The sequence below is a fragment of the Ruegeria sp. CK3 genome (assembly GCF_056536565.1).
In genome coordinates, this window is sequence record NZ_JBQFPV010000004.1 from 1 (window position 1) to 54,465 (window position 54,465).

Sequence of the window (54,465 nt, forward strand, 5' to 3'; positions counted from 1 at the left end):
AACCGCGTCGACAACGCATACGGTGACCGAAACCTTGTCTGCACATGCCCACCAATGGAAGCATACGAAGAAGCCGCAGAGTGAAACAACAAACCCCGCCGAAAGGCGGGGTTTTCGCTTATCGGAAACCTCTGTTCTCGTTTGCACTCACTTTTCGTGTCGTTTTTCGCGGTGAAAGCGTCTTTTTCGCTTGCTGCGTCTGCGAAGGCCTCATAGCTCTGTCCGTGGGACACCCCTCCCCAACGAGGGGCGTGTATCTGGAAGGGTAATACAGATGAGCATTGAACAACCGGCGACGCGGCCGGCGAATCCGCGTTTTTCCTCGGGCCCTTGTGCCAAACCCCCTACATTTGAGCTGTCCAAACTGGCCGATGCCGCGCTGGGTCGTTCGCACCGTGCTGCTGTCGGCAAGGACAAGCTGAAAGCGGCCATTGAAGGCACGCGCGAGATTCTGGGCATTCCGGCGGACTACAAGATCGGTATCGTTCCCGCCTCGGACACTGGCGCGGTTGAGATGGCGCTTTGGTCGCTGCTGGGAGAGCGCAAGGTTGAAATGCTGGCTTGGGAGAGCTTCGGCACGGGCTGGGTGACTGACGTGGTCAAGCAGCTGAAGATCGATGCCGAGGTGAAGACGGCAGACTACGGACAGATCGTGGATCTGGCCTCGGTCGATTTCGCCAATGACGTGGTGTTCACATGGAACGGAACGACCTCGGGTGTGCGGGTTCCGAATGGGGACTGGATCGCGGATGACCGTCAGGGTCTGACGATCTGCGACGCAACCTCGGCGGCCTTTGCGATGGACTTGCCGTGGGACAAGCTGGATGTGACCACGTTTAGTTGGCAGAAAGTGCTGGGCGGAGAAGCGGCCCACGGGATGCTGATCCTTTCGCCCCGTGCCGTTGAGCGGCTGGAAAGCTATACTCCCGCATGGCCGCTGCCGAAGATTTTCCGCCTGACCAAGAGTGGCAAGCTGATCGACGGTATCTTTAATGGGGCCACGATCAACACTCCTTCGATGCTGGCGGTCGAGGATTATTTGTTCGCGCTGGATTGGGCTCGCTCGGTTGGTGGGTTGCAGGGGCTGATCGCTCGTGCCGATGCCAATGCCAGTGCGGTGCACGCGTTCTGTGAGCAGAATGACTGGATCGCCAATCTGGCCGAGGATGCGGCGACGCAATCGAACACCTCGGTCTGCCTGAAATTCACGGATGGGCGCATTCAGGACGGTGCAGCATTCGCGAAAGCCGTAGCCAAACGGCTTGAAACAGAGAATATCGCCTTGGACATCGGTGCCTATCGTGACGCGCCTGCAGGCCTGCGCATCTGGTGCGGTGGTACGGTTGAGACTTCGGATATCGAAGCTATGCTGCCATGGCTGGCATGGGCCTTCGAGGCCGAGATCGCAGCGCAGTCCGAGGCTGCCTGACTTTTCACCGGGCCGTCCAAGGCCCGGACCTTCCATACAATTCAAGGACCAGAGAAAATGGCCCCCAAAGTACTCGTATCTGACAAGCTCAGCGAAACCGCCGTGCAGATTTTCCGCGATCGCGGCATCGACGTGGATTTCATGCCCGATCTGGGTAAGGACAAAGACAAACTGGCCGAGGTAATCGGTCAGTATGATGGCCTTGCCATTCGTTCGGCCACCAAGGTCACACCGACCATTCTGGAGAAGGCCGACAAACTGAAAGTGATCGGTCGTGCCGGGATCGGGACCGACAATATCGACAAAGATGCGGCGTCGAAGAAGGGTGTGATCGTGATGAACACGCCCTTCGGCAACATGATCACCACCGCTGAGCACGCAATTGCGATGATGTTCGCAGTGGCGCGGCAGATCCCCGAGGCCAGCACCTCGACCCATGCGGGTAAGTGGGAAAAGTCCAAGTTCATGGGCATCGAGCTGACCAACAAGACCCTTGGCGTGATCGGGGCGGGCAATATCGGCGGTATCGTTTGCGAACGCGCGCTTGGCCTGAAGATGAAGGTTGTGGCCTATGACCCCTATCTGGGTGAGGAGAAAGCCGCGCAGATGGGTGTTGAAAAGGTCGAGCTGGACGAGCTGCTGGCCCGCGCTGACTTTATCACTCTGCATGTTCCGCTGACCGATCAGACCCGCAATATCCTGAGCCGAGAAAACCTTGCGAAGACCAAGAAGGGCGTGCGGATCATCAACTGTGCCCGTGGCGGTTTGGTCGACGAAGACGCGTTGGCCGAAGCGCTACAGTCGGGCCATGTCGCCGGCGCGGCGTTCGATGTGTTCAGTGAGGAACCGGCCAAGGAAAACGCGCTGTTCAACCTGCCCAACGTGGTCTGCACGCCTCACCTTGGCGCGGCAACGACCGAGGCGCAGGAGAATGTGGCGCTGCAGGTGGCGGAGCAGATCTCGAACTATCTGCTGACCGGTGCGGTGGAAAACGCGCTGAACATGCCCAGTGTCACCGCCGAAGAGGCCAAGGTCATGGGGCCGTGGATCAAACTGGCGGGCCATCTGGGCAGCTTTATCGGCCAGATGACCGATGAGCCGGTGCAGGCAATCAACATTCTTTATGATGGTGTAGCTGCAGAGATGAACCTGGCCGCGCTCAACTGCGCTGTCGTTGCAGGGATTATGAAGAAGTTCAATCCCGAGGTGAACATGGTCTCTGCCCCAGTTGTCGCCAAAGAGCGTGGTATCAAGATCTCGACCACCAATCAGGACAAGTCCGGTGCGTTTGAGGGCTATATCAAGGTCACTGTGGTGACCACCAAGCGCGAACGCTCGATCGGTGGGACAGTGTTCAGCGATGGCAAGCCGCGCTTCATCCAGATCAAAGGCATCAATATCGACGCCGAGATCGGGGCGCATATGCTCTACACCACCAACGAGGATGTGCCGGGCATCATCGGTGCGCTGGGTCAGACCATGGGCGAGAACGACGTCAATATCGCGAACTTCACCCTGGGCCGGTCAGAGGCGGGTGGCGAGGCCATCGCGCTGCTTTACGTGGACGAACCTGTCCCGGCCGAGGCGCGCGCCAAGCTGGCGGAAACGGGTCTGTTCACGCAGATCAAACCGCTGGAATTCGACGTCGCCTGATTTGCACCCTTTGTCATTTCAAACAATTTGACACCCGCGCCAAGGACCGGCGCGGGTGTTCCTGATTGCGCTATCAACGCTTTCGCCACTAAACTGCCGAAACAGCAGCCGAGACCTTTTCATGACCAAACCGATCTACGCCATTGGCGACCTGCACGGGCAGAGCGCCGAGTTCGACCGACTCCTCTCATTGATCGACCGCGATGGCGGGCCTGAGGCTCAGGTGGTGTTTCTGGGCGACTATACCGACCGGGGGCCGGACAGCCGGGGCGTCTTGGACCGCTTGATCGCGGGGCGCGCCGAAGGACGGGACTGGATCACTTTGCTGGGGAATCACGACCGGATGTTTGCATGGTTTCTTGAGGACTTCCCCCGCCATGATCCGCATCTTTTAGTCGGATACCACTGGCTGCATGAGCGTCTGGGCGGGGTCGAAACACTTGCCAGCTATGGTATCGTGTTCGAGGGGCAAACCCGGCTTGAGGATCTGCACGCCATGGCGTTGCAGGCCGTGCCTGAGGATCATCGTGCGTTCCTGCGGGGGCTGGTCTTGATGCACCAGACACCCGATCTGGCTTTCGTTCATGCGGGCATCCGCCCCGGTATCGCGTTGGATCAGCAGGATGAAAACGATCTGGTCTGGATCCGGCAGGAGTTTTTGAAACATACCGAGCCGCATCCCAAGCTGATCGTTCACGGCCATTCTCCGGTCGACCGGGTGGCACATTGCGGCAATCGCGTGAGTCTGGATACCGGCGCGGGGTATGGTCGCCCGGCCAGTGCCGTTGTCTTCGAAGGCCGCACCTGTTGGGAGGTGACTGAAAAGGGCCGGGTCAGCCTTGCGTAAAGCTGTCTTTATAAGCCTCGCGCAGGGCGTTCTTTTGCACCTTGCCCATGGTGTTGCGCGGTAGCTCATCCAGCACGATCAGTTTGCGCGGATGTTTGAACCGGGCCAGCTGATCCTGAACGCGCGCCAGAATGGCATCCAGATCAAGGGCTTGTCCGGGCTGAGGCACCAAAATGCCCAGCACGGTTTCGCCAAAATCCGGATGCGGCACGCCGATGACCGCGCTTTCCAGAACACCGGGTTGGTCATCCAGCACAAGCTCGATTTCCTTGGGGTAGATGTTGTAGCCGCCCGAGATGATCAGGTCTTTGCCACGGCCGACGATATGGAGATAGCCATCCTCGTCCACCCGACCCAGATCGCCAGTGATAAAGAACCCGTCCTCGCGCAGCTCAGCGGCGGTTTTCTCGGGCATCTGCCAATAGCCCTTGAATACGTTCGGACCGCGCACCTCGATCATGCCGATCTCGCCGTGTGGCAGCAGCGCGCCGGTTTCGGGGTCCGTGACCTTCAACTCGACATCCGGCAGCGGGAACCCGACCGTCCCGGCGCGGCGTTCGCCGTTATAGGGGTTCGAGGTGTTCATGTTGGTCTCGGTCATTCCATAGCGTTCGAGGATACGATGCCCGGTGCGGGCCTCGAACAGCTCATGAGTTTCCGCCAGCAGAGGCGCCGAGCCCGAAATGAACAGCCGCATATGGTGCGTCAGAACGCTGGTAAACCGGTCATCGCCCAGCAGGCGAGTGTAGAAGGTTGGCACGCCCATCATCGAGGTGGCCTCCGGCATCAGGCGCAGGATGTTGTCCAGACCGAACTTGGGCAGAAAGATCATCGACCCACCCGAAGCCAGCACAACATTGGTCGCCACGAACAGCCCATGCGTGTGAAAGATCGGCAGCGCATGCAGCAGCACATCGTCCTTGGTGAAGCGCCATTCCTGCATCAGCGTTTCGGCATTGGACAGCAGGTTGTCCTGCGTCAGCATCGCGCCTTTCGACCGCCCCGTAGTGCCCGAAGTATAAAGGAATGCGGCCAGATCATCCTCGGACCGGCTGACAGGTTCGAACGCAGGCAGCATCCCCAGCGCCCGGCGCATCAGGCTGCCGCTGCCATCTGCGTTCAGAGTTGCAAGATGGGCGTTCTGCGCTTGGGCTATCGGGGTCAGGCCAGCCTCGTTCGCAGTATCGCAGACGACTAGCTTTGCGCCGCTGTTTTCGATGAAATACCGCAGCTCAGTGGTCGTATAGGCGGTGTTGAGCGGCAAGAAGATAAGCCCGGTCTGCGCACATGCGGCGTAGAGGGCAAGCGCCTCAGGCGATTTTTCGACCTGAACGGCGACGCGGTCTCCGGGCTCAAGCTCTAGCCCCGTCAGCGCGTTGGCCAGCCGCGCGGCCATGTCGAGAAAGGCGGTATGGGTCAGAACATGACCGTCGGGCAGATACAGGAACGGCGTGGTTTTCCCAGCGTGAATGCCAAACAGACGATCATAAAGCGGGTTGGCCATTCGGTGTTCCTTTCCGTGCGTCGCGGCCTGAATCTGGCGGGGAAAACCGGGACCGTAAAGCCCCGTTTGCCAGATATTTCCAAACAACTCTGGCGAAAATGCTGCACCTGCGATATGCGCTGTGCAGATTGCCGGAGACCTGCCATGTACGTTGCCACCTTGCTGACAAATCCCACCACACCCTCGCTTGAGGTCCCGATGGTGGACGCGCTGGGAAATGCGTGGGGCGGGGGTGAGGTCACTTGGCTCAACCCTGGTGAGGCGGCCGAGTTCACGCTGTCCGAGATGCCAGACAATCGCTGGGACGTCTGGGCCGATCTGCAAGAGATGGGCGTTGATCTGGTCGTTCAGCCATCCGAGGGGCGGCGCAAAAAAATGCTGCTGGCGGATATGGACAGCACCATGATCCAACAGGAGTGCATTGATGAGTTGGCGGATGAGGCGGGCGTGGGTGAGCGCGTCAAAGACATCACCGCCCGCGCGATGAATGGTGAGCTGGATTTCGAAGGCGCGCTGATCGAACGGGTCGGCCTGTTGAAAGGGCTGGACGAGGCGGTCATAGACCATGTTCTGAACACGCGGATCACCCTCATGCCCGGCGGGCGCGAACTGGTGGCAACCATGCGAGAGGCAGGCGGCTATGCGGCCTTGGTCTCGGGCGGGTTCACCGCGTTTACGGCCCGCGTGGCAGAGCAGTTGGGGTTTGATGAGAACCGGGCGAACACTCTGTTGACCGAGAATGGGCAGCTGACGGGCGATGTGCAGCGCCCGATCCTAGGGCGGCAGGCCAAGGTGGAGTCGCTGGAGCGGATCACCGCAACGCTTGGCTTGTCCGAGGGCGACGTGATCGCGGTTGGCGACGGAGCTAACGATCTGGGCATGTTGGGGCGGGCCGGAACCGGCGTTGCACTGCACGCGAAGCCCTCGGTTGCGGCTGAGTGCGACGTGCGGATCAATCACGGAGACCTGACGGCCCTGCTTTACATTCAGGGCTACAGCAAGGCTGATTTCAGCGGCTAAAGTCGCTTAGAACAAGTCAAAGCGTACTGGATTCTGCGCCCAGTACACCCGCGCGGCCAGCAACAACCGGGCCTTTGGATCGCTGGCGGCGGCATAGGGAACCGGAACACCGAACTTGGCGCTGATGTTTTCCAGCGCAGTCAAAGTCGCCGGGCCGACTTGGCCATCGACGGTGACATTTTCCCCCAGTTCATTCAGCGCCAGCTGTAAAGCCCGATCCAGATCCCCGCGCGAGAGGCTGTCGAGTTGCGATTGAGCCCGCGCGGCAGGTTCCTCATTCGGCAGTAGGGCTGCTTTGGCCGCCCTGAGCGCGGCGTCAGCGGGACCTTTGCCCGGTACCTGACCGTCCAGAATGATATAGGCTCCGTTCGCACCACCCCAGGCGTCACCGCGTTCCAGCGATGTATCGTACCAGGCCAAAGCCTCGGTACGGGGCCGGCCCTGTAGCTGGTCCCGCATGATCATGCGGGCGATACTGGCCGGAGCGGTGGGGTGCCCGCCTTGGGCTGCCGCCAGAAAGTAGGCTTCGGCTTTGTCGAAATCGACCGGATTGCCGCCCAGCCCATTCAGCGAGACATAGGCCAGATTGTCGTACCCATAGATGTCCTGCCGTAGTTCGGAAGCGCGGAGATATCGCAACCCACGCTCGGGGATATAGCGTTCCGAGTTTTCACGCAGGAAATACATGCCCAGTTCATTCATCGAATAGGTATGTCCAAGCTCGACCGACCGTTCCAACAGCTCGAAGCCGCGGTTTTTCTCTTCGGTCGTTTCACCTTTGCGCAGCAGTTGTTGGCCCAGCCGGTGCATGGCATAGGGGTCTTGCTGGGCGATGGCTTCTTCTAACAGCGCGCGCGCTTTATCCGGGTCATAAGGGGTCTTGGTGACCGCGCGGTCGATGCGCTGTGTATCCAACAAAGTTGCCAGAGCGTATTTGGCGCGAATATGCCCGCCGTCGACAGCGGTCGTGAAACTCTCAAAGGCGCCTGGCACATTGCCTGCGGCTTGTTGCAAACGGCCCAGTTGATACTGGAACCGCGCGTTTTCCGGATAGTCCTCGACCGCTTGCGAACAGGCGGCCAGACCTTTGGTGATATCCAGCTCATTCGGCAGGCGAAACACGCCAACGCCGTTGAGGTCCAGCGCATCCCCCGCTTCGAGATCGCAGGCATTCATCCCCAATTCCAGAGAGACCTCAACCGTCTGTCGCGTCTGATCAGCGGTTACGACTTCGACTGCGAAGGTATCGGCGAAATCGGTTTTGGGCAGGTCAACGGCACGTGTGTCCGTGATCTCGGGCGTATAGGTCAGAGATGTTTCGCTTGCGCTGACAGCACCCCGGTCAGGGGTTTCTGTAACCCGCACATCTACAATGTCCCTTCCCAGCGCTTGGTTCAGGCTTTGGGACAATGGGACAGATTTGTCGAACTGATAGCTGAGCGATAGGGATTGGGGGGCGCCATCCTGCAGCGCCTCTGGTTCAACCTCGACCTTTTGCTGCGCCAGATAGAACGGGCGCACCAGTGTCGAGCTTTCCCAGGGGATCTGCTGCCCCGATGTTTTGGTGTGAACCCGTTCGCGTATGACCGGAAAGAGCTGTTGGATATTCTCAAACGGAGAGGATTGGGCGGTTTCCAGAACGGCCGCCGTATAGGGGCTGTTGTGGCCGATTTCGCCATCACTGGCCACCGCACCGGGCGAGGTTGAATAGGCCACCAGAGAATTCAGCGGCGTTTTGAAGACGTCGAACCCTTCGCGAGTCTCAAAAAGGTTGGCGTCCAGATCGGCCGCCAATCTGAGGTCTTGAAACGGATTGTCCCTGCACGAGTCCAGAATGGCCACATGGGCCGCGCTGCGGGCGGATAGGGTGTCAATCACACGATCCAGCGTCATCGTTGCCAGCGGCACATCATAGACGCTTTCAAACTTGGCATCCACGGGCAGCAAATAGTTTCGCCGCCCGATCTGAATGCCGTGACCCGCATAGTAGAACAGAACATCTGCGGAATCTGGGATGTTCAGAACCGCTGTGCGGATCAGCTCTTCAAACTCGCGTTTAGTCAGGTCATAGCCGTCGAAGACTTGGAAATCGAAGTCTCGCAGCATGTCCGCAATGTCTTCGGCGTCTTTTCTGGCATTGGTCAGGTCGCCAACGCTCGTGTAGTCCTGATTGCCGATGACGATCGCAACCCTGCTGTTCGCGCTGGTTGCCGCCGAGGACTGCGCGCTGAGGCCGCTTGCGCAAATCGTCAGGATAGACGCAGCTGCTAGTAAATGGCGCCGACCAGTTTTAGACCCAAGCTTAAGCATGTGGTGTCGTCTCCGGCTTAACCGCCCCAGCCGCCACCGCCGCCGCCACCGTCTCCACCACCGCCGCCACCGCCGCCGCCGCCACCATCTCCGCCGTCGCGGTCATACGCATTTTGAGGCGCTGTCGATGAAACGGCCGTCGGGGTCACCGCGGGGGCTGCTGCAGGGGCTACTGCCGCCGTCGTTGTGGCGGCAGGCGCGGGAGTTGTCGCTACCGCCGCCGCAGGGGTTGGTTGAGGGGCGGTTGCAGTCGGGGTGACAGTCTCAGTCTGTGACCAAGGGGATGCACAGCCTGCAACAACAAGGGTACAGGCGAAAAACAATGAAGTGGACGCGAAGCGCATCTCAAGCCTCCTAAAATAAAACAACTTATTAAACTCACACATAACACTGTAACCTGTGTCTTTGGAGCAGGTCTATGAACCTTTTCACATATACACGAAAAGAAGAGGATCGGCCAATTATCCTGATTGGCGCTGACAAAAGGTAGGCTTTCCTTAATTTAACATTTGTGTTAAATAAGAATCATGACCGATCTTATTGCCGCCTTTTCCGCACTATCTGACCGCACTCGGTTCGCCATTGTTGAACAGCTGATGGACGGCGGTGAACTGCCCGCCGGAGACCTGGTCGAAGGCAAAGGCATGTCAGGTGCCGCAATCTCGCGCCACCTGAAGGTGCTGCGCGAGGCAGGATTGGTGCAACAACGCGTGCTGGGCACCCAGAGGTTGTATTCCGTCCACTCCGAAGGACTTCGTGCGATTGCCGAGTGGACGATCTCGAAACGGCAGTTCTGGGAAAGCAGTCTGGATCGTTTGGGTGACATTTTGGAAAGGGAAAATTCATGGCCGACCTGAAATTGGAGCGGGATTTTCCCGTCAGCCCAGAAGACCTTTTTGTTTGGGTGACAGATGGCTCAAAACTGCTGCAGTGGTGGGGGCCGGAAGGCATGCATGTGCCGGATCACAATCTGGATTTTTCCAGAACCGGCCCATGGTTTTCGGTGATGGAGAACAGCGATGGGCAGCAATTCAAGGTTTCGGGGCATGTCACGCATGTTGATCCACCGCACTCGGTTGGCTTCACGTGGGGTTGGCATGACGATCAGGATCAACGCGGGTCGGAAAGCCACGTGACTTTTTCGATAGCGGCAACCGAAACCGGCGCCCGACTTGTTATTGATCACCGCGAGTTCGCCGACGCCGAGGCAGCTGAGAACCACAACACAGGCTGGACATCCTCGCTGCGCAAACTCGAAGCGCAGTGCCAATAGACTTCATTCAGGGAGGAACAAAATGCCCCAATATCTATTTGTTTATCACGGGGGCCACACCCCAACTGACCCCGCAGAAATCGAAGCAACCATGGCCGCATGGGGCGCGTGGTTTCAAAACATGGGCGAGGCTTTGGATATCCCGGGAAACCCGGTGGGCCAATCCTATACCGTCAGCAACGGCGGCGTTGTCGACAATGGCGGGGCTAACCCTGCCTCTGGCTTTACGGTGGTCAAAGCCGACAGCATTGATGCCGCGACCGAGATGGCCAAAGGCTGCCCGATGGTCATCAACGGATCTGGCTCGGTCGAAGTGGCGGAAATCCACGAAATCGAGATGTAGCTGCCTTAGTTCGGAAAGCCCGGCGCGGGTCGGATCACGCCGCATTCTAGTCCTAGGCGGCTGTATTGCGTGGCATTCATGAATTTGCGCGTGGCCGGGTGATCAGCCTCCAACACCCCAAGGCTGACCAGAATGGCCGCGATGGCGCATTCACTGGCGCGGGTGGTGCCATCGGTGATCTTCAGAGCAACGCCCATGCGTTTATCCGGCAGGATCGCGACAAAGACGGCTTCGGCCCCGGTCTTGATCGCAGCGCGCCCATTCATTGCGCGCATCAACTCTGTGCAGGCGCGGGTTTCGCCCGCGACAAGCTCTGGGCGCTTGATCATCGCGGCGGTCAGTTGCTGCGCCGCATCGCTCGACCGGTCTGACCGATCAGAGGCCGAGGCAAACCACGCCATGGAGCGCGCAAGCCCGACCAGCGAAGTCGCGAAATTCGGGGCCGAGCATCCGTCGATGCCGTAGCCGGGGCTAGTCTCGCCGGTTGTTTCCTCAATGGCAGACAAGCAGGCCTGTTGAACAGGGTGGTCGATCTCAAGGTATTCCGGTCCGGCCCCCATATGCTGAGACAGGGTCAGAAACCCGCAGTGTTTACCCGAACAATTGTTGTGGATCTGGCACGGCGTATCGTCGGCCAGAATAAGCCGGTCGCGCGCGGCGATGTCGGCGGGCTCTTGCGGGCCGCAGCGCAGATCATGCTCGGTGAGACCCAGATGATCCAGCCAGGCCGAAACGCGATCCGTGTGAATGGCGGCCCCGTTATGCGAGGCGCAGGCCAGCGCAAGATGCTCTGAGTTCAGCCCGTATTTTGCCGCAGCGCCCGACGTAACCAAAGGCAGAGCCTGAATCATTTTGGCTGAGGATCGCGGGTAGATCACTGAGTTCGGATCGCCCCAGCTTTGCACGATCTGCCCGGTGTCATCGCAGACCGCCGCATGGCCCAGATGCAGGCTTTCCAACAGATCGCCGCGCCACAGTTCTGTCATCGGGATGGGCTGCGTCATCTGGACCTCCGGATTTATGCGCAAAATTCTGCCAATCGCCCTTTCGCCTGTGGCGAAACCTGCGTTAGTGTGTGTATGTCGACAATCATCGGAATGCGCAACGTTTCCAAGACGAACTGGCAGGGTTCGCATGGCTTTCCGATGGGTATGAGGTAGAAGGTCGAGCTAGGAGGCTGGACAAATGGGATCAATGCTTACCCGCGTGCTTGCGGGTCTGTGTGTGGCGGGTATGGCCACAACTGCAATCGCACAGCAGGGGACAAGTACGAACCGCGTCGCGGCAAAAACGGATTGGAGCGTTTTTGTCGAAGATGATCCTACCGAATGCTGGAGCGTTTCGGCCCCCAAGGAAACCGTGAATACGCGGGGCGGACGTGTCGTTTCCGTGCGCCGCAGCGACATCTTGTTGTTCGTCTTTTATCGCCCTAATGCCGAGGTCAAAGGGCAAGTGACCTTTACCGGTGGCTACCCTTTCGCGGCCGGTTCCACGGTGAACCTGGTTGTAGATGGGTCTGAATTCGAACTGTTTACCGAGGGCGAGTGGGCCTGGCCGGCGACTGCTCAGGACGATGCCAAGATCGTCACCGCCATGAAGCGCGGGACAGAAGCGGTACTGACAGCTCGGTCAGAACGCGGAACGCAGACCAAGGACACGTTCTCTCTGCTGGGCTTCACCGCCGCGATCGAAGACGCCGAGACACGCTGCACCAACTGATCTGTCGGGTCGCGATCACACGCGACCCGTCTATTTTGCGGCTTCTCGCATAATTCTACCAAATATTCAGAAAGCTTGATCCGTATCAAAGCGCGTCCTTTTGGCATCTGAACTAATTTGTTCAGTAATAACAAAGGATGTCTGAATATGTTCGACAAAACTCTGATCACTCTGATGTTGGCTTCTTCACTGGTTCTGGCGGCTTGTGAAAAAGAGCCTGAAACCTACCCGATTACAGGTGAGGAATGCGGGCCTGAAGATCCGGTGAAAACGCTGGATGCCGAGGACTGCTTTATCCCGCCTGCAGGAGTCTGATCCGGCGACAAAAGCGCGTAAGGGTCAATACGATTCCTTTTGATCTTTGCGCGCGATCCTATATAGAGGCGCATCCCAATCCGGAATCCACCTGAGATACGCCCAGTAGGTACCCAAATGTCGCCCAAAGCGCCGATCACTCAAGACGTCATGACCATCCCCCGCAAACTGCCTGAGGGGAAGGTGAACCTTGTCGGTCTGACTCGCGATCAGTTCCGCGCGACTCTGATCGAACATGGCACGCCGGAAAAGCAGGCCAAGATGCGGACTGGTCAGATCTGGCAGTGGATCTACCAATGGGGCGTGCGTGATTTCGCACTGATGACTAACCTGGCCAAAGCCTATCGCGCGCAACTGGCCGAGAGCTTTGTGATCGAAGTTCCCGAAGTGGTCACCCGTCAGGTGTCCGAGGACGGCACACGCAAATACCTGTGTCGTATTGCGGGCGGGCATGAGGTCGAAGTCGTTTACATCCCCGAAGAGGATCGCGGCACGCTGTGTATCTCGTCTCAGGTAGGTTGTACGCTAACCTGCTCGTTCTGCCATACCGGCACGCAGAAACTGGTGCGCAATCTGACCGCGGCCGAGATTGTGGGCCAGGTGATGATGGCCCGCGATGATCTTGAGGAATGGCCGACCCCCGGTGCGCCGAAGGATGAGACGCGCCTGCTGTCGAACATCGTTCTGATGGGCATGGGTGAGCCGCTCTACAATTTCGAAAACGTCCGCGACGCGATGAAGATCGCCATGGACCCCGAAGGGATTTCCCTGTCGCGCCGCCGGATCACGTTGTCCACGTCGGGCGTGGTGCCGGAAATTGCGCGCACGGCCGAAGAAATTGGCTGTTTGCTGGCGATTTCCTTCCACGCGGCCACCGATGAGACCCGCGACGTTCTGGTGCCGATCAACAAGCGCTGGAACATCGAGGAGTTGTTGCAAGCGCTGGCCAGCTATCCCAATGCTTCGAATTCTGAACGGATCACGTTCGAATATGTAATGTTGGATGGCGTGAACGACAGCGACGAGGACGCCCATCGTCTGATCGACCACATCAAGCGTCATAAGATCCCGGCCAAGATCAACCTGATTCCGTTCAACGAATGGCCCGGTGCGCCGTACAAGCGCAGCTCGAACAATCGTATCCGGGCCTTTGCGAATATCATCTACCAGGCCGGCTATGCCTCACCCATCCGCAAGACGCGCGGCGAGGATATCATGGCGGCCTGTGGTCAGTTGAAATCGGCAACCGAGCGTGCGCGCAAATCGCGGAAACAGATCGAAGCTGAGGCCGGGTTGAGCGGTAACTAAGCCACTTCTGCCAAGGGTTGTAGCGATAAACTTAATGTTTCCGGTGCTGATTTTGTCTTCAATATTTGCTATATGTTAGGGCGTCCGGTCCTGTTTCGGACGCTCGGCTTTCCCTTGAAACGCCGGGGGTCTTCGCCGCGAGCTTTTTTCTTCGCTATGCGCGGCATGTAGGCAAACTGATATTTCAGGTGAGCCCCAAATGATTGAACGACCTCGAAGTAAATTGAAAACCATTGCATTTGCAGTCCTATTTGTACCGCTATCTGAGGCGGGCGCTTTTGCGGAAGACCCCGATGCCCATCTGGCCATCGAAAATCCGGCCGAGTTGAGTAAGGACGAAGCCAACGCACATTATCGCGCGCTGTCGAAACGCATGGCGCGTGGCTATGCGACTTCTCAGCTGGATCTCATTTTGAATTACCAAAGCTGGCCGCTATTCAATGATGCGCCCTATATCTCGGCAACACATGGGCAGCGGTTCGTGAACAGCTACGCTAACCGCATGGCGCTGAACTACGGGACCCTGCAACCGGGTGAGCTTTTGCCCATGGGCTCGGTTCTGGCCAAGGACAGCATGACGGTGACCGATGAGGGCAAGGTCTACCCCGGCGCCATGTTTGTAATGGAGAAACTGGCACAAGGCGCCAATCCCGAGACGGCAGACTGGCGCTACATCATGGTGCTGCCCGATGGGTCTTTGTTTGGCGACACTCTGGGCGATCGGGCCGGGGCCGTGGCCTATTGCCATGACTGCCACGTGCAGGTGGCCGACAGGGATTACACCTTCTACGTGCCTGAGGACTACCAGATCAAAGGTGAGTAGACCTATCCGCGACGAAAGCGGGCGGTTCCGATAACCTCGATCAGGTTTTGCCGGACCGGCTCGGGCTGCGCCTCGACCGCGTTCAGAACCTCACGTAGTTCGGCGCGAAGCCCGTGCATCTGGTCGATCAGAGAGATCATCATCGACAAAGCATCGGCCTCCATATCGTATTGCTCGTGCAACTCGCAGGCCAGTTCCAGCCGGGCGACGTCGATGCTGTGATAGACCACGCCATCATCCGATTGCTCGGGGATCACGATCTCGGCGGCCAGGTATTCGGTTAGGCGGTCCGAGGTCAGGCGAGTGATGGTTTCGATCAGTTCCTCTTCGGTCAGGGTCATGACGGCATTCCTTTCCGAGGATCATAGCGGTGGGCATCGCGCCATGTTTCCATGAATTGCTTGAGGTCGTCGTCGATCTGGTCGGGCAGGGCGACGGTGAGTTCGATCAGTTGATCCCCCCGTTCGGACGAGCCACGTTTTTTGACTCCCTTGCCCCGCAGGCGCAGGGTTTTGCCGCTGCTGGTGCCGGCCGGGACGGTGACGTTGACGCCGCCGTCGATCGTAGGGGCCGGGACTTTGCCGCCCAGAACAGCCTCATCAATGGTGATCGGCAATGTGATGTGGATGTCATCCCCCTGCCGGTCGAACAGCGGATGGTCCGCGACCGAAATCGTGACCAGCGCGTCCCCCGGAGGCCCCTCACCATAGCCCGGAGCACCCTTGCCCCGCAGCCGGATGGTCTGGCCCGTGGTGATACCCGCCGGGATTTTAACCTCGATCCGGTTGCCATCGGGCAGGGTAAGCTTTTGGCTGGCCCCAAACACGGCATCCAGAAAGCTGATCTGCAGCGAGTAATTCAGATTGTGACCCGGCGCATGGAATTCCTGCGTGCGCTGGCCGCCAAACCCACCGCGGCCGCGCATGAATTCGGCGAAGATGTCCGACATGTCATCCGGGTCCGCCTGCCGTCCGCGATAGGGGTTTCCGGCGGCCTCGGCATAGTCGCGATAATATTGCTGTTGAGGGCGCTCCTGACCCGAAGCGTCAATCTCGCCATTGTCATAGCGGGCACGGGTTTCGGGGTCTTTCAGCAGATCGTAAGCAGCGGCGGCGGCTTTAAACTTGGCCTCGGCCTCGGCATCACCGGGTTTGAGGTCCGGGTGGCATTCCTTGGCGATGCGCCGATAGGCTTTCTTGATCTCGGCGGCACTGGCGTCTTTGGCGACGCCGAGGACGGAATAGGGATCGTCGCTCATCTCACCTCTCGCGGATGTGGGTCGGTCTGATCTTTATGAATGTGTTTTATCATGCGATTTCAACCAGCCAATAGGAAGAGACAATTGAATTGGCTCGAAAAATCCTACAGGTTTGATAATATCTGCATGTCTGTACTTGTTCATACACGGAGAGCCTGAATGTCGCGCAGAATCAAATCCGCTCTGGCCCTGCTGGCCGGGAATGCCATCGGCCTGTTGCTGGCGTCGCTCATTTTGACCGGCTTTGCCATCAAGCCGATCTCATTCATCGTTGTGGTGCTTGTGTTCACTGTCGTTCAGGTGATTGCCGAGCCGCTGATACTGAAGCTTGGGGAAAAGAAGGCGCCGGCGTTAAAGGGCGGGATCGCGTTGATCGTGACCTTTGTGGGTCTTCTGGTCACCGACCTGATTGCATCGGGGCTGACGGTTGGGGGTGTTTCCAACCTGCTGGCCGCAACGCTGTTGGTCTGGCTGGGGGCGTTGGTCGCCAGCGTGGTGCTGCCGATCTACGTGTTCAAGGAACTGCGCGAAGCCAAGAAATAGTCACAGCGCGTTCAGGCTGGCCTCGATTGCCTGCCAAAGCTCATCAACCGGCTCACACCCGACCGAAAGGCGGATAAAGGCGGGGTCGACAGAGTCACCCCACCGCGCGCGGCGCTCGGCCGAGCTGTGAACGCCGCCGAAAGACGTGGCGGGCCGCAGCAGAGGGCAGGTGTTGATGAAGGCCTCGGCCTTGTCCTCGCTTTCCAGCGTCAGGGAGAGCAAGAACCCGAACCGCGTGGTCTGAGCTTGCGCCAGCGCGTGGGACGGATCGTTCGGCAAGCCGGGATAGCGGATGTGCTTGACGGCCGGATGCGCTGCCAGGCGCTCAGCCAGCACCTGGGCCGAGGCGCACATGCGATCAAAACGCACGTCCAGAGTCTCGAGCCCGCGATGCAGAAGCCATGCTTCGTGTGGTCCGGGAATTGAGCCTGAGACGCGGCGCCATTCCTCGACCCGCTCCATGATCTGCGCGTCGCGGCTGGCGACGTGGCCCATCAGCATGTCCGAGTGCCCGCCGATGGCCTTGGTGTCCGAGGACACGACCACGTCGATGCCCAAATCCAGCGGGCGCTGGCCCAGAGGTGTCAGGGTCGTATTGTCGGCAATGGTGATGCCTCCGGCAGAGCGAACCTGTTTGGCTACATCCGCAAGGTCAATCATGTCGAGGCCGGGGTTCGAAGGGCTTTCGACGAAGACCACGTCGAAGCCCTCAAACCCTCCGTCGGCAAAGCTTGTGGTCGGCCGTTCTTCGACCACAACGCGCAGCCGCGACAGGAACCTATCCGCCAGCTGGCGCGTCACGTAATAGCCATCCGATGGGATCAACAGGCGCGACCCGGCCTGAACGGTTGCAAACAAAGCGGCCGAGATGGCAGCCATACCCGACGGGAAACTGAGGCAGGGCGCGTCTTCGAGATGTGAAAGCACATGTTCCAAATGCACCCATGTCGGGTTGTCGACGCGGCCATAGGTGGCATGCCCGTCCGGTAAACCGGGCAGGTGGTACATGCTGCTTTGGGTCAGCGGCAGGGCGACGGGTTCGCCCTTTTCCAACGCGTTGCCACGCAGGTGAAGCATTTCTCCGGGTTTGTTGGCCATGGCTCAGCGTCCCGGAATGGCGTCGCGAGGCGGGGCGGGTTCCCAGTTTTCGATGATCTCAACCGCTTCTTGCGCGGTGTCGACAAAGCGGAACAGGTCGAGGTCTTCGTCCGAGATCGTGCCCGCATCGGCCAGCGCTGACCAATTGATGACCTTTTCCCAGAATTCGCGACCAAACAGCAGGAAGGGCACACGCTCCATCCGTCCCGTTTGGATCAGGGTGAGGGACTCGAACAGTTCATCCATCGTGCCAAAGCCGCCGGGGAAGATGGTGATGGCACGAGCGCGCATCAGGAAGTGCATCTTGCGGATGGCGAAATAGTGGAAGTTGAAGCTGAGGTCCGGCGTCACATAAAGGTTCGGCGCTTGTTCATGCGGCAGAACAATGTTCAGACCGATAGAGCAACCACCGGCATCCTGCGCGCCGCGGTTTCCGGCCTCCATCACGCCGGGGCCGCCACCCGTGACGATGACATTTTCGCGGCAGCCCGTCTCGTTCGACTTCTCGGTCATCAGCCGCGCGAATTCGCGCGCCTCGTCATAATATTGGGACAGACCGGCCAGCGTTTCGGTGCGGGCGGTGTGTTTCTGTGACGGTTCCGGAATGCGTGCGCCGCCAAACATAACGATGGTCGAGGTGATCTCACGCTCGCTCATGATCATCTCGGGTTTCAGCAGTTCAAGCTGCAAACGCACCGGGCGCAGCTCATCACGACACAGGAATTCCTCATCGGCGAAGGCCAGACGATAGGCCGGAGACCGCGTTTGGGGCGTGTCCGGCACTTCGCTCGCGGTCGAGCGGTCGGTCTGCGCGTCGCGGAAAGGGCTGTGGCGGTCTTCTCTCATTGGTGAACGATCCCTGCTTGCGTGTTTGACAAACAGCTATAGGGTTCGCGGGCAGAGTGCCAGTCACGGAAAGACAAGAATGGATTGGAAGACGGAAATTCAGGCGGCAGCAGAACGCATTGCAGGTCACGCGCAGATAACCCCGGTCATGGAGAGCCATATTCTCGGCTATCCGATCGAGCTGAAGCTTGAGCATATGCAGCACACCGGCAGCTTCAAGGCGCGCGGGGCGTTCAACACGTTGCTGAGCATGGAGGTGCCGCAAGCAGGTGTTGTGGCGGCCTCGGGCGGCAATCACGGGGCGGCGGCGGCCTATGCGGCGCGCGCGCTGGGGCATCCGGCGAAGATTTTTGTGCCAGAGATTGCGGGCCCGTCCAAGATTGCCCTGATCGAGCAGATTGGCGCGGATCTCAGCGTCGTGCCCGGAGAATATGCCAACGCGCTGGCGATGGCGCAGGCGCATGAGGACAAAACCGGCGCAATGCAGATCCACGCCTATGATGCACCTGCTACGGTCGCCGGGCAGGGCACATGCTTCGCCGAATGGGAGGCGCAGGGGCTGGAGGCCGATACCGTCCTGATCGCAGTTGGCGGCGGCGGGCTGATCGCGGGTGCTCTGGCCTGGTTTCAAGGCGCGCGTAAGGTTGTGGCGGTTGAGCCTGAGACCTCATGCGCTTTGAACGCCGCCCTGCAAGCCGGTGAGCCGGTGGACGTGTCGGTTTCCGGCGTTGCGGCCAACGCGCTGGGCGCGCGGCGGATTGGGTCGATCTGTTTTGAACTGGCGCAGGGGATGGAGTCGGTGCTGGTATCCGATCAGGCCATATCTGAGGCGCAGCGCGTTTTGTGGCAAGCGCATCGCATCCTTGTCGAACCCGCAGGGGCGGCCGCGTTGGCGGCGCTTATGTCGGGGGTCTACACGCCAGAGCCGGGCGAGCGCGTCGCCGTTCTGATCTGCGGTGGGAACATTGCTCCGGACCCTTTTGCAGGCTGAATTATCGCCTTGTGAAAATAGGTTGAGGATTTTATCTATAATTTATGAGCGCCACGATTGCCGATACAATCTACGAAAATCTCAGGCAGCAGATCATCACCGGTGATCTGAATGCCGGTGAGAAGCTGCGCCAAGATCACATCGCCAAAGCCTTTGAGACCAGCCATGTCCCCGTGCGCGAGGCACTACTGCGGCTAGAGGGGCATGGCCTTGCCAAAAGTGAACCGCGGCGCGGTATGCGTGTGGCTGTTCTCGACCCGGCCGAGGTTCGCGAAGTGGTCGAAATGCGCGTGGTGCTCGAGCCTTTGGCCTTGCAGCATTCCGTGCAGAACATGACACCCGGCGATGTGAAGCGCATGGATGAGGCGCGGATCGCCTGTGATGAGGCGCAGACCATGCCCGAATGGGAAACGCGCAACCGGGCCTTTCACCGGGCACTCCTGACGCCCTGCGGCATGCCGCGCCTGCTGCACACGATTGATGACCTTCATATCGCCAGCGCGCGTCATTTGTTTGCCCATTGGAGACCTAAGTGGAAACAACGCGTCGACAAGGATCATCTGGCGATTGTCCAGGCTCTGAAACACAAGGATCTTGCCTCGGCAACGACCATCCTGATCCGGCATATCCGCCGCGCCAGCTGAGGCACGGACGATTCCGCCGCAAAAGAGCCCCTGTTCGTCGCATTGCGCCGTGGGCGTGGCTTTCGTATAGGCCACACCGACACGAACAGATTCTGTAGGGAGACGCCCAATGTCCAATGCGCAACTCGAAGCCGCCATCGAATCCGCCTGGGAAGCGCGCGATACGATCACGCCCGCAACCACTGGCGAAAAGCGCGACGCCATCGAAGACACGCTGAACGCGCTGGACAGCGGCGCATTGCGCGTTGCCGAAAAGCTGGACAGCGGTGACTGGCATGTAAACCAGTGGGCCAAGAAAGCGGTTCTGCTGGGCTTCCGTATCAAGGACATGGAAATTCAGACCGGTGGCCCTCAGGCTGGTGGCTGGTGGGACAAGGTGGACAGCAAGTTTGCCGGTTGGAGCGAAGACCACTGGAAGGCCGGCGGTTTCCGTGCCGTGCCCAACTGCGTTGTCCGTAAGTCGGCTTATATCGCGCCGGGCGCAGTGCTGATGCCGTCCTTCGTGAACCTCGGCGCCTATGTCGACGAAGGCACCATGGTGGATACATGGGCAACCGTCGGCTCCTGCGCGCAGATCGGCAAGAACGTGCACCTGTCGGGCGGGGTCGGGATCGGCGGCGTGCTGGAGCCGATGCAGGCTGGCCCCACCATTATCGAAGACAATTGCTTCATCGGCGCGCGCTCTGAGGTGGTCGAAGGCTGTATCGTGCGTGAAGGCTCAGTTCTGGGCATGGGCGTGTTCATCGGCAAATCGACCAAGATCGTCGACCGTGAGACCGGCGAGGTCACCTATGGCGAGGTTCCGCCCTATTCCGTGGTTGTTGCAGGCTCGATGCCATCGAAGAACAACATCAGTCTCTATTGCGCGGTGATCGTGAAGCGCGTGGATGAAAAGACCCGCTCGAAAACCGGGATCAACGAATTGCTGCGCGACTAAGCGCGGTTCATCGAAACAATTGGCCGCAGCCCAGTGCTGCGGCCTTTTTTGTTAGGCTTTGACCGGATAGCGGTCCGGCTCTTCAAACACGTCGATCACGCGTGAGCCTGCCTTGATCTTACCGCCATGCTCGACCCCGTCCGGGATGGAGTAGCTGTCGCCAGGGCGATAGATTCGGGTCTCAGCCCCTATCGTCAGCTCTACTTCGCCTTCGATGACAGTGCCCCATTGGGCCTTGTGGGCGTGCATCGGCAATTCAAAATCCTTTAGGAAAGTGAAAAACGCGACTAGCCCGGCATCAGAGCGGATCACGGCTGTTTGCACGACGTCCTCGGGGAAGGGAACGTCCAGGCTGGGAAAGTCGGCAATGAAATCTGGAAAGGTCATCAAACATCCCTAGTGGCTTGTGAAAATACCACTATGCAGAGTTGTCAGCTCCATGCAAATGCTTGACCGTGCAAGGGTGCAGGTCTATGGCCCCCTGCATGGAAAAGCAAAAGAAACCCTCTCGTCAGCAAGTCTATACCCTGCTCGTGCAGATCGGCCGCAAGGAGTGCGACGGCCTGCCAGACGGCGCGACCGGAGCGGCCCTGATGTGCTTTGCCAGTGGCGTGGATGAGGCCGAGGCCGTGCGTGAAACGGTTGCGATCCTGAAACAGGCCGACACCGCCCCTCTGGACGTGACCGGCTATGGCACATTGGCCGAGCGCGAGGCGCAGGGGCATGACATCGACCCTGATGAACGCGCCTTGATGCAGCGGGCACTGGACGAGAACGCGGTCATTGTCGCGCAGATGACGCCGTTTTTTGACGAAGGTGCAAAAGGCTGACGACTGGCCTTCTTGCATTGACGATCCGCTCGGCGCATATCCAGAGGGCTTTACTGGATTGAGGTTCTTCATGCGTCGCTGGATTTTCATCGCTGTTTCGGTTGCAATTGCCTCGGTTGCCCATGCCGAGACGCGCGTCCCTCAATCGCAAGCCGAAATCTCGCTTGGCTTTGCCCCCGTGGTGAAAGAGGCCGCGCCTGCGGTTGTGAACATCTATGCCAAGATCGTGCGGCAGGGGCGGTCGCGGCCGTTATTCTCAGACCCGTTTTTTCAGGATTTCTTTGGGCGTGGATTTGGAGAGCCACAGCAGCGGGTCCAGAACTCGCTCGGGTCGGGCGTGATCCTGTCCGAGGATGGCTATGTGGTGTCGAATTACCACGTGGTCGGCTCGGCCACTGAAATCCGTGTGGTAACGACTGACAGGCGCGAATTTACGGCCGAGGTGGTTTTGGGTCACGAAGAAAGCGATATCGCGATCCTGCGGCTGGAAGAGGCCCAGGACCTACCCTTCCTGAACATGCGCGATTCGGATCACGTTAAGGTGGGCGAGTTGGCCTTGGCGATCGGTAACCCGTTCGGGATCGGGCAGACGGTGTCCTCGGGCATTATATCGGGATTGGCGCGCACTGGCACGGCGACCGGGAACGCGCGCGGCTATTTTCTTCAGACTGATGCGGCGATCAACCCAGGAAATTCGGGTGGCGCCTTGATTGACGTGAATGGTGACCTGATCGGGATCAACACCTCGATCCTGACGCGGTCTGGTGGTTCGAACGGGATCGGTTTCGCCATCCCCGCCAATCTGGTGGCTGAGTTCCTGCGGCAGGCGCAAGCCGGCAATGACACGTTTGTCAGCCCCTGGGCGGGCATGAGCGGCCAGCACATGAGCGCCGACATCGCCGAGTCTCTGGGTTTGGTGATCCCTATGGGCGTGGTGATCTCGGACTTACACGACCTCAGCCCTCTGGCCGAAGCCGGATTGCGGGTTGGCGATGTGGTTACCCATGTGGACGGGGATGAGGTGAACTCTCCGGCCGAGATGAAATTCCGCATGTCCGTGGCGGGGGTCGGAGGCACATCCGTTCTGACCCGCTTGCGCGGTGAGGAAAGCGACGACGTAGAAGTGGCGCTGATCCGTGCGCCGGATACACCGGACGCCGAAAAGACGACCTTGGATGAAAGCACCGTACTGCCTGAACTGACCGTCTCGGGCGTCAACCCGGCGGTGATCATTGATCTGGGGCTTAAACTGTCCCAGTCCGGCGTCGTTGTTGTTAACCCCGGCCCATACGGCGCGCGCGCGGGTCTGCGCGTCGGCGACGTTCTGGAGGCGATCAATGGCTCAGACATCGCGCGCCCGCAGGACGTGGTGCGCGCACTGACCGATCCTGGGCGCAGGATCAACATGCTGATCCAACGTGGCGGTCGCAGCCTGTCCCTACGATTCCGGCTGTAGCGCATGAGCGATCTGTTCGACACCGGGGCGGCCGAGCCTGCCGCGAGCCCGCACCGCCCCTTGGCGGATCGCCTGCGTCCGCAAACGCTGGCTGAGGTGATCGGGCAAGAGCAGGTTCTGGGCCCAGACGCACCGTTGGGGGTGATGCTTGCCTCGGGCAGCCTGTCCAGCTTGATTTTCTGGGGGCCTCCGGGCGTTGGGAAAACGACCATCGCGCGATTGCTGGCGCAGGAAACCGATCTGCATTTCGTTCAGATCAGCGCGATTTTTACCGGTGTGCCGGACCTGAAAAAGGTGTTCGAAGCGGCAAAGATCCGGCGTCAGAACGGGCAAGGAACGTTGCTATTCGTGGATGAGATCCACCGCTTCAACAAAGCGCAGCAGGACGGGTTTCTGCCCCATATGGAAGACGGAACCATCCTGCTGGTCGGGGCCACAACCGAAAACCCGTCGTTTGAGTTGAACGCCGCGGTCCTGAGCCGATCGCAAGTTCTGGTGTTGGAGCGCCTGAGCCTTGCCGATCTGGAACGTCTGACCCAGCGGGCCGAGAAAGAACTGGGCAAAGCGCTGCCCCTCACGCCTGCCGCACGTGATGCACTGCATGAGATGGCGGATGGCGATGGGCGGGCCTTGTTGAACCTGATCGAACAGGTCGCCGCGTGGAAGGTTGACGCACCGCTGGACTCGGATGCGCTGTCGACGCGCCTGATGCGGCGCGCGGCGAAATACGACAAATCCGGCGATGAGCATTACAACCTGATCTCAGCCTTGCACAAATCGGTGCGCGGTTCAGACCCGGACGCAGCGCTCTATTGGTTTGCGCGGATGCTGACCGGAGGCGAGGACCCGCGTTATCTGGCCCGTCGGATCACCCGCATGGCGGTTGAGGATATCGGTCTGGCCGACCCTCAGGCGCAGGCGATCTGTTTGCAATCGTGGGAGACTTATGAACGGCTCGGCTCCCCCGAGGGAGAGTTGGCACTGGCGCAGGCGCTGGTCTATCTGGCGCTGGCCCCGAAATCAAACGGGGCCTATGTGGGCTACAAGGCCGCGATGCGCCTGGCGAAGCAATCGGGCAGTGAGCCGCCGCCGAAGCATATCCTGAACGCGCCTACCTCGTTGATGAAGGATCAGGGCTATGGCGACGGTTACGCCTATGACCACGACGCCGAAGACGGGTTCTCGGGTCAGAACTACTTCCCCGAGACGATGAAGCGGCCTGTGTTGTATCAACCGGTCGAACGCGGGTTCGAGCGGGAGTTGAAAAAGCGGCTGGACTATTTCGCCAAGCTGCGCACGCAGCGCAACAGCGGGTAACGCAGGGTCAATTTCGCGCTGCCGTGGCGTCATAGGCGACAGGTGGCACACATCCGGCTTCCCTTGGGTCAATGACCATGAGGGAGGACATGTCATGCCCGTTTCCATTGATAAAACCGAAGAGGTTTGGACCATCATCCATGACCGGCCCGAGGCGCGGAACGCGGTCGACCCGGATCACGCGAAAGCTCTGGTGGATGCGTTTCTCGAGTTCGAACACGGCCCCGCAAAGGTTGCCGTTTTCTGGGGCAAGGGCGGCAATTTCTGTGCAGGGTGGGACCTGAAGTTGGCCGCCAGTCTGGCTGACCCTGAATTGGGTGAGGCCTATTACGAGAAACACAGCTTTCCTATTGGATCCGCCACCTCGACGCTCGGGCCAATGGGGCCATCTCGGCTGGAATTGTCAAAGCCAGTCATCGGAGCAATCGACGGTGCAGCCGTCGCCGGTGGGATGGAGTTGGCCTTGTGGTGCGACATACGGGTGATGGCTGAGACGGCTTACCTTGGGGTTTTTTGTCGCCGATGGGGAATTACTCTGATGGACGGCGGCACAGTTCGCTTGCCGCGCTTGGTTGGGCAGGGCAAAGCGCTTGAGATCGCCCTGACCGGGCGCAAGGTCGAGGCTGAGGAGTGCTATTGGATCGGGTTGGCAGAGAAAGTCGTGCCGCATGGAGAAGCGCGGGCCACTGCCGAGGCCATGGCCTACGACATCGCCCGTTTCCCGCAGGAGGCTGTGCGGGCCGACCGACGATCGATCATCGAAACGCGCGGGATGTCAGTGCGTGATGGGCTAAAGGTTGAATGGGCCAACGGTCTGGAAGCGATCCGGCGGGAGGGTACCGCAGGCGCAGGGCGGTTTCGAGACGGGGCCGGGCGACATGGGGATTTCTTGAACCTCTGAAACGCCTATGATTGCTTGACTCTCGACCCGTTGCAGGCCACAGACGCGCATGTTTTCTAAGGCAGTGGTAGCAGGATACTCCGGGCGAATCGGCCGCGCGGGACAAGGGGCGATGGCATGAGTGGCGTGCAGATGATTACGGTCGCAGAAGGTGACGGAGACCAGCGTGTGGATCGCTGGCTGCGCCGCCTGTTTCCGCATGTCAGCCAAGGACGGATCGAAAAGATGTGCCGCAAGGGAGAGCTGCGCGTAGATGGCAGCCGCGCCAAGGCCTCGACCCGGCTGGAGGTCGGGCAGGTCGTCCGCGTGCCCCCGCTGCCGGATGCCGATCACAAACCGGCCGAGATAAAGCGCAGCGTGTCTGAGGCGGATGCGAAGATGATCCAGTCCTGCGTGATCTATCGCGACGATCATGTGCTCGCGCTGAACAAGCCGCACGGCTTGCCGGTGCAGGGCGGCAGCGGCCAGACCCGCCACGTCGACAGCTTGTCTGAGGCTCTACGCTTTGGCTATGATGAGAACCCGCGGCTGGTCCATCGGCTGGATAAGGACACCTCGGGCGTTCTGCTGCTGGCCCGCACGCGAGAGGCCGCCAAGGGGCTGACTGCTGCCTTCCGCCACCGCGATACACGCAAGATCTATTGGGCGCTGGTCGCCGGTGTGCCGACGCCTTATCTGGGAGAGATCAAGACCGGTCTGGTCAAGGCCTCTGGTCATGGCAAACAGGGCGAGGGCGAAAAGATGATCCCCGTCCATCTGGGCGACATCGACAGCACGCCGGGTGCGAAACGGGCACATACCCATTACGCGACGCTCTATCGTGTCGCGGGCCGCGCCGCTTGGGTTGCGATGGAGCCGATTACGGGCCGTACCCATCAGCTGCGCGCGCATATGGCCGCGATCAGGCATCCGATCATTGGCGACGGCAAATATGGTGGCTCGGGTCAGGAAAACCTCGGCGATGGTTGGGGCGCGCAGTTGGGCGGGATCATCAGCAAGAAACTGCACCTGCACGCACGCCGTTTGTCTTTCCAGCACCCGATGACCCGCAAGCCGATCACGGTCGAGGCCCCTCTGCCCGAGCACATGAAGCACAGCTGGGACACGTTTGGCTGGACCGAAGACCTTGCCGCCGACGACCCCTTCGAGGAGCTGCAATGAGCGCACCCCTGCGTTTGGTCCTGTTCGATGTCGATGGCACGCTGGTCGACAGTCAGGGCAGCATCGTCCATTCGATGACGGCCAGTTTTCAGGCCGCCTCGGTCGAGGTGCCAAGCCGTGAGGCCATTTTGTCGATTGTCGGCCTGTCGTTGCCTTTGGCCATTGCACAGCTTGTGCCACAGCAGTCGACGACGGTTCAGGCGCAATTGGTTGAAGGGTACAAGCAGGCCTATCACACGCACCGGCTGGATCTTGGCGCGGCGAGTTCCCCCCTTTATCCCGGCGCGCGCGACGCGATTGAAGCACTGCATGCCGTGCCGGAAATCCTTCTGGGCGTCGCTACGGGCAAATCGCAACGCGGTCTGGATGCGCTGATCGAAGCGCATGGGTTGGAGCGCTATTTCGTGACCCGTCAGGTGGCGGATCATCATCCGTCAAAACCTCATCCCTCGATGGTTCAGACTGCGTTGGCGGAAACCGGTGTTGAGGCTGCGCATGCGGTCATGATCGGGGATACCAGCTTTGACATGGACATGGCCGCCGCTGCAGGCGTCACCGGGATCGGGGTGTCGTGGGGGTACCATGACACTGCTGCGCTAAGTGCGGCCTCGTGTGTGATTGAAACATTCGACCAGCTGCCGGATGCGCTGGCCACTCTTTGGAAGTGAAGACATGAGCGACTGGAAACCGAAACGCTTTTGGACAAACAGCACTGCGGTCGAGGTCGAGGACGGCTACACGGTCGAACTGGATAGCCGCCGGGTCAAAACGCCAGCCAAGGCGGCATTGATTCTGCCGACCAAAGCGATGGCTGAAGCCGTTGCCGCTGAATGGGATGCGCAAGACAAAGAGGTGGACCCGACCACCATGCCCTTCACCCGCTCGGCCAATGCGGCGATCGACAAGGTACGCATCCAGCACGGCGAAGTGGCGGATATGCTGGCGGACTATGGCGACTCCGATCTGTTGTGCTATCGCGCAACCCATCCTCAGGAACTGCAAGAGCGTCAGGCCGCAGACTGGGATCCCGCGTTGGACTGGGCCGCCGAGACCCTGCAGGCCCGGCTGATTCCCGTGGCGGGTGTGCTGCACCAGCCTCAATCGGCTGAGGCGTTGGCGCAGCTGCGTCAGCAGGTCCATGCGCTGGATGCGTTTCAATTGGCAGCCTTCCACGATCTGGTCAGCTTGTCTGGGTCGTTGATTCTGGGATTTGCAGCGGCGCAGGATTGGCGCGAACCGGACGAGATATGGCGCATTTCGCGACTTGATGAGGCCTGGCAGATCGAACAATGGGGCCATGATGACGAAGCCCACGCCGTGGCGGAAACAAAGAAAGCCGCGTTTTTACACGCCAAGACCTTCTTCGATCTCTCTGTTTGATCCTTCCAACGTTGGTTTTTTTACGCATCTGCCTAATCCAGAGGCGGAGACCCATCGTTTTCCCTGATCCGACCCTTGACGTTTGTTTATGAATGCGACCAAACTCAAGCCCACTAAAGGGGAGACACCTTTGGGGTAACCTTTCCGGCATCCACTATGCCGGGCAGAGCCGCCCTTACAGGGGCGGAAAATCAGGAAGAGGTAAAAATGAAAAAATCCGTAATCTTGGGCGCGGCAACAGTGGCCGGTCTGGCCGCAGGTGCTGCCGCGGCGGGAACTGTAGACGACGTCAAGGCGCGCGGCACTCTGAACTGTGGTGTGACCACCGGTCTGGTTGGCTTCGCTGCACCTGACGCGAATGGCGAATGGAAAGGCTTCGACGTATCGCTGTGCCGTGCCGTTGCCGCCGCTGTTCTGGGTGACGCAAACGCAGTTGAATTCGTTCCGACTACCGGCAAGACGCGCTTCACCGCTCTGGCCTCGGGCGAGATCGACATGCTGGCCCGTAACACCACATGGACCTTCAGCCGCGACGTCGACCTGAAGTTCGAATTCACCGGTGTGAACTACTATGACGGTCAAGGCTTCATGGTTCCCAAGGCACTGGGCGTAAGCTCGGCCAAGGAACTGGACGGCGCGACTGTCTGCATCCAAACCGGCACCACCACCGAGCTGAACCTGGCCGATTTCTTCCGTGCCAACAACATCAGCTACGAGCCGGTTCCGATCGAAACCAACGCCGAAGCGCAGCAGCAGTACCTGGCTGGCGCATGTGACGTTTACACCACCGACGCTTCGGGCCTGGCCGCAACCCGCGCCACGTTCGAAAACCCCGGTGACCACGTCCTGCTGCCCGAAATCATCTCGAAAGAGCCGCTGGGCCCGCTGGTCCGTCACGGCGACCACGAGTGGGGCGATGTTGTCCGCTGGACCCTGAACGCGCTGGTTTCGGCTGAAGAGCTGGGCGTGACCTCGGCGAACATCGACGAGCTGGCAGCTGGCACCGACAACCCGGAAGTCAACCGTCTGCTGGGCACCGAAGGTACCCTGGGCGAGATGCTGGGTCTGGACGCACAGTGGGCTATGCGCGCCATCAAGGCGGACGGCAACTATGGTGAAGTGTTTGCCAAGAACATCGGTGAAGAAACTCCGATCGGTCTGGCACGCGGCCTGAACGCTCAGTGGACCGAAGGCGGCCTGCTGTACTCGCCGCCTTTCCGCTAAGACATCCACGGAAAAGGGCGCAGGACATCCTGCGCCCTTTTTCACTAATACTTACGCGAACGGACGCAGAGCGGGGACAACCTCGCCATAAAAACAAAGTCCGCTAGCTACGGGGATTCCAAAATATGTCGACTATGACTGACCCGCCGAAAGCTGATTTTCGGCTGTCGATGCTCATAAACGATACCCGCTACAGATCGCTGACCTTTCAGGTGATCGCGGCTATCGCTATTGCGCTATCCATTTGGTATCTGGGCAACAACCTGATCCAGAACCTTCGGGCCGCCGGCCTGAACATATCCTACACATTCCTCGGCGATTCCGCCGGGTACGACATCAACCAGCGTCTGATCGAATATGACAGTCAGTCCTCGCATGGGCGGGCTGCGGTTGTGGGGCTTTTGAACACGCTGCTCGTGGCGTTTCTGGCCTGTATCACCGCTACGATATTCGGAGTGATCGCCGGGGTTTTGCGGCTTTCGAACAACTGGCTCGTCTCAAAGCTGATGGCGGTCTATGTCGAGATCTTCCGCAACATTCCGGTTCTGATCTGGATCATCATCATCTTCACGATCATGACGGCCGTTCTGCCGGGGCCGCGGGCGTTCCGCGGTGACAACCCGACGTCGAGCATGCTGTTTGATGCCTTCGCCTTCACCAACCGTGGGGTCTATATCCCCCGTCCGGAATTCGCGCATGGCCTGTTCAGTGCAACCATTCTGAACTGGCTGCTGGTGATTGCCGGTCTGGTCGGATCATGGTTCGCCTCGCGCGAGATCGAAAAGCGGGCGACCAAGAAGCAAGAAGAGACCGGTGAACGCCCCAGAACTCTGCTGGTGAAACTGGGCGTCTGGCTGGTGCCGTTTGCGTTGCTGATGGTTCTGATGGGCCTGACCTGGGACATTCCCGCGCTGAAGGGCTTTAACTTCAGCGGAGGCATCAAGGTCGGCGGTCCTCTGATCGCTTTGTGGTTCGCGTTGTCGATCTACACCGGGGCCTTCATCGCGGAAAACGTGCGGGCCGGTATTCAGGCGATCTCAAAAGGTCAGACCGAGGCTGCGGCCGCGCTGGGTTTGCGTCAGGGTCGGATTATGAATCTGGTCATCCTGCCGCAAGCGCTGCGGGTGATCATTCCGCCGCTGATTTCGCAGTATCTCAACATCACCAAAAACTCGTCTTTGGCGATTGCCGTGGGCTACGCGGATATCACCGCGACGTTGGGCGGTATCACCCTGAACCAGACCGGTCGTGCGATCGAATGCGTTCTGCTGCTGATGCTGTTCTACCTCACCGCCTCGCTGGTGATCTCGATGGTGATGAACGTCTACAACGCATCCGTCAAGTTGAAGGAGCGCTGAGCCATGGCCGATCAAACAACCAATCCGATCGCTTTCGTGGCCGAAGGCACCATCCCTCCCTCTCCGCCCCCGGCGAATGAGACGGGTGTGGTCAAATGGCTGCGCGAGAACCTGTTCTCGGGCGTTACCAACACCATCCTGACGGTTCTGTCGCTGATCCTGATCTACATCCTTCTGAAGAATACGCTGCCGTGGATTCTGAACGGGGTGTGGAATGCGAACTCGCTGGCAGAGTGTCGTGAGATTCTAGGTGGCAAGACAGGCGCGTGTTTTGCGGTTCTGACCGAACGCTGGCCTCAGCTGATCTACGGCTTCAAATACCCGGTTGACGCGTACTGGCGCCCCAACCTGGCCTTTGTGCTGATGCTGGTGGCCTTTGCGCCGGTGCTGTTCTTCGACTTGCCGCGCAAAATGCTGATCTTCACGGCGCTCTACCCGTTCATTGCGTTCTGGCTGATCTGGGGTGGCACCATTCTGGTCCCGCTTGTGGCTCTGCTGGGTTGCGTCGCGGGCGGCGCCGTTTTCCAGAAATTCGGCAAGAACAGCTTTGCGGCCGGCTTCTTCGGGGCCATCGTTGTGGCGCTTGTCGTTTGGAATGTTGGCGGAGCGCTGATACCGGAAGGTGCTTCTGAAGACGCGATGCTTACAGCTGTTCCCAGCCGTGATCTTGGTGGCTTCATGCTGAACATGATGCTGGGTGTCACTTGTGTGTCGCTGTCGGTTCCGCTGGGCATTGCCCTGGCACTGGGCCGCCAGTCCGACATGCCGCTGATCAAATGGGTGAGCGTCATCTTCATCGAATTCATCCGTGGCGTGCCTCTGATCACGCTGCTGTTTGTGGCTTCGGTGATGCTGGCCTACTTCTTCCCGCCTGACAGCACGGTCGACCTGTTCCTGCGCGTTGTGATCATGATCACCATGTTCTCAGCCGCCTATATCGCCGAGGTGATCCGCGGCGGTCTGGCAGCGCTTCCACGTGGACAGTATGAAGCAGCAGACAGCCTTGGTCTGGATTACCCTCAGGCGATGCGTCTGATCATCCTGCCGCAGGCTCTGAAGATCTCGATCCCTGGTATCGTGAACGTGGCTGTTGGTCTGTTCAAGGACACCACACTGGTTTCGGTCATTTCGATGTTCGATCTGGTGGGCATGATCCGGGGCCCCATCCTAGCGTCAACCGAATGGAACGGCGTCTATTGGGAGCTTCTGGGCTTTGCCGCGCTTCTGTTCTTCGTCGTCTGCTACGGCATCTCTCAATATTCTCAGTGGCTCGAGCGTCGCCTTGCCACCGATCATCACTAAGGAGTTCAACACATGTCTGAACTTGCAATTGACCGCGAAATCGACCGCTCGAAGATGCAGGTGAGCGACGAGGTCGCCATCGACATTAGCGGAATGAACAAGTGGTACGGCTCGTTTCACGTGCTGCGTGACATTAATCTGACCGTCAACCAAGGCGAGCGGATTGTTATCGCGGGCCCGTCCGGCTCGGGCAAATCTACCCTGATCCGCTGCCTGAACGCGCTGGAAGAACACCAGCAGGGCAAGATCGTGGTGGACGGGATCGAACTGTCGAATGACCTGAAAAACATCGACAAGATTCGGTCTGAGGTTGGCATGGTGTTCCAGCACTTCAACCTGTTCCCGCATCTGACCATTCTGGAAAACTGCACGCTGGCCCCGATCTGGGTGCGCAAGACGCCCAAGAAAGAAGCCGAAGAGCGCGCGATGCATTTCCTTGAGAAGGTGAAGATCCCAGATCAGGCGCTGAAGTATCCCGGGCAGCTGTCCGGTGGTCAGCAGCAGCGTGTGGCGATTGCTCGCTCGCTTTGCATGATGCCGCGGATCATGCTGTTCGATGAACCGACCTCAGCGCTGGATCCCGAGATGATCAAAGAGGTGCTCGACACCATGATCGAACTGGCCGAAGAAGGCATGACCATGCTCTGTGTGACCCACGAGATGGGCTTTGCCCGTCAGGTGGCAAACCGCGTGATCTTCATGGATGCTGGCCAGATCGTGGAACAGAACGAACCGGAAGAGTTCTTCAACAACCCGAAGAGCGAACGCACCAAGCTGTTCCTCAGCCAGATCCTCGGGCACTGATCGAGGTTAAATCAAAGGAAAGGCGGGGTTTTGCCCCGCCTTTTTTCATTTCAGAAGCTCGCGCGGGATCGCGAAGCCCAAGACCTTGCCGCTGTGCTTCTGGATGTCGGACCACTTGTCGATCTCGAACTGGATTACCGTTGTGGCGCAGGTCGGGTAGTCGTGGAACCGTGCGTGCTCAGGCGCGGTTTCGACAAGCTGAGCCGCGAACTGGGCAATACCGGGGTTGTGACCCAGCATCATCACGGTTCGGCCTGTTGCCGTCTTTAACTCAGCCAGCATCGCATCTGGCCCCGCCAGATAGAGGTCATAGGCGTAATAGGCGTTTTCTGCATGCAGACCCATATGGTCCCAAGTCTCACGCGTGCGGACCGAGTTCGAGCTCAGAAGTTCATCCGGAACCCAGCCGTTATTCTTGAGCCAAGATCCAATCGCCGGGGCTGACGCTCGCCCACGTTTGTTCAGTGGTCGCTCATGATCACTGAGGTTGGGATCATCCCAGCTGGACTTGGCATGGCGGGTCAGGATCAGGGTGTGTGTCATGACGGATGAAAAGCCCTCATATGATGTGCGGATTGGTCCGGGTCTCGGCCTGCGCGGGCGCTAACCGGGCAGGAGAGGCGCGCGAGGCATCCTCCGGTCATGCAGACCTGCCCCTCGGGCGTTGCGAGGTGGTTGTGGCAGGCCTCGACATTGTAAAAGCTCTGATCATTCAGCGCACCCACCGGGCAGGTCTGCGTGCAAGGCGCTGCGCACGAGGTACATGGCGAAGGAGCAGTTGCCAGGGGGATTGGGAATTCATCGGCGAAATGAAGCGCGCCGCGCAACGAGATCATCATGCCCATCTGGTCATGTACCAGAGCGCCCACCGGGCTGCTGAAGGTCCGCCCTGATTTCAACGCCCAGTCGATGAATGGCGCGTAAGGAGGGCCGCCAAAGGGAAAATGTGCCTTGGCACCCAAGTCCTGTGCCAATTGCCCAACCACACGGAGTGACCAGCGATCGACCGGGTCCTTGCCCTGCCATTCCGGCGCGGCTTTCAACTGGGGCCAGAACTCGGGCCCTGCGCCCAAAAGGATCAGCGTCCCGCCATCCAATTGTTTCGCTTGCACCTGACGCGGGTGCAGCGCGCCCATGACAATCAGCCCAACCCGCTGAGCTGCGTGTTCGACACGATCATAACTGTGGTGAGAGGAGGCGGGCTGTTGGGTCATATCTCCTCCGGTTTGGTATTAGTCGGGGCGTATCAGCGACCCGGCGCCGTGTTCGGTGAACAGCTCCAGCAGGACCGCGTTTGGCGCGCGTCCGTCCAGAATAACCACCGCGCGCACTCCACTATGCAGCGCATCTAGCGCGGTTTCGGTTTTGGGGATCATACCACCGGCAATGGTGCCTTCCAGAGTCATTTCGCGAATCTGACCGGCCTTCAGCTCAGTCACCACGTCGCCAGCAGCATTCTTGACGCCCGAGACATCCGTCAGCAGCAGCAGGCGATCTGCTCTCAGCGCCGAGGCGATAGCCCCCGCAGCCGTATCGCCGTTGACGTTAAAGGTCTCTCCTTCGGTGCCCGCGCCAAGCGGTGCGATGACCGGGATCACGTCATGCGAGAACAGGTCGTGCAGAACCTTGGGGTCCATCTTCGACGGCGACCCCACAAAGCCCAGCGAGGGATCTGTCTGTTCGCAGGTCATCAGGTTGGCGTCCTTGCCCGACAGGCCCACAGCAGTGCCGCCCTGACGGTTGATCGCCTGCACGATCCGCTTGTTCACAAGGCCGGACAGGACCATCTCGACCACTTCGACCGTCGCTTTGTCGGTGACGCGCTTGCCGCCCACAAACTCGGACTGGATGTCCAGCTGTTTGAGCATCGCGTTGATCATCGGTCCGCCGCCATGCACGATCACCGGGTTCACACCGACCTGCCGCATCAGCACGACGTCGCGGGCAAAGCTGTCCATCGCCTCATCGCTGCCCATAGCGTGGCCGCCCAGCTTGATGACGACAATCGCGCCATCGTAGCGCTGCAAATAGGGCAACGCGCTGTTCAGGGTTGCGGCGGTGGCGATCCAATCCCGGTTCATGTCTCGTGTCTTCATGGCTTTCAGTCCTCTGATCCACCCTGTTAGGGCGTTTGACCCGGACTGCCAAGACCATACCTGGGCAAATGCGGTCAACGATGGCCGCGCCTGGGCGGCGCGGCCCCTGTTCAGGTCAGCTCATCGCGCGTTTCATCGCGGGAATATTGCTGAGGATCAGCAGGTCGAAGGCCAGTACAACCAGCAAGGTCAGCCCTACCAGCGGGAAAGCCATAGCTGTGAACAGCCCGATCAGGACCGCGCCTTTCCATAGTGGGAGTTCCGCCGGCATCGGTGGCGCCGCCAGTCGACGCGCCTTTTGCGGGCGGCGTTTGACCCACATCACCACGCCCGAGACGCAGACGAAGATCACCGATAGGCAGAACACCACGTTGAGAATGAAGTTCCACGTGCCCATCAACCCCATATGGAATGGGATCCCAACGGCCATGGATTTGCCCATCAGCGAATAGTCCTCATACCGGACATCGGCCAAGATTTTGCCGGTGTACTGGTCGACATGGACAGTTCGGTCGTTCACCGGATCGGTCGAGTCGCTACTCATGCTGTCGCGGTTGAGCGTCCAGACGCCATCCTCGCCGCCAGGATAGGCCACGCGGAATCGTCCGCTCATCTCTAATGCCGTCCCCAAAGCGACTAGGGCGTCGATATCGATCACAGTGCCCTCTGGCACGCCCTCAATGCCGGCGTCAGAGCCGGAGGCAGGCATGGGTGTTTGCTCCAGCGCCCAGGGGACGTCGTTCTGATGACCGTGATTCATGCTGGCATGGGTTTCATCCGACAAGGGCACGTTGTCCCACTTCTCGGCTGGGAAGCTGCTCCAGGGTTGAACAATCATACCGCCCCAGACCCCAGCCCAGGACAGGCCCGAGACAAGGAAGACGATCAGCAAGAGCGACATCCAGAAGCCGACTACCGCGTGCAGGGACTTCCACAACGCGCGCCCTCGCGCCTTGAGGTTGGGCACAAAACCCGCCATCGCATTGCCGCGCGGCCACCATAGATAGAGGCCGGTAAACACCAGAACGAGGCTCAATCCTGCCGCGATTTCAAGGATGCGGTCGCCAGTGGTGCCGATCAGAAGGGTCGAGTGGATATTGTCCGCCAGATCATACCATCCGGCACGGCGATCCCAGATTTCCAGAACCTGACCAGCGTAGGGGTCGACCGCGACCAAGCGTTGACCCGCATCGGTTTTGACGCGGAAGACGGTGGCCAGACCTTCGGCCTTGGGGCCGATCCATTCGACGACCTGCCCGGGAACCACGGCCAAAGCGACCTCGGCCTGTTGCGAGACGGGTAGCGCTTTGCCTTCGACCGTGACGGCGATTTTCTCGCCATCGCGCCCGTCAACCTGGGTTATGAACATCATCATCAAACCGGTGACGGCGAGGATGATTAGAAACGGGATCACGAAAATCCCGGCGTAGAAATGCCACCGCCACGCGGCGAAGTAAAATTTTTGCGCAGCTGTATTCTGCATCGGGGCCGCGCCCGAAGTTTGGCTGTCCATTGCCATTGTTAATCTCCATGTACAGACATCCCTCGCGCGCAGGTGCGCGCAGGGCCAAAACAAGGTTTCGCTGTTTCAGGAGGAGTGGGGTGGTCCCCGCGCATCATAGCGGGCGTAAAATCCTGCACTGCGATGGGTGAAATCAGATTGATCCCAGCGCGGCTGCAATTGGAAATCCGCTGGAATGATCAACTCAAATCCAGGGAGATTGGCATCCGCAGTGAGCCCCGCAAAAGGGCACATGGAGCGCGTGTCATGCTCATCATGGATCGGATCGTCCGGGTTCAGATCGACCCATTGCTCGACCGTTCCCTCACCTGTGCAAAGCACCAGTAGGATCTTGCCGTCATTGCCTTGCGCTGGCATCCATCCCTGCGGAATTGCACTGGTCGCGAGCAGTGCAAGCAGGGTCAGAACACCAAAGACGCGCAGGATCAGGGTCATTCTAGATGGGCGATGATCGAGCGAAGCGTCGGCACCCCATCCCCTTTTTCCGAGGATGTCAGAACGATCTCAGGGTATGCGGCAGGGTGTTTGGACAGGGCTGTACGCACTTGGTTCAGCACTTTCTCGCGGTCGTTGGCCTTCACCTTGTCGGCCTTGGTCATGACGCATTGAAACGTCACGGCGCTCGTGTCCAGCAGCTTCATGATCTCGTCATCCACAGGCTTCACCCCATGGCGTGAGTCGATCAGAACAAAGGCCCGACGCAGGGTTTGCCGGCCGCTAAGGTACTGTTTCAGCAGCCGCTGCCATTTCTCAACCACCTTGACCGGAGCATTGGCGTAGCCATAGCCGGGCAAGTCCACCAAATACAGCTCGGGGCCTTGGGTGAAAAAGTTGATCTCTTGCGTGCGGCCGGGTGTGTTTGAGGCGCGTGCCAGGCCCTTAGTGCCGGTCAGCGCGTTGATCAGGCTGGATTTCCCCACATTCGAGCGTCCGGCAAAACAGACCTCAAGCCGGTCGGGGGCGGGCAGGCCATTCATCGCGACGACGCCTTTGACGAACTCGGATTCACCTGCAAACAGCTTGCGCCCACGCTCCAGCGCGAACGCGTCAGGATCTTCGGCAAGAGGGAAGGGCAGGGCTGTCATAGCAGTTGAACCTTGTCGTCAATGCGGATTTCACCGCCCCGGATCACCTCGGCATAGACGCCGAAATCCTGATGGTCCCAACTGTTCAGGGCACCAAGCGTGTCCGCATCCCGCTCGCCCGTGTCAGGGTTGGCAGTGGTTGCCAGGCAGCGCTTGATCCGTTCGCGCACATGGAAGACGGCCTGTCCAATCTGAACGTCACGACCGAGCCAGTCGAACTCCTCCCACAGGGGAAGGCCATTGAACCAGATATTGCCGCGCCAGCGTATCGGTGACAACTCATGGCCCAGCTTCTGTTCGACAGCGCGGTGGCTGGCCATGTTGCACAGGCTGATCGAGGGGAAATCACTGTCGGTCATCCCTCGACCGGGCACGCGCACGATCCGCGCGGAGGCGGCGCGATCCGCAGGCATAAGTGGTTTGACCCATTCCAGAAACACGTCCTGCTCGGTATCGGGTGCAAAGCTCAGATCCGGACGATCAGGGTGGCGAAGGGTCACGCTGTCGCCCTGCGTCTCAGCCGAGATCGCCATCAGCTTGGGCGCCTTCGCGCCGCGGCTGAAATTTACGCAGGGTGCCCATTCCGAGCCGTCGGTCTTGGCAGCCTCATGCGCGACGGCCCAAACACGATCCCCGGGCATGGTCTGCCCGGGGAGTACAGTGATCTCGGTCAGGGCTTCTCGCCCATGGCTCTTGATCGGGTGCCGCCAGAGGGCTGAGACCTGCCCGCTCATTTGCCGTCCGTTTTCGGCGTGCGCTTGAAGCCGGATTTGATGTTGCCGAACACGTCAGGCTTATACCCTTGGCTGCGCATGATCAGATACTGCTGGGTGAAGGTGATGGTGTTGTTGGCAATCCAGTAAACCACCAGACCGCTGGCAAACCCACCCAGCATGAACATGAAGACCCAGGGCATCCAGGCAAAGATCATCGCTTGTGTCGGATCGGTTGGTGCCGGGTTCAGCTTTTGCTGCAGCCACATCGAGATACCCAGCAGCAGGGGCAGGATCCCGATAAAGATCAGCGCAAGGAAGCTTTCGGGCGCGGGTGCGGCCCAGGGCAACAAGCCAAACAAGTTGTAGATCGAGGTCGGGTCAGGCGCGCTGAGGTCCTGGAACGGACCAAACCATGGGGCCTGACGCAGTTCGATGGTGACGAAAATCACCTTATACAGAGAGAAGAAGATCGGGATTTGCATCAGGATCGGCAAACAGCCTGCGGCGGGGTTTACTTTTTCCTTCTTGTACAGCTCCATCATGCCCTGCTGCATCTTCTGGCGGTCGTCGCCTGCGGCCTCTTTCAAGGCCTCCATCTGCGGCTGAAGCTCCTTCATCTTCGCCATTGAGACGTAGGATTTGAACGCCAGCGGGAACAGGATCGCCTTGATGATCAGTGTCAGGCCGATAATGGACCAACCCATGTTGCCGATCAGAAGGTTGATATTGTGCAGCAGCCAGAAAATCGGTTTCGTCAGGAAGAAGAACCAACCCCAGTCGATGCTGTCGATGAATTTCTGAACGCCCTCGGATTGGTATTCCCGAATGGCTTCCCATTCCTTCGCGCCCGCGAACAGGCGGGTGCTGACCTCTTCCGTTGCACCCGGAGCCACTGTCAGGGTCGGAAGTACGGTTTCGGTCTGATAGATTTTGCGGCGCGAGTCGTATTTTGCGGCTGCTTTGAAGGCCGATCCGGGCTCGGGGATCAGTGTTGTCATCCAGTAGTGATCGGTGAAGCCGATCCAGCCGTCCTCTTTGACCTGATAGACCTCGGCCTGAGCGCGTTCGTTCGGGTCGATGTCGAAGTCTCGGACATCGCCATAGTCGACCTCGGTCAAAGTCCCGTCGGCCATGCCGATCACCCCTTCATGCAGGATGAAGAAGTTCTTGAGGCCCGGCAGATCGCCGTCTTCGCCAATGCCATGGCGGGCCAGAATGCCGTAGGGGGCCATACTGACCTCGGCGTCGGTGGCGTTTTCGACCGATTGGGTCACCGAGAACATGTAGTTTTCGTCCACCGAGACTGTGCGGCGGAAGGTCAGGCCGTTTCCGTTGTCCCACGCCAGTGTGATGGGGGTGCCTACGCCCAATGTCTCACCCTGCTCAAGGGTCCAAAGGGTGTTGGGTCCGGGAACATCCGTGCCGCTCACACCGGATCCGGGCGCCCAGCCATAGAGGGCGTAGTAGGCCGAATCCGACCCAACGGGGGCCAGAAGTTCCACGATCGGTGCGTCTTCCTCAAGCGATACTTTGTAGTCCTTCAGGAACAGCTCATCAATGCGGCCGCCCGACAGCGACAGGCTGCCTTTCAGACGGGGCGTATCAATCGCAACGCGCGGCGCTTGCTCTTCGGGCTGAGCCTCCTCCGCGGTCGCGGTCGCCTCGCCAACCGTTCCGGTGCCGCTTGCGCTGGGCGTTTGAATCTCTGACCCTTCGGTTGCTGCAATCTCGGTCTGTTCCGTTCCGGGCGTGGGTTCCGGCGGAGGGAACAACACGAACCAGACCAGGATCACGAGAAAGCTGAGCGCGGTTGCAAGGATGAGATTCTTGTTCTGATCGTCCATCTGGGACAGCCACCTTGAGCAGTGAAAGACACCCGCAGGGTTCAATAGAGTGCAGGCCCAAAGGTCAAGCGGAATCGGCCGTAAATTCGTCGCGCCGTGGCATTCCAGGCCACTCTTTCACGGAATTCAGCCGGTTTGGCGTCCGATTTTCGGAACCCCGTTCATCCTGCCGTTGTGCGCGACCATCCAGTCCAGCGTCTTTTCGAAGGGCATTGGCTTGCCGATGCCAAAGCCCTGCACGTGATCACATCCAAGCTGGGCCATCAGGGCATGTTCCCCCGGTGTCTCGACCCCTTCTGCCAGCGTCTCGAGATTCAAGCGTTCGGCCATGGTCAGGATGGCGCTGGCCATCTGTTGCTGACTGGGGTCCTGATCAGACTTGGCAACGAATGAGCGGTCGATCTTGATCCGCGTGACGTTGAACCGCTTGATCGACGCGATTGAGGCATGGCCGGTGCCGAAATCATCCAGATCAATACAGCACCCCAAAGCTGCAAGGCCGGTGACATTGCGGGTGATCACATCATCGGGACGGCGGGAAAAGACGGTCTCTAACACTTCGACCGTCAGCCTGTCGGGGGTCAGGTCGAATTGATCAAGCTCCCATTTGAGGCGGTCGATCAAACTAGGTCCGCGCAGCTCATCCGAGGAGAAATTGACACCCATACGTGGCACAATAACGCCCGCCCTTTCCCAGGCCCGCATGGCGGTGAAGGCGTGGTGCCGGATGGCCTGACCCAAACGCTCCATCAAGTCGGCTTGTTCGGCGAAGGGCAGGAAGACTTGTGGGCTCAGTACACCTTTTTGCGGATGTTCCCACCGGGCCAGCGCCTCAAAACCCGTAACGCGGCCGGTATCCGTGGATACCTGTGGTTGGAACCACGGGCGGATATCGCCATGATCCAGTGCCGCCTCGAACTCCTTGCGCAGATTGCTTCGGACCAGTGACCTGCGTCGGGTCTCGGAGGAATAGGCCCGAATCGTCGAGGGCCCACTGCGCTGTGCCTCGGTCAGCGCATCGGTACTGGCAGCTTTCCAGTCCGAGACCGTATCGCCAGAGATAGTTTTGTTCAGGCTGAACCCAATCGAACAAGTCAGGTAGAGACCGATTCCATTGAGCATAATCGGCTCTTCCACCGCAGACTGGATGCGCCCGGACATCTGAATGCAGGCCTCGAGGTCCAGCTGCTGCGACGGATGCAGACCGATCATCAGGCCGTCGTCTCCGACCAACATCGCAATGTCATTGTCGCGGATCATCGAAAGAACGCGGCTGCAGAATTGCTGGTGGATGTGATCGGCGGCGGCCTGATCGTGAATATCCGCAACCTCGGGAAAACCGTCGATCACAATGGCGATGCAAGCTGCGCCAGCCTCTTGCCTTTGCGCGATTTCAAGCTTTTTTGCCAAGGCCAGATTAAACTGTTCGTTTGGCAGCACACCACCGATTTCCTGCCCAGCGCGCGCTTTCGACTGACTGTTCACAATCCCTGCCACCGCGAACATCAACGGTACCACAAGCGTCACACTGACAAGCACGCGTTCGCCGCCCAGCCAAAAAGCCCCAAGGCTGAGCGCTGGCAGAAAGGCCAGCGCAGATGGCCCGCTGAGGGCAGAGGTCACAGGACGGAGAAAACGATCAAAATCAGGAAGTTTCCGCATAGCTATTCCAGGCCTTGGGCATCGAGCGCTCAAGGTGAACGGTAGGAAACCAGTCTGAGTTAGACGTTAACGCAACTGCGGAATTTCAGCCGAATTTTCGTCGTTTTTGCTGGAAACCAGGGAAAGCCCTGAAAAGTCAAACAATTTTGAATCCAGCAAATGAGATGGACGGGCGTTGGTCAGGGCGCGGAACATGACCTGACGGCGGCCGGGGTTGTTCTTTTCCCACTGATCGAGAATCTGCTTGACCTGCTGGCGCTGCAAACCGTCCTGACTGCCACACAGATCGCAGGGAATGATCGGGTAATTCATCGCCTTGGCGAATTTCTCGCAATCGACCTCGGCCACATGGGCCAGTGGGCGAAAGACGAAAAGGTCGCCCTCTTCATTAACCAGCTTGGGCGGCATGGTTGCCAAACGCCCGCCGTGGAACAGGTTCATGAAGAAGGTTTCCAGAATGTCATCGCGGTGATGGCCCAGCACCACAGCCGAGCATCCCTCTTCCCGCGCGATGCGATACAGATTGCCCCGGCGCAGGCGCGAACACAGGGCGCAATAGGTCCGGCCTTGCGGGACCTTGTCCATCACAACGGAATAGGTGTCCTGATACTCGATCCGGTGGGGAACGCCCATCCGCTCCAGAAACTCGGGCAGGACGGTGGCGGGAAAGCCGGGTTGCCCCTGATCCAGATTGCAGGCCAGTAAATCGACCGGCAGCAACCCGCGCCATTTCAGCTCATAGAGAACGGCAAGCAGGGTGTAGCTGTCCTTGCCGCCCGATAGGCAAACCAGCCAGCGCGGCGGCTTGCCGTCCTTGTCATGGGCGGACGGGTCGATCATCCCGTACTGCTCGATCGCCTCGCGGGTCTGGCGCACGATGCGTTTGCGCAGCTTCTTGAACTCGGTCGTCGAGGGCGCGCCAGAAAACAGCGGATGGATATCGTCGGCTTCATCAAACATGGGCCGTGATTACAGCGCAGGATGCGCGCGGGCAAGGTGTCGTGAACCCGGGTCAGTTTTTGGGGGAAGGCGCCGGCTGTGCTATGATCTGCGGATTTACCGACGGAGTTTAAAATGGACTATTTCTTTACCGTCCGCGGACGCAGCGGCAATACCTATTCCAACAAACTGGGCAAGGCGCGCTATCTGGCAATACCGTCCAACGTAAAGGCACCAGCACGTAAACACGAAATCCGAATCTCGGACTGGCTGGACAAGGTGCAGCAGGCCGCCGGGGCAACGGATCATGAAAAGGGCCATATCGTCTTTTTCGTGCATGGCTTCAACACCGAGCAGTTCGAGATGCTGGAGCGGCACCGCAAAATCCGGAAGGGGCTCGAGGCCCATGGTTTCAAAGGCGTGATCGTCAGCTTTGACTGGCCAAGTGACGGCTCGGTCTTGGGCTATAGCTCGGACAGGGCCGATGCCCGGCGCTCGGCGGACAAGCTGTTCAATGACGGGATCAGACGCCTGTCCAAAATGCAGACCCCGGATTGCCCCCACAATGTTCACGTTCTGGCGCATTCGATGGGGACCTTTCTGGTGCGCGAGGCTATGGATTACGCCGATGACGACCACGAGATTGCTCAGCACAGCTGGACCACCAGCCAGATCGCCTTTGTTGCGGCGGATGTCTCGGCCAAGTCTTTCCGCGAGGGTAGCGCCAAGACCTCATCCCTGATGCGGCGGTGTACGAGGCTGACTTGTTACTACAGCCCGTTTGATGAGGTTCTTTCGATCTCTGAGGTCAAGCGCGTGGGCGTTTCGCGTCGGTTGGGGCGTGTGGGCATGCCCTCGGACCATCCTGAAAAGGCAGTCAACCTCTATTGCGGCAAGTTCTTCAATGACAATCGCGCGGATTACCCGGATGGACCATCCGCCAGCCATAGCTGGTATTTCGACTCGCCTCGGTTCTACGAGGATTTGCACCACACTCTGCTGGGTAAGTTGGATCGTGAAGTCATCCCGACCCGAAGGTTCACGGACCGAGGGAATCTAGCGCTGGTCTAATCGTCTTCGGATATTTCGGGCACCGGGTCATACCCCGTACCACCCAATGGGTGGCAGCGCCCGATTCTACGGGCGGCAAGCCACGCGCCCTTGATCGCGCCGTGTTTCTCAAGTGCTTCCAACGCATAGGCCGAACACGTCGGTTGGTAGCGACAATTGAATCCGACCCAGGGGCTGAAAACCAACCGGTATGCGCGCACGGGCAGGGCGAATATGCGCGCCAGCAGGGTCATTTGCGAGGGGCGTGGATTTTGCGCAGCGCATAGCGCAGATCGTCGAGCATGGCGTCAAACGCCCGCCCGGCGGTGACTTCGGCGCGGCCGATCAGGACATAGTCCCAGCCGTCATGCCCCTGCGTGGGTAGTACGGCACGGGCGGCTTCGCGCAGGCGGCGCTTGGCGCGGTTGCGGGACACCGCATTGCCGACCTTCTTGGAACACGTAAACCCGACGCGAATGCCTGCGCCCTCGTCCGAAACGCGCCTGCGCGCCTGCACCATCATCGAGGATGTGCCTTGTCGACGCGCCCGCGCTGCTTTCAGGAAATCAGAACGATTCTTGAGAATGGTCAGAGGTTTGGGCGCGCAAACGGACGCCGCCGGGGGCTTGACCCTCGGTTGGCTGATACCATCCTCAGGGGCCTCCGGCGGCGTCATGTTCATAACCTGATCGGTGAGGCGGTTTACGCGCTCAGCGATTTACGGCCGCGTGCACGGCGCGCGTTCAGGATTTTGCGGCCGGCTTTGGTGGCCATGCGCGCGCGGAAACCGTGGCGGCGTTTGCGAACCAGGTTCGAAGGCTGATAGGTGCGTTTCATCGCTCCGTCTCCAATCTATAGCGGTGGGTGCGGCGCGGATTCGCCTGGCCCGAGTGTTCGAAGCCCGTCCTCTACTGCCAAGCGGGGGGTAAGTCAAACCCCAAGGCACGGGTTTTCGCGCCTTTTGCAACAATTCTGTAACCTGGCCGGTCAAAAGATTTCAGAATCCGGTTTTTTGCGCCCCGAACCCTCACATTCCCGGCCACAGAGTTCAAGGCCGCGTGAGGGGCCTGTTGCAGGACCACGAGGCAGCGCATGTTGAGGTCAGAATGAAACAATCAAAGCCGGACAGCCAGATGAGCGAAACGACCCAAGCACCGCGCAGCGGGTTTGCGCGCCATATTCCATTGCTTGTGATCCTGACCGTTGCCGCGGTGGGGTTCTTCACCCTTGGGGACTACCTGAGTTTTGAAACCCTGCGCGACAATCGCGAGGCCCTGTTGGCCTGGCGGGATGAATATTACTGGGCCATGGCCGCAGCTTTCGTTGGGATCTATATCGTGATCGTGGCGTTTTCCCTGCCCGGGGCAGCCGTCGCCTCGATGACCGGTGGTTTCTTGTTCGGCCTGTTCGCAGGCACCGCGTTCAATGTGTTCGCGGCCACGATCGGCGCATCAGCCATCTTTCTGGCCGCGCGCTGGGGCTTGGGTGAATCGCTGACGGCGCGCCTCGAATCCTCGGAAGGGACCATCAAGAAACTCAAGGACGGCCTGCGCGAGAATGAGATCTCGGTCCTGTTCCTGCTGCGTCTTGTGCCCGTGGTTCCGTTCTTTGTGGCCAATCTGGTCCCCGCACTGGTGGGCGTGAAGTTCCGCAACTTCCTGTTCACGACGGCGCTGGGCATCATTCCGGGCGGGATTGTCTACACCTGGATCGGCGTCGGCTTAGGCGGTGTCTTTGATCGCGGCGAAACGCCTGATGTTTCGCTGCTTTGGGAACCCTTTGTTATCGGTCCGATCATAGGCTTGTGCGTATTGGCCGCTCTGCCCATTCTGATCAAAGCCCTGCGCGGTAAAAAGGACGCCTGAATTCCATGAAAGAGCTGAAAACAGATATCCTGGTCATCGGCGCCGGGTCGGGCGGTTTGTCGGTTGCGGCAGGGGCGGCGCAGATGGGGGCCGAGGTGATCCTGCTGGAAGGTCACAAGATGGGCGGGGATTGCCTGAATTTCGGCTGTGTCCCCTCCAAGGCCCTGATCGCCAGTGGCAAGATGGCCTATGGGCAGGCCCATTCCGCGCCTTTTGGTGTGGCCGATGTTGTGCCGCAGGTGGACTATGCCGCCGCGAAGGATCACGTGCAGGGCGTCATCGCTCAGATCGAGCCGATGGACAGTCAGGAGCGGTTCGAGGGCTTCGGCGTCAAGGTGATCCGCGAATTTGGCACCTTCCTGTCTCCGACACAGGTGCAGGCCGGTGAGAACGTGATCACCGCCCGGCGGGTTGTTATCGCCACCGGATCATCGCCGCTTGTGCCGCCGATCCCGGGGCTAGACTCGGTGCCGTTCTACACGAATGAAACCATCTTTGATCTGAAGGACAAGCCCGACCACCTGTTGATTATCGGCGGTGGCCCCATCGGGATGGAGATGGCGCAGGCCCATATTCGGCTGGGTTGCAAGGTGACCGTGATCGAAGGCGCAAAGGCGTTGGGCAAGGATGACCCCGAAGCTGCAGCCCTTGTTCTCGAAACCCTGCGGGCAGAGGGCGTCGACATTCAGGAACAAGCCATGGTCGCGCAAATCCGAGGCTCGGCTGGCGCGGTCGAAGTTGTCACTCAGAACGGAGACATCTTTGCCGGTACTCATCTTCTGATGGCAGCCGGACGCAAGGCCAATGTCGAACGTTTGAACCTTGAGGCCGCTGGCATCGATCGTACACGCACAGGGATCAGGGTGGATGACGCTTTGCGCACGACCAATCGCAAGGTCTACGCCATTGGTGATGTGGCCGGTGGTCTGCAATTCACCCATGTAGCGGGGTACCATGCGGGCATCATCATCCGCTCGGCCTTGTTTGGTCTGCCATCAAAGGCCAAGACAGCTCATATCCCGTGGGCCACCTATACGGACCCCGAACTGGCTCAGGTCGGATTGACCGAGGCGCAGGCCCGTGAACAGCATGGTGACGCGATGGAGGTCGCCCGGTTCGACTACCATCACAATGACCGCGCCATTTCCGAGCGTAAGACAAAGGGGTTCATAAAGGTGATGGTCGTGAAAGGACGCCCCGCGGGCGCGACAATCGTTGGTCATCAGGCCGGAGAGCTGATCAACTTGTGGTCCCTTGCGCTGGCCAATAACCTGAAGATGGGGCAGATCGCCGCGATGGTTTCGCCCTATCCGACGATCGGAGAGCTTAACAAACGTGTGGCGGGGGCTTATTTCTCGCCAAGGCTGTTTGAGAATCAGACGGTTAAACGCGTGGTCAGGTTCGTGCAACGCTGGATCCCCTGACCGGAAGAGGAGCGCCAATTGAACTCGCTGTCCGGCCGATTTCTGATCCTGACGACGGTCTTCGTGATGTTGGCCGAGGTCCTGATCTTTGTGCCGTCCATCGCGCGTTTCCGAGAAGACTTCCTGCTGAACCGGCTGGAACGCGCGCAAATCGCGTCTTTGGCGCTGCTGGCCGATGATATGCTCGCCGACGATCTCGAGGCCGAGCTGCTGGCAAATGCGGGTGTCTATAACGTCGTCCTGCGGCGCGATGAGGTGCGGCAGCTGATGCTGTCTTCGCCTATCCCGGAACAGATCACCAACACCTATGATCTGCGAGACGCGGGCCCGTGGATCCTGATCCGCGATGCGATGACCCGTTTTTTCACCACTGAAAATGAGGTCATCCGCGTGATCGGTGAGCCGGTAAAAGGCGCCGGTCTACTGATCGAGGTAACCATAGACAGCATGCCCTTGCGCATGGCGATGGTGGATTACGGGCTGCGCATTCTGGGTCTGTCCTTCGTTATTTCGATAATCACGGCTTTCTTCCTGTTCCTTGCTGTGCGCGTTGTGCTGGTACGCCCGATCAAAAGCGTTGTCGGCTATATGCAGCGCTATGCCAGCGCGCCCGAGGATGCGCGGGGCATTATCACTCCCAACTCCAAGGTCACTGAATTGCGTGAGGCGGAAGAGGCCCTCAAGATGCTGCAGACCGACCTGACGCAGGCGCTGAAACAACGCGAGCGTCTGGCGCAACTGGGTGGTGCGGTGGCCAAGGTCAGCCATGACCTGCGCAATATTCTGACCTCTGCACAACTGTTCACCGACCGGATCGAAGCCAGCGATGACCCCTTGGTCCGCCGCATGGCACCCAAGCTGGTCAACTCGATCACGCGTGCGGTTTCGCTGTGCGAGAGCACCCTTGCCTTTGGACGCGCGGAAGAACCTGCGCCGACCCTGACCATGGTGCGCGTCCGCGACATTGCTGAAGATGTTGCCGCCAGCGAGCAGCTGGCTGTCGCCGATGCCTGCGTCGAAATCGTGAACGAAGTGCCCGAGGATCTGGTTGTTCGCGCAGACCCAGAGCAGCTGTTCCGCGTGATCATGAACCTCGTGCGCAACGCTCGGCAGGCTCTGGTTGCCTCGGGCAAACCCGGGCGCGTCACTGTCACCGGCTGCGCCATGGAGGCCAACTGGTGCATCGAAATCCGCGATAGCGGCCCCGGCCTGCCGCCCAAAGCCCGCGAAAATCTGTTCACGCCATTCCAAGGCGGGGTGCGCAAGGGCGGCTCGGGCCTTGGGCTTGCGATTTCACAGGAACTGGTGCGCGGACATGGCGGGGATCTCGTGCTGAAAGAGACCGGACCCACCGGTACAACCTTTGAAATAAGCCTCCCACGCGGCGATCTAACTTTTTGAAGATTTTTTGCAGAATCGGCTTGCACGTCTCCCGCACCGGGTCTAAACACCGCTTCACCAACGCGGACCGATAGCTCAGCTGGATAGAGTACTTGACTACGAATCAAGGGGTCGGGGGTTCGAATCCTCCTCGGTCCGCCACTTTCCTTTGAATTCATTGGAAAAATTGGCGGTTTTTACCAGCTACCCGCCAAAGTACCCGCCAATCTGCAATTGGCCGATCAGTTTGAATACCTCATGACTTTAACCGCATGTCTATAACTAAGCCGGCAAGGGCTCAGAGGCAGTTTTGGACCTTGCGGTGACGAGATGAATTTCTGCGAGCTCTAGGACAAATTACGGCTAAGAGCGGTCACTATGCTGACGCCTTGCCTCGGAGAAAGGAAACGCTCCTGGACGGATCGAATTAGTTGGTGAGGTCACCAAACCGAAATTCTTGGAATCCGAAGCATATTTCCGTTTCTTCTGATCTTCCCGAGACCGCTTTGACCCCCATTATGTCGCGTGCATTTGTAAGGACCTTGCTGAGTTTGACCTTGCTGACCAGCGCATCGCAATTGGGTGGAACGAGAATTTCAATCGAACGAGCCTCAAGTAACCTACGATTGGCTGGTTCCCAAAGTTGCGGTTCCCTAGAAAGCCTCTAAAGAAACAAGTGAAGTCAAAGGAACTAAAAAATAAATGGGTAGTGTTCAGTTTTCTACAAGTCGGATAGAGCCCAGCTTTCGTGGATATGCTGCAATTTCGAAGCTTCACAACGACTTGAGCGCTCAAGGTGCAGGAGAAGTTGAAGTAGATTTCTCTATTGTAGACTGGGCGGACGCACATCTAGCATCTGCCCTGCGAGTCGTAGTGGACCACTCTTTCGAGCGGAATCAACATTTACGGTTCACCAATATTGCTAAGAATGTGAGCGATATTCTACGCAAGAACGGCTTTTTCAACGATCGTTTGCCCGACATACACGATACGACAATTCCGTGGACGCACTTCTCCGTCGATGATGGCGTCGAATTTGCGTCTTTCGCTCGCGAGCACCTTTCGCGTCACAGTATGCCGAAGATGTCGAAATCTCTGAGCAGGAAATTCTTTGAAGGCATAGATGAAATATTTGCCAACAGTTCATTGCATTCCAAAACACCTACCCCAATCTCAGTCTGCGGTCAGTACTATCCTAGAAAGAAAAAATTAGCATTTGTGATATCTGATGGAGGTCGTGGGATTCGTAACTCCTATGTTCGATGGTCAGGACAAGATATTGATGCACATGACGCTATAAACTGGGCCATGCAACCACAGAGTACATCTCGCGTAGGCGATATTCCTGGCGGGCTTGGACTGACGCTGATCCGGGAGTTCGTTGCGCACAATGGAGGTGTTTTAGCAGTCGCTTCTGATAAGGGTTTTTGGAGACAAGATGGATCCGACGTGACGATGCTTGGAATGAGGATGCCATACCCTGGCACTTCGATTGTTCTGGAGATTGATAGTGCTGATGCAAAGCAATACGATGTCAATCACCATGCAGATCCTAACAACATCTGGTAAGGCTAAATGGCACTGAAAACGGTCAAAATCTCGGAAGTTATAGGTAGCGGATACGGTGTTTCCGCCAGCGATGGCAAGCTCGTTTATGAAAGGATAGTCGATCACATCAACAAAGGTGATCGAGTTGCGATTTCTTTCGAAAGTACAACTCGGTTGACTACTGCCTTTTTGAATGCAGCGGTAGGGCAGTTGTATGGTGAGTATACGCCCGAAAAGGTTAGGGCGATGCTCGCGCCTCCTGTGCATGCCGAGCCATGGCAACTCAACCGACTGAAAGTTGTAGTCGATCGAGCTAAAGTATTTTTTGAAAGCCCCGAAGTTGTATCCGACATTTTAGAGAACGAGTCCGGCAAGCCAAATGACGACGCATGATGCAACTCAAGACTGCGGCATAAGCGGTAGAAAATTTTTTTTTGACACTAATGTTTGGATCAACATAAACGGGTTCGATCCGAGGCCTGAATACAGAGTTTACAGCGACTTCTACAAAAGCCTTCTTGAAGCAGGCAACAGCGTCGTCGCGAGTGATCTAGTGATCAGTGAGTTTCACAACCGCTGCTGCAAAACTCAACACAAAATTTGTTTGGAAAGCGGCGTAACGCAAGAGAAAAATTTTAAGTCATTCCGTGTTCGACCCGAGGCAAAGGAATTCATGGAATCGGTTCGTGACACTTGTTTGAACTTGCACGATGATTGTGAAATTGACCAACTAGAGTTGGGTGCGATGGACTTGCCGGGTGTTATAGAAGGATGCACTGCAGGCAAATTCGACTACAATGATTTAATTATTCTAAAACTTTGCAGAACTCGTAGCTATATTCTTGTCACTCATGATCGTGACTTCGCAAACTGTGGGGTCGAGGTAGCTACTGCCAATAAGCGTTTTTTGAGAGAGGCAGGAGGTTAGTGCGATCCTTTGTCCCCCGCGATGCTGATCGGCGTCATAGTCTCCTTTGCTGTGTGTAAAACACGCATCAGGTGCTGTCGACAGAGGCTTCTCGTATGCTGACCGCAAAAGATATTTAAAAATAAAAACAAAGTTTTATGTTGGAGTGGAAGGCTTTCAATTGGTCGCTTGAGGTTGCGCAATTATTCGTGAAGTTGCACCAGTTTGTGATGCCATCAGCGAATGCAATCACTCTGGAGAGACATGGCTGAACATCAAATCTCGACACTCGGTTTATGGGCCGTCAAAATTCATCGCAGATTGAAAAGGAAGAAATGTTAGTGAATTGGGGATTTGAAATTGGCCGGACATACAACCGGCGTCAGGACATCCACGCTAAATACTCTGGCCAACAACAGGGTGGCATCATCACCCCTAAGGAACACAACTTGATCGTCATCGTGACGGCGAAAGAAGGAGGTCATCACGGTTACGAAGACGGCCTGCGATCAGATGGGGTTTTCGAGTATTTTGGCGAAGGCCAAATCGGCGATATGGTAATGGCCAAAGGCAACAAGGCCATCCGCGATCACGCTGCGAATGGAAAAGACCTTCTATTGTTCCAGAAACAGAAAAGTGGCCTCCGGTTCGAAGGCCAATACTTAGTAGAAGGTGTGTTGGAGCGACAAGCTCCTGACAGTCTAGGTGATATGAGAAGGGCGTATGTGTTTGAACTTCGGCCACTCGGTGCCGTTCTAGCACAGATGGCCGAAGCGCCAATTGATCCAGGCGCCGCCGACCTTGTCACCTTACGAGAGCGGGCAATGGCCGCGGCTGTAAACCAACCGAGAAAAGGACAATCCTACTCGGGCACTGTTTTCGAACGGAGTAAAGCTGTTCGGGATTACGTTTTTGCGCGTGCAAAAGGCAAGTGTGAAGACTGTGGTGATCCAGCGCCGTTCCAAACATCTAGCGGCGCTCCATTTTTGGAAGTGCACCACATTCGTAGACTTAGCGACGGTGGTCCTGATGACCCACGTTACATGATTGGGTTGTGCCCAAACTGCCATCGCAGAGCTCACTATGGTTCCGATGCAAAGACGCGTAACGAAGAAATGTTGCATTTCGTCAAAACTATCGAGCAGAATTTTGCCTAAAAGGACCCCTTCAGATTTTGGTTACAAACTCGCGCACTCGATCAATTGAAAGGTCGATCTAGTGCGCAATTTCTTTGGTTACGCAACCTTGATCGACCATCTCTCGGAATAGCGCTGCAAGACCTCGCACCGCTGAACCGAAATGCCGTCGACGCGATCAGAGCGGGTATGGCCCTACGCGATCACGATCTGGTCGATGGCATCCCCGCTCCAGGCGGGCGTTCTCCGGCTTCCGCCGGTTCAAACATAACCTCGACGGGCGCAGCGGCGTTACCGGCTGGTGGTTCCACGATCTACGCCGGGCCCTTGCATCGGTTTTCGCCGCCCGAAGCTTTCAACACGAGACAATGCGCAAAAAGGTCCGCGAGGGTTGAAAGAGGTTCAACAAGAATGGCGGCAAGCGGCATCTACGAAACGCTGTACTAGACGGCGGTGAAATCACTAACAGCAAATTTATAGGCAGTACCTATAAGTTTCCTGAATCGCGTTAAGCGCTAAGAGGTTTTTGTATTTATTATTATGAGCTTACGAATGCATGAGTGACTGAGTGTGGCAATCGGGCTACGATTCGAGTCTTTCAAACCATGTTTCGTTCACAATTTGCAGGCCACTGAATGATTAAGCAGGTTACGATTTTTTTTACAGATCTGAAATGCACACAAGCCTCTAAAAAGTATATATTTTTTTACATTGGAATGACGAAAGAAAATTTCAATATTTCTGCAACTCCGACCCGGTTTTAGGATTCTAATCGGTTGATGTGACCACATACAAATTCGGATCGACGCAGATTGATTGGGTCCGGAATACCAAAAGGAGGATCAAAATGAACACGTTGAATAAACTGCTCACCATCACGCCTCTGGCGGTAGTACTGGCTGCAACTGCTACTTTTGCAAGTGCGCGCGGTATCGGCGATATGAGGACTGGCAACATGGGTTATCGCCTTGGTTGCTCCGTCCACGAGTTGGCGGACACTGGCTTTCACTGTCAGGAATACCAAGAAACACATGACCTAATTGATCAACACATGTCCCCAGATTATTGGCCAAATGACAATGGTTTTGACAACCAGTTCATGCCGCAAGAGTTCAATAACATCGGTGGCGGTGGCGGTGGCGGTGGCGGTGGCGGCCGGGGTCTATACCTATCGCCAACTGACACCTACGAGTAAGCATATGTTCGGACTTATTAGTGAAAGGGCGGCAGAAGTGCCGCCCTTTTTTTGGGTTAGAAAACGACATTGCAGGAAACGCAGCCGCATTGGTCGCCCTTTGGGAGCTTATAAAAGACAGCAATTATTTATCTGCAGTGTGTGCTTTTTGTGGGACATATTCTGCATGACAATAAAAACCACAGGCTTGTAAAAAGCGGTGTTTGTCTGCTTCCGCAGCCAGAGCGGTATCCAATGCACTAAGCTTTTCATGTACATCCGTGCTAGTTCCAGCAATCCTCATGCATTCGGTTCTGACCGAGTGATAAAAACCGAGTGTCTCACTAACCAATCTCGCGATTTCCACTTGCTTTGCCTCCGAACGAAGCTGATCTGTCAGCTTGTCAAAGAGGCGCTGGGCGTGCTTAGAGGATATGCCCAGTAATGCGCCGATTTGCCCAAGAGGTGCGCCCCGCAGCGACATGCGGTGGACAACAACCAATCTGTACTCGTTGATGTATTCGGTGCCGTCCCTGCCGCCAATCTCCGGTTGATCTGCGGTCTCAGTTACTACTTGGTTTGCACCCGGGTTCAAATCCAAACACGGTGAACATAAGGTCTTTCGTCTGGGGTGAGCAGCTGCGTGCGGAAATGCGTGGTCCAGGCGAATTTGGCGATCTTCCCGAATGGCGGCTTCGATTTCTCTGTCTATTCCGTCCAACGCTTCCGGTGACCGTTCGGGATACTGTTTGACTGAGCATTTTATTTTTTTGCGTACATGCTGCATACGCAAACCTCCAGTAAACCCCCCCTTCGGTGTTTTCCTGTGAGGGATTTGACCTGAGGTTGGATTTCGTTCTTGGCGTGTGCTGCCCATGTCGTTTCACTCCGTGACCAGTCAGTGTTAGACGGGATCGCGACGTGAAGCCGCTCTCAAAAATTGCACCCGGGTTCAAATCTCGATGTCCATTCGTGCAATGATACAGCCTAAGGCGACGAACGCCGGATAGAACGACAACCAACCCCCATATGTCAGGTAGTGGGCCAATGATTTTTCATTCCGATGGATGAGCGAGAGCATTGCCTCTTCATCACCGTCGAGTGCACGGCGGTATGTGCCCGAGACGATGATGTTGCGGTATGAGATATGGCCAACCAGCAAATAAGAAGCTGTGGCAAGTGCTATCATGACATGCATGGATTTCTCCGAATTTGGTGGTCGCTTGGATGGAACATTGAACCCGGGTGCAAATCGGGTGCTTTCTCTGACAGGATTTCCCGTTTGGATGTTAATTCAGTGACTGCAGTGCAGGGCGTGAACGCCTTGTAAGAGATGGTGATTAGATGTGCGGCAAACTCAGAAGCAGGTAATGGGTGAAATTGAGCGGTTCTTGATGCAGACATTGCAGCAGGTTGGCTCGAACCTCGGAATTTCTGCTGCAAACTTTGCGGCGAGGGTGCAGCAGACTTAGCAGCAGGTTTTTGAATTACTCGCCTCGAAACCTAAGCAAATTGGACGCTTC

60 protein-coding genes and 1 tRNA gene (1 of these 61 only partly in view) are annotated in these 54,465 nt (G+C 58.3%); 36 read left to right on the forward strand and 25 right to left on the reverse strand.

Annotation, left to right across the window (positions count from 1 at the left end; translation table 11 throughout):
- Positions 1-274: 274 nt before the first annotated feature.
- The 3 genes from ACR0C3_RS05965 (at position 275) to ACR0C3_RS05975 (ending at position 3,929) form a co-directional block, all read left to right on the forward strand.
- On the forward strand, positions 275-1,429 hold the full coding sequence (locus ACR0C3_RS05965) for a phosphoserine transaminase (RefSeq protein WP_480757676.1): 1,155 nt from the start codon (positions 275-277) through the stop codon (positions 1,427-1,429).
- 57 nt (positions 1,430-1,486) lie between these two features.
- Positions 1,487-3,082, forward strand: coding sequence for a phosphoglycerate dehydrogenase (gene serA, locus ACR0C3_RS05970; protein WP_170482243.1), 1,596 nt, complete (start codon positions 1,487-1,489; stop codon positions 3,080-3,082).
- 121 nt (positions 3,083-3,203) lie between these two features.
- The gene (locus tag ACR0C3_RS05975) at positions 3,204-3,929 is read left to right on the forward strand and encodes a metallophosphoesterase family protein (RefSeq protein ID WP_480757677.1); all 726 of its coding nucleotides are present in this window, start codon (positions 3,204-3,206) and stop codon (positions 3,927-3,929) included.
- On the opposite strand, the gene ACR0C3_RS05980 is transcribed toward ACR0C3_RS05975, so the two are convergent.
- Positions 3,916-5,433, reverse strand: coding sequence for a malonate--CoA ligase (locus ACR0C3_RS05980; RefSeq protein ID WP_480757678.1), 1,518 nt, complete (start codon positions 5,431-5,433; stop codon positions 3,916-3,918). The two genes, ACR0C3_RS05975 and ACR0C3_RS05980, sit on opposite strands and share 14 nt — an antisense overlap.
- A gap of 144 nt (positions 5,434-5,577) precedes the next feature.
- Between ACR0C3_RS05980 and serB the strand changes: the two genes are divergently transcribed.
- The gene (gene serB, locus ACR0C3_RS05985; protein ID WP_480757679.1) at positions 5,578-6,453 is read left to right on the forward strand and encodes a phosphoserine phosphatase SerB; all 876 of its coding nucleotides are present in this window, start codon (positions 5,578-5,580) and stop codon (positions 6,451-6,453) included.
- Positions 6,454-6,459: 6 nt separating this feature from the next.
- On the opposite strand, the gene ACR0C3_RS05990 is transcribed toward serB, so the two are convergent.
- Together ACR0C3_RS05990 and ACR0C3_RS05995 are read right to left on the reverse strand one after the other, a co-directional pair.
- A complete protein-coding gene (locus ACR0C3_RS05990; protein WP_480757680.1) occupies positions 6,460-8,763 on the reverse strand; it encodes a caspase family protein in 2,304 nt (767 codons plus the stop codon).
- Positions 8,764-8,780: 17 nt separating this feature from the next.
- Positions 8,781-9,107, reverse strand: coding sequence for a hypothetical protein (locus tag ACR0C3_RS05995; protein ID WP_480757681.1), 327 nt, complete (start codon positions 9,105-9,107; stop codon positions 8,781-8,783).
- Between the two features lie 183 nt (positions 9,108-9,290).
- On the opposite strand from ACR0C3_RS05995, the gene ACR0C3_RS06000 reads away from it, so the two are divergent.
- The 3 genes from ACR0C3_RS06000 to ACR0C3_RS06010 are packed head-to-tail and all read left to right on the forward strand — an operon-like array spanning position 9,291 to position 10,379.
- Positions 9,291-9,620, forward strand: a complete 330-nt coding sequence (locus tag ACR0C3_RS06000; protein WP_170469519.1) for a metalloregulator ArsR/SmtB family transcription factor — start codon at positions 9,291-9,293, stop codon at positions 9,618-9,620.
- Positions 9,608-10,036 (forward strand): SRPBCC family protein, encoded by a 429-nt coding sequence (locus ACR0C3_RS06005; RefSeq protein WP_170376009.1) that lies wholly within the window; start codon positions 9,608-9,610, stop codon positions 10,034-10,036. The genes ACR0C3_RS06000 and ACR0C3_RS06005 overlap by 13 nt, the downstream gene beginning before the upstream one ends.
- A 22-nt stretch (positions 10,037-10,058) precedes the next feature.
- Entirely contained in the window at positions 10,059-10,379 is a 321-nt protein-coding gene (locus ACR0C3_RS06010; RefSeq protein WP_425083757.1) for a YciI family protein, read from the forward strand.
- Positions 10,380-10,384: 5 nt separating this feature from the next.
- On the opposite strand, the gene ACR0C3_RS06015 is transcribed toward ACR0C3_RS06010, so the two are convergent.
- Complete coding sequence (locus tag ACR0C3_RS06015; protein ID WP_480757684.1) at positions 10,385-11,383, reverse strand: asparaginase; 999 nt, start codon at positions 11,381-11,383, stop codon at positions 10,385-10,387.
- Positions 11,384-11,564: 181 nt separating this feature from the next.
- On the opposite strand from ACR0C3_RS06015, the gene ACR0C3_RS06020 reads away from it, so the two are divergent.
- The 4 genes from ACR0C3_RS06020 to ACR0C3_RS06035 all read left to right on the forward strand — a co-directional run bounded on the left by ACR0C3_RS06020 (position 11,565) and on the right by ACR0C3_RS06035 (position 14,544).
- Positions 11,565-12,098, forward strand: a complete 534-nt coding sequence (locus ACR0C3_RS06020; protein WP_170376002.1) for an invasion associated locus B family protein — start codon at positions 11,565-11,567, stop codon at positions 12,096-12,098.
- A gap of 147 nt (positions 12,099-12,245) precedes the next feature.
- Complete coding sequence (locus tag ACR0C3_RS06025; RefSeq protein WP_170376001.1) at positions 12,246-12,413, forward strand: hypothetical protein; 168 nt, start codon at positions 12,246-12,248, stop codon at positions 12,411-12,413.
- 117 nt (positions 12,414-12,530) lie between these two features.
- Positions 12,531-13,721 (forward strand): dual-specificity RNA methyltransferase RlmN, encoded by a 1,191-nt coding sequence (rlmN, locus tag ACR0C3_RS06030; RefSeq protein ID WP_480757685.1) that lies wholly within the window; start codon positions 12,531-12,533, stop codon positions 13,719-13,721.
- Positions 13,722-13,920: 199 nt separating this feature from the next.
- Positions 13,921-14,544 carry a cytochrome P460 family protein gene (locus ACR0C3_RS06035; protein WP_480757686.1) on the forward strand — a complete coding sequence of 208 codons (624 nt, stop codon included), beginning with the start codon at positions 13,921-13,923 and terminating at the stop codon, positions 14,542-14,544.
- Between the two features lie 2 nt (positions 14,545-14,546).
- On the opposite strand, the gene ACR0C3_RS06040 is transcribed toward ACR0C3_RS06035, so the two are convergent.
- Both ACR0C3_RS06040 and ACR0C3_RS06045 read right to left on the reverse strand, forming a co-directional pair.
- Positions 14,547-14,885 (reverse strand): hypothetical protein, encoded by a 339-nt coding sequence (locus ACR0C3_RS06040; protein ID WP_480757688.1) that lies wholly within the window; start codon positions 14,883-14,885, stop codon positions 14,547-14,549.
- Positions 14,882-15,802, reverse strand: a complete 921-nt coding sequence (locus tag ACR0C3_RS06045) for a J domain-containing protein (RefSeq protein WP_170556271.1) — start codon at positions 15,800-15,802, stop codon at positions 14,882-14,884. Before ACR0C3_RS06045 ends, ACR0C3_RS06040 begins: the two co-directional genes overlap by 4 nt.
- A 159-nt stretch (positions 15,803-15,961) precedes the next feature.
- On the opposite strand from ACR0C3_RS06045, the gene ACR0C3_RS06050 reads away from it, so the two are divergent.
- Positions 15,962-16,345 carry a hypothetical protein gene (locus ACR0C3_RS06050; RefSeq protein WP_480757689.1) on the forward strand — a complete coding sequence of 128 codons (384 nt, stop codon included), beginning with the start codon at positions 15,962-15,964 and terminating at the stop codon, positions 16,343-16,345.
- On the opposite strand, the gene ACR0C3_RS06055 is transcribed toward ACR0C3_RS06050, so the two are convergent.
- Entirely contained in the window at positions 16,346-17,443 is a 1,098-nt protein-coding gene (locus tag ACR0C3_RS06055) for a cystathionine gamma-lyase (protein WP_480757690.1), read from the reverse strand.
- A gap of 3 nt (positions 17,444-17,446) precedes the next feature.
- Positions 17,447-18,289: an LOG family protein gene (locus ACR0C3_RS06060; protein ID WP_170459791.1), complete on the reverse strand. Its 843-nt coding sequence runs from the start codon at positions 18,287-18,289 to the stop codon at positions 17,447-17,449.
- Positions 18,290-18,368: 79 nt separating this feature from the next.
- On the opposite strand from ACR0C3_RS06060, the gene ACR0C3_RS06065 reads away from it, so the two are divergent.
- The 3 genes from ACR0C3_RS06065 (at position 18,369) to dapD (ending at position 20,861) form a co-directional block, all read left to right on the forward strand.
- Positions 18,369-19,280: a threonine/serine dehydratase gene (locus ACR0C3_RS06065; protein ID WP_480757692.1), complete on the forward strand. Its 912-nt coding sequence runs from the start codon at positions 18,369-18,371 to the stop codon at positions 19,278-19,280.
- A gap of 44 nt (positions 19,281-19,324) precedes the next feature.
- Complete coding sequence (locus ACR0C3_RS06070) at positions 19,325-19,924, forward strand: GntR family transcriptional regulator (protein ID WP_480757693.1); 600 nt, start codon at positions 19,325-19,327, stop codon at positions 19,922-19,924.
- A 109-nt stretch (positions 19,925-20,033) separates the two neighbouring features.
- Positions 20,034-20,861 carry a 2,3,4,5-tetrahydropyridine-2,6-dicarboxylate N-succinyltransferase gene (gene dapD / locus ACR0C3_RS06075; protein WP_480757694.1) on the forward strand — a complete coding sequence of 276 codons (828 nt, stop codon included), beginning with the start codon at positions 20,034-20,036 and terminating at the stop codon, positions 20,859-20,861.
- Between the two features lie 51 nt (positions 20,862-20,912).
- On the opposite strand, the gene ACR0C3_RS06080 is transcribed toward dapD, so the two are convergent.
- On the reverse strand, positions 20,913-21,248 hold the full coding sequence (locus ACR0C3_RS06080) for a cupin domain-containing protein (RefSeq protein WP_170375979.1): 336 nt from the start codon (positions 21,246-21,248) through the stop codon (positions 20,913-20,915).
- A 98-nt stretch (positions 21,249-21,346) separates the two neighbouring features.
- Between ACR0C3_RS06080 and ACR0C3_RS06085 the strand changes: the two genes are divergently transcribed.
- The 11 genes from ACR0C3_RS06085 to ACR0C3_RS06135 all read left to right on the forward strand — a co-directional run bounded on the left by ACR0C3_RS06085 (position 21,347) and on the right by ACR0C3_RS06135 (position 32,594).
- Positions 21,347-21,691 carry a hypothetical protein gene (locus ACR0C3_RS06085; RefSeq protein ID WP_480757696.1) on the forward strand — a complete coding sequence of 115 codons (345 nt, stop codon included), beginning with the start codon at positions 21,347-21,349 and terminating at the stop codon, positions 21,689-21,691.
- A gap of 70 nt (positions 21,692-21,761) precedes the next feature.
- On the forward strand, positions 21,762-23,147 hold the full coding sequence (locus ACR0C3_RS06090) for a trypsin-like peptidase domain-containing protein (RefSeq protein ID WP_480757698.1): 1,386 nt from the start codon (positions 21,762-21,764) through the stop codon (positions 23,145-23,147).
- A 3-nt stretch (positions 23,148-23,150) separates the two neighbouring features.
- On the forward strand, positions 23,151-24,464 hold the full coding sequence (locus tag ACR0C3_RS06095; protein WP_480757699.1) for a replication-associated recombination protein A: 1,314 nt from the start codon (positions 23,151-23,153) through the stop codon (positions 24,462-24,464).
- Between the two features lie 94 nt (positions 24,465-24,558).
- Positions 24,559-25,365, forward strand: a complete 807-nt coding sequence (locus ACR0C3_RS06100) for a crotonase/enoyl-CoA hydratase family protein (RefSeq protein ID WP_480757701.1) — start codon at positions 24,559-24,561, stop codon at positions 25,363-25,365.
- A 117-nt stretch (positions 25,366-25,482) separates the two neighbouring features.
- A complete protein-coding gene (locus ACR0C3_RS06105) occupies positions 25,483-26,526 on the forward strand; it encodes an RluA family pseudouridine synthase (protein ID WP_480757702.1) in 1,044 nt (347 codons plus the stop codon).
- On the forward strand, positions 26,523-27,194 hold the full coding sequence (locus ACR0C3_RS06110; protein ID WP_480757703.1) for an HAD-IA family hydrolase: 672 nt from the start codon (positions 26,523-26,525) through the stop codon (positions 27,192-27,194). The genes ACR0C3_RS06105 and ACR0C3_RS06110 overlap by 4 nt, the downstream gene beginning before the upstream one ends.
- A 4-nt stretch (positions 27,195-27,198) precedes the next feature.
- Positions 27,199-27,906 (forward strand): ATP12 family chaperone protein, encoded by a 708-nt coding sequence (locus ACR0C3_RS06115; protein ID WP_480757704.1) that lies wholly within the window; start codon positions 27,199-27,201, stop codon positions 27,904-27,906.
- 207 nt (positions 27,907-28,113) lie between these two features.
- Positions 28,114-29,130, forward strand: a complete 1,017-nt coding sequence (locus ACR0C3_RS06120) for an amino acid ABC transporter substrate-binding protein (RefSeq protein ID WP_170375963.1) — start codon at positions 28,114-28,116, stop codon at positions 29,128-29,130.
- A gap of 125 nt (positions 29,131-29,255) precedes the next feature.
- Positions 29,256-30,488 (forward strand): amino acid ABC transporter permease, encoded by a 1,233-nt coding sequence (locus tag ACR0C3_RS06125; RefSeq protein ID WP_170375961.1) that lies wholly within the window; start codon positions 29,256-29,258, stop codon positions 30,486-30,488.
- A gap of 3 nt (positions 30,489-30,491) precedes the next feature.
- Positions 30,492-31,790 (forward strand): amino acid ABC transporter permease, encoded by a 1,299-nt coding sequence (locus tag ACR0C3_RS06130; RefSeq protein ID WP_170375959.1) that lies wholly within the window; start codon positions 30,492-30,494, stop codon positions 31,788-31,790.
- A gap of 12 nt (positions 31,791-31,802) precedes the next feature.
- Positions 31,803-32,594 (forward strand): amino acid ABC transporter ATP-binding protein, encoded by a 792-nt coding sequence (locus tag ACR0C3_RS06135; protein WP_170528808.1) that lies wholly within the window; start codon positions 31,803-31,805, stop codon positions 32,592-32,594.
- A 45-nt stretch (positions 32,595-32,639) separates the two neighbouring features.
- Here ACR0C3_RS06135 and ACR0C3_RS06140 read toward each other — a convergent pair whose 3' ends face one another.
- From ACR0C3_RS06140 to ttcA, 10 genes are all read right to left on the reverse strand, one after another.
- Positions 32,640-33,137: a SixA phosphatase family protein gene (locus ACR0C3_RS06140; protein ID WP_480757706.1), complete on the reverse strand. Its 498-nt coding sequence runs from the start codon at positions 33,135-33,137 to the stop codon at positions 32,640-32,642.
- Positions 33,134-33,808, reverse strand: a complete 675-nt coding sequence (locus ACR0C3_RS06145) for a ferredoxin (protein WP_480757708.1) — start codon at positions 33,806-33,808, stop codon at positions 33,134-33,136. Before ACR0C3_RS06145 ends, ACR0C3_RS06140 begins: the two co-directional genes overlap by 4 nt.
- An 18-nt stretch (positions 33,809-33,826) precedes the next feature.
- Positions 33,827-34,690 (reverse strand): acetylglutamate kinase, encoded by an 864-nt coding sequence (argB, locus tag ACR0C3_RS06150; RefSeq protein WP_170663001.1) that lies wholly within the window; start codon positions 34,688-34,690, stop codon positions 33,827-33,829.
- Between the two features lie 115 nt (positions 34,691-34,805).
- On the reverse strand, positions 34,806-36,209 hold the full coding sequence (locus tag ACR0C3_RS06155; protein ID WP_480757710.1) for a PepSY-associated TM helix domain-containing protein: 1,404 nt from the start codon (positions 36,207-36,209) through the stop codon (positions 34,806-34,808).
- A 69-nt stretch (positions 36,210-36,278) separates the two neighbouring features.
- Complete coding sequence (locus ACR0C3_RS06160) at positions 36,279-36,647, reverse strand: DUF2946 domain-containing protein (RefSeq protein WP_425083735.1); 369 nt, start codon at positions 36,645-36,647, stop codon at positions 36,279-36,281.
- Entirely contained in the window at positions 36,644-37,297 is a 654-nt protein-coding gene (yihA, locus tag ACR0C3_RS06165) for a ribosome biogenesis GTP-binding protein YihA/YsxC (protein WP_170482335.1), read from the reverse strand. The genes ACR0C3_RS06160 and yihA overlap by 4 nt, the downstream gene beginning before the upstream one ends.
- Entirely contained in the window at positions 37,294-38,031 is a 738-nt protein-coding gene (locus ACR0C3_RS06170; protein WP_480757712.1) for an MOSC domain-containing protein, read from the reverse strand. Before ACR0C3_RS06170 ends, yihA begins: the two co-directional genes overlap by 4 nt.
- Entirely contained in the window at positions 38,028-39,857 is a 1,830-nt protein-coding gene (yidC, locus tag ACR0C3_RS06175; protein WP_480757713.1) for a membrane protein insertase YidC, read from the reverse strand. Before yidC ends, ACR0C3_RS06170 begins: the two co-directional genes overlap by 4 nt.
- 126 nt (positions 39,858-39,983) lie before the next feature.
- Positions 39,984-41,519, reverse strand: a complete 1,536-nt coding sequence (locus tag ACR0C3_RS06180; protein ID WP_480757714.1) for a putative bifunctional diguanylate cyclase/phosphodiesterase — start codon at positions 41,517-41,519, stop codon at positions 39,984-39,986.
- Positions 41,520-41,585: 66 nt separating this feature from the next.
- On the reverse strand, positions 41,586-42,479 hold the full coding sequence (gene ttcA, locus ACR0C3_RS06185; RefSeq protein ID WP_480757716.1) for a tRNA 2-thiocytidine(32) synthetase TtcA: 894 nt from the start codon (positions 42,477-42,479) through the stop codon (positions 41,586-41,588).
- A 114-nt stretch (positions 42,480-42,593) separates the two neighbouring features.
- On the opposite strand from ttcA, the gene ACR0C3_RS06190 reads away from it, so the two are divergent.
- Entirely contained in the window at positions 42,594-43,529 is a 936-nt protein-coding gene (locus ACR0C3_RS06190; RefSeq protein ID WP_480757718.1) for an alpha/beta fold hydrolase, read from the forward strand.
- Here ACR0C3_RS06190 and yidD read toward each other — a convergent pair.
- From yidD to rpmH, 3 genes are read right to left on the reverse strand one after another with little or no spacing between them, the layout of a single operon-like run.
- A complete protein-coding gene (gene yidD, locus ACR0C3_RS06195; protein ID WP_480757719.1) occupies positions 43,526-43,762 on the reverse strand; it encodes a membrane protein insertion efficiency factor YidD in 237 nt (78 codons plus the stop codon). The two genes, ACR0C3_RS06190 and yidD, sit on opposite strands and share 4 nt — an antisense overlap.
- Positions 43,759-44,184, reverse strand: a complete 426-nt coding sequence (rnpA, locus tag ACR0C3_RS06200; protein WP_480757720.1) for a ribonuclease P protein component — start codon at positions 44,182-44,184, stop codon at positions 43,759-43,761. Before rnpA ends, yidD begins: the two co-directional genes overlap by 4 nt.
- Before the next feature lie 26 nt (positions 44,185-44,210).
- Positions 44,211-44,345, reverse strand: coding sequence for a 50S ribosomal protein L34 (gene rpmH, locus ACR0C3_RS06205; RefSeq protein WP_005980833.1), 135 nt, complete (start codon positions 44,343-44,345; stop codon positions 44,211-44,213).
- A gap of 269 nt (positions 44,346-44,614) precedes the next feature.
- On the opposite strand from rpmH, the gene ACR0C3_RS06210 reads away from it, so the two are divergent.
- The 9 genes from ACR0C3_RS06210 to ACR0C3_RS06250 all read left to right on the forward strand — a co-directional run bounded on the left by ACR0C3_RS06210 (position 44,615) and on the right by ACR0C3_RS06250 (position 52,963).
- Complete coding sequence (locus tag ACR0C3_RS06210) at positions 44,615-45,373, forward strand: TVP38/TMEM64 family protein (protein WP_480527889.1); 759 nt, start codon at positions 44,615-44,617, stop codon at positions 45,371-45,373.
- 5 nt (positions 45,374-45,378) lie between these two features.
- On the forward strand, positions 45,379-46,797 hold the full coding sequence (locus ACR0C3_RS06215; RefSeq protein WP_480757722.1) for a dihydrolipoyl dehydrogenase family protein: 1,419 nt from the start codon (positions 45,379-45,381) through the stop codon (positions 46,795-46,797).
- A gap of 18 nt (positions 46,798-46,815) precedes the next feature.
- Positions 46,816-48,198, forward strand: coding sequence for an ATP-binding protein (locus ACR0C3_RS06220; RefSeq protein WP_480757724.1), 1,383 nt, complete (start codon positions 46,816-46,818; stop codon positions 48,196-48,198).
- A gap of 64 nt (positions 48,199-48,262) precedes the next feature.
- Positions 48,263-48,339: transfer RNA gene (locus ACR0C3_RS06225), tRNA-Arg, on the forward strand.
- Between the two features lie 540 nt (positions 48,340-48,879).
- The gene (locus ACR0C3_RS06230) at positions 48,880-49,746 is read left to right on the forward strand and encodes an ATP-binding protein (RefSeq protein WP_480757725.1); all 867 of its coding nucleotides are present in this window, start codon (positions 48,880-48,882) and stop codon (positions 49,744-49,746) included.
- 6 nt (positions 49,747-49,752) lie between these two features.
- Positions 49,753-50,118 carry an STAS-like domain-containing protein gene (locus tag ACR0C3_RS06235; RefSeq protein ID WP_480757727.1) on the forward strand — a complete coding sequence of 122 codons (366 nt, stop codon included), beginning with the start codon at positions 49,753-49,755 and terminating at the stop codon, positions 50,116-50,118.
- The gene (locus tag ACR0C3_RS06240; RefSeq protein ID WP_480757728.1) at positions 50,105-50,653 is read left to right on the forward strand and encodes a type II toxin-antitoxin system VapC family toxin; all 549 of its coding nucleotides are present in this window, start codon (positions 50,105-50,107) and stop codon (positions 50,651-50,653) included. Before ACR0C3_RS06235 ends, ACR0C3_RS06240 begins: the two co-directional genes overlap by 14 nt.
- 275 nt (positions 50,654-50,928) lie before the next feature.
- Positions 50,929-51,789: an HNH endonuclease gene (locus ACR0C3_RS06245; protein ID WP_480757729.1), complete on the forward strand. Its 861-nt coding sequence runs from the start codon at positions 50,929-50,931 to the stop codon at positions 51,787-51,789.
- Between the two features lie 826 nt (positions 51,790-52,615).
- Positions 52,616-52,963, forward strand: coding sequence for a hypothetical protein (locus ACR0C3_RS06250; RefSeq protein WP_480757731.1), 348 nt, complete (start codon positions 52,616-52,618; stop codon positions 52,961-52,963).
- Positions 52,964-53,087: 124 nt separating this feature from the next.
- On the opposite strand, the gene ACR0C3_RS06255 is transcribed toward ACR0C3_RS06250, so the two are convergent.
- The 3 genes from ACR0C3_RS06255 to ACR0C3_RS06265 all read right to left on the reverse strand — a co-directional run.
- Positions 53,088-53,729, reverse strand: coding sequence for a hypothetical protein (locus ACR0C3_RS06255; protein ID WP_480757733.1), 642 nt, complete (start codon positions 53,727-53,729; stop codon positions 53,088-53,090).
- Positions 53,730-53,894: 165 nt separating this feature from the next.
- Positions 53,895-54,140 carry a hypothetical protein gene (locus tag ACR0C3_RS06260; RefSeq protein WP_480757735.1) on the reverse strand — a complete coding sequence of 82 codons (246 nt, stop codon included), beginning with the start codon at positions 54,138-54,140 and terminating at the stop codon, positions 53,895-53,897.
- A gap of 289 nt (positions 54,141-54,429) precedes the next feature.
- Positions 54,430-54,465, reverse strand: the final stretch of a protein-coding gene (locus tag ACR0C3_RS06265; protein ID WP_480757736.1) for a hypothetical protein. The gene runs 648 nt beyond the window's last position; the window shows 36 of its 684 coding nt (coding positions 649-684); the start codon falls outside the window, past its right edge — the gene reads right to left on this strand; its stop codon occupies positions 54,430-54,432.

Bases quoted from the DNA above. Each gene is read 5' to 3' on its own strand.
- ACR0C3_RS05965 (WP_480757676.1), top strand. From the start codon at position 275: ATGAGCATTGAACAACCGGCGACGCGGCCGGCGAATCCGCGTTTTTCC.
- serA (WP_170482243.1), top strand. From the start codon at position 1,487: ATGGCCCCCAAAGTACTCGTATCTGACAAGCTCAGCGAAACCGCCGTG.
- ACR0C3_RS05975 (WP_480757677.1), top strand. From the start codon at position 3,204: ATGACCAAACCGATCTACGCCATTGGCGACCTGCACGGGCAGAGCGCC.
- ACR0C3_RS05980 (WP_480757678.1), bottom strand. From the start codon at position 5,433: ATGGCCAACCCGCTTTATGATCGTCTGTTTGGCATTCACGCTGGGAAA.
- serB (WP_480757679.1), top strand. From the start codon at position 5,578: ATGTACGTTGCCACCTTGCTGACAAATCCCACCACACCCTCGCTTGAG.
- ACR0C3_RS05990 (WP_480757680.1), bottom strand. From the start codon at position 8,763: ATGCTTAAGCTTGGGTCTAAAACTGGTCGGCGCCATTTACTAGCAGCT.
- ACR0C3_RS05995 (WP_480757681.1), bottom strand. From the start codon at position 9,107: ATGCGCTTCGCGTCCACTTCATTGTTTTTCGCCTGTACCCTTGTTGTT.
- ACR0C3_RS06000 (WP_170469519.1), top strand. From the start codon at position 9,291: ATGACCGATCTTATTGCCGCCTTTTCCGCACTATCTGACCGCACTCGG.
- ACR0C3_RS06005 (WP_170376009.1), top strand. From the start codon at position 9,608: ATGGCCGACCTGAAATTGGAGCGGGATTTTCCCGTCAGCCCAGAAGAC.
- ACR0C3_RS06010 (WP_425083757.1), top strand. From the start codon at position 10,059: ATGCCCCAATATCTATTTGTTTATCACGGGGGCCACACCCCAACTGAC.
- ACR0C3_RS06015 (WP_480757684.1), bottom strand. From the start codon at position 11,383: ATGACGCAGCCCATCCCGATGACAGAACTGTGGCGCGGCGATCTGTTG.
- ACR0C3_RS06020 (WP_170376002.1), top strand. From the start codon at position 11,565: ATGGGATCAATGCTTACCCGCGTGCTTGCGGGTCTGTGTGTGGCGGGT.
- ACR0C3_RS06025 (WP_170376001.1), top strand. From the start codon at position 12,246: ATGTTCGACAAAACTCTGATCACTCTGATGTTGGCTTCTTCACTGGTT.
- rlmN (WP_480757685.1), top strand. From the start codon at position 12,531: ATGTCGCCCAAAGCGCCGATCACTCAAGACGTCATGACCATCCCCCGC.
- ACR0C3_RS06035 (WP_480757686.1), top strand. From the start codon at position 13,921: ATGATTGAACGACCTCGAAGTAAATTGAAAACCATTGCATTTGCAGTC.
- ACR0C3_RS06040 (WP_480757688.1), bottom strand. From the start codon at position 14,885: ATGACCCTGACCGAAGAGGAACTGATCGAAACCATCACTCGCCTGACC.
- ACR0C3_RS06045 (WP_170556271.1), bottom strand. From the start codon at position 15,802: ATGAGCGACGATCCCTATTCCGTCCTCGGCGTCGCCAAAGACGCCAGT.
- ACR0C3_RS06050 (WP_480757689.1), top strand. From the start codon at position 15,962: ATGTCGCGCAGAATCAAATCCGCTCTGGCCCTGCTGGCCGGGAATGCC.
- ACR0C3_RS06055 (WP_480757690.1), bottom strand. From the start codon at position 17,443: ATGGCCAACAAACCCGGAGAAATGCTTCACCTGCGTGGCAACGCGTTG.
- ACR0C3_RS06060 (WP_170459791.1), bottom strand. From the start codon at position 18,289: ATGAGAGAAGACCGCCACAGCCCTTTCCGCGACGCGCAGACCGACCGC.
- ACR0C3_RS06065 (WP_480757692.1), top strand. From the start codon at position 18,369: ATGGATTGGAAGACGGAAATTCAGGCGGCAGCAGAACGCATTGCAGGT.
- ACR0C3_RS06070 (WP_480757693.1), top strand. From the start codon at position 19,325: ATGAGCGCCACGATTGCCGATACAATCTACGAAAATCTCAGGCAGCAG.
- dapD (WP_480757694.1), top strand. From the start codon at position 20,034: ATGTCCAATGCGCAACTCGAAGCCGCCATCGAATCCGCCTGGGAAGCG.
- ACR0C3_RS06080 (WP_170375979.1), bottom strand. From the start codon at position 21,248: ATGACCTTTCCAGATTTCATTGCCGACTTTCCCAGCCTGGACGTTCCC.
- ACR0C3_RS06085 (WP_480757696.1), top strand. From the start codon at position 21,347: ATGGAAAAGCAAAAGAAACCCTCTCGTCAGCAAGTCTATACCCTGCTC.
- ACR0C3_RS06090 (WP_480757698.1), top strand. From the start codon at position 21,762: ATGCGTCGCTGGATTTTCATCGCTGTTTCGGTTGCAATTGCCTCGGTT.
- ACR0C3_RS06095 (WP_480757699.1), top strand. From the start codon at position 23,151: ATGAGCGATCTGTTCGACACCGGGGCGGCCGAGCCTGCCGCGAGCCCG.
- ACR0C3_RS06100 (WP_480757701.1), top strand. From the start codon at position 24,559: ATGCCCGTTTCCATTGATAAAACCGAAGAGGTTTGGACCATCATCCAT.
- ACR0C3_RS06105 (WP_480757702.1), top strand. From the start codon at position 25,483: ATGAGTGGCGTGCAGATGATTACGGTCGCAGAAGGTGACGGAGACCAG.
- ACR0C3_RS06110 (WP_480757703.1), top strand. From the start codon at position 26,523: ATGAGCGCACCCCTGCGTTTGGTCCTGTTCGATGTCGATGGCACGCTG.
- ACR0C3_RS06115 (WP_480757704.1), top strand. From the start codon at position 27,199: ATGAGCGACTGGAAACCGAAACGCTTTTGGACAAACAGCACTGCGGTC.
- ACR0C3_RS06120 (WP_170375963.1), top strand. From the start codon at position 28,114: ATGAAAAAATCCGTAATCTTGGGCGCGGCAACAGTGGCCGGTCTGGCC.
- ACR0C3_RS06125 (WP_170375961.1), top strand. From the start codon at position 29,256: ATGTCGACTATGACTGACCCGCCGAAAGCTGATTTTCGGCTGTCGATG.
- ACR0C3_RS06130 (WP_170375959.1), top strand. From the start codon at position 30,492: ATGGCCGATCAAACAACCAATCCGATCGCTTTCGTGGCCGAAGGCACC.
- ACR0C3_RS06135 (WP_170528808.1), top strand. From the start codon at position 31,803: ATGTCTGAACTTGCAATTGACCGCGAAATCGACCGCTCGAAGATGCAG.
- ACR0C3_RS06140 (WP_480757706.1), bottom strand. From the start codon at position 33,137: ATGACACACACCCTGATCCTGACCCGCCATGCCAAGTCCAGCTGGGAT.
- ACR0C3_RS06145 (WP_480757708.1), bottom strand. From the start codon at position 33,808: ATGACCCAACAGCCCGCCTCCTCTCACCACAGTTATGATCGTGTCGAA.
- argB (WP_170663001.1), bottom strand. From the start codon at position 34,690: ATGAAGACACGAGACATGAACCGGGATTGGATCGCCACCGCCGCAACC.
- ACR0C3_RS06155 (WP_480757710.1), bottom strand. From the start codon at position 36,209: ATGGCAATGGACAGCCAAACTTCGGGCGCGGCCCCGATGCAGAATACA.
- ACR0C3_RS06160 (WP_425083735.1), bottom strand. From the start codon at position 36,647: ATGACCCTGATCCTGCGCGTCTTTGGTGTTCTGACCCTGCTTGCACTG.
- yihA (WP_170482335.1), bottom strand. From the start codon at position 37,297: ATGACAGCCCTGCCCTTCCCTCTTGCCGAAGATCCTGACGCGTTCGCG.
- ACR0C3_RS06170 (WP_480757712.1), bottom strand. From the start codon at position 38,031: ATGAGCGGGCAGGTCTCAGCCCTCTGGCGGCACCCGATCAAGAGCCAT.
- yidC (WP_480757713.1), bottom strand. From the start codon at position 39,857: ATGGACGATCAGAACAAGAATCTCATCCTTGCAACCGCGCTCAGCTTT.
- ACR0C3_RS06180 (WP_480757714.1), bottom strand. From the start codon at position 41,519: ATGCGGAAACTTCCTGATTTTGATCGTTTTCTCCGTCCTGTGACCTCT.
- ttcA (WP_480757716.1), bottom strand. From the start codon at position 42,479: ATGTTTGATGAAGCCGACGATATCCATCCGCTGTTTTCTGGCGCGCCC.
- ACR0C3_RS06190 (WP_480757718.1), top strand. From the start codon at position 42,594: ATGGACTATTTCTTTACCGTCCGCGGACGCAGCGGCAATACCTATTCC.
- yidD (WP_480757719.1), bottom strand. From the start codon at position 43,762: ATGACCCTGCTGGCGCGCATATTCGCCCTGCCCGTGCGCGCATACCGG.
- rnpA (WP_480757720.1), bottom strand. From the start codon at position 44,184: ATGACGCCGCCGGAGGCCCCTGAGGATGGTATCAGCCAACCGAGGGTC.
- rpmH (WP_005980833.1), bottom strand. From the start codon at position 44,345: ATGAAACGCACCTATCAGCCTTCGAACCTGGTTCGCAAACGCCGCCAC.
- ACR0C3_RS06210 (WP_480527889.1), top strand. From the start codon at position 44,615: ATGAAACAATCAAAGCCGGACAGCCAGATGAGCGAAACGACCCAAGCA.
- ACR0C3_RS06215 (WP_480757722.1), top strand. From the start codon at position 45,379: ATGAAAGAGCTGAAAACAGATATCCTGGTCATCGGCGCCGGGTCGGGC.
- ACR0C3_RS06230 (WP_480757725.1), top strand. From the start codon at position 48,880: ATGGGTAGTGTTCAGTTTTCTACAAGTCGGATAGAGCCCAGCTTTCGT.
- ACR0C3_RS06235 (WP_480757727.1), top strand. From the start codon at position 49,753: ATGGCACTGAAAACGGTCAAAATCTCGGAAGTTATAGGTAGCGGATAC.
- ACR0C3_RS06240 (WP_480757728.1), top strand. From the start codon at position 50,105: ATGACGACGCATGATGCAACTCAAGACTGCGGCATAAGCGGTAGAAAA.
- ACR0C3_RS06245 (WP_480757729.1), top strand. From the start codon at position 50,929: ATGGGCCGTCAAAATTCATCGCAGATTGAAAAGGAAGAAATGTTAGTG.
- ACR0C3_RS06250 (WP_480757731.1), top strand. From the start codon at position 52,616: ATGAACACGTTGAATAAACTGCTCACCATCACGCCTCTGGCGGTAGTA.
- ACR0C3_RS06255 (WP_480757733.1), bottom strand. From the start codon at position 53,729: ATGCAGCATGTACGCAAAAAAATAAAATGCTCAGTCAAACAGTATCCC.
- ACR0C3_RS06260 (WP_480757735.1), bottom strand. From the start codon at position 54,140: ATGCATGTCATGATAGCACTTGCCACAGCTTCTTATTTGCTGGTTGGC.